The 57671-nt window shown below is 42.4% G+C and carries 44 protein-coding genes (1 of these 44 only partly in view); 18 read left to right on the forward strand and 26 right to left on the reverse strand.

The window, feature by feature from the left end; genetic code table 11:
* The 5 genes from AC1DUD_RS13290 to AC1DUD_RS13310 form a co-directional block, all read right to left on the reverse strand.
* Positions 1–629, reverse strand: the 5' end (the start) of a protein-coding gene (locus AC1DUD_RS13290; protein WP_477375168.1) for a RagB/SusD family nutrient uptake outer membrane protein. Its footprint begins 853 nt before the window's first position; 629 of the gene's 1482 nt are visible here — the first part of the coding sequence; the start codon lies at positions 627–629; the stop codon falls past the left edge of the window.
* 11 nt (positions 630–640) lie between these two features.
* Complete coding sequence (locus tag AC1DUD_RS13295; protein WP_477375169.1) at positions 641–3664, reverse strand: SusC/RagA family TonB-linked outer membrane protein; 3024 nt, start codon at positions 3662–3664, stop codon at positions 641–643.
* Between the two features lie 259 nt (positions 3665–3923).
* Positions 3924–6818: a ligand-binding sensor domain-containing protein gene (locus tag AC1DUD_RS13300; protein WP_477375170.1), complete on the reverse strand. Its 2895-nt coding sequence runs from the start codon at positions 6816–6818 to the stop codon at positions 3924–3926.
* 119 nt (positions 6819–6937) lie between these two features.
* Complete coding sequence (trhO, locus tag AC1DUD_RS13305) at positions 6938–7894, reverse strand: oxygen-dependent tRNA uridine(34) hydroxylase TrhO (protein ID WP_477375607.1); 957 nt, start codon at positions 7892–7894, stop codon at positions 6938–6940.
* A gap of 153 nt (positions 7895–8047) precedes the next feature.
* A complete protein-coding gene (locus AC1DUD_RS13310; RefSeq protein WP_477375171.1) occupies positions 8048–10528 on the reverse strand; it encodes a DUF5686 and carboxypeptidase regulatory-like domain-containing protein in 2481 nt (826 codons plus the stop codon).
* Between the two features lie 130 nt (positions 10529–10658).
* Between AC1DUD_RS13310 and kbl the strand changes: the two genes are divergently transcribed.
* The 4 genes from kbl to AC1DUD_RS13330 all read left to right on the forward strand — a co-directional run bounded on the left by kbl (position 10659) and on the right by AC1DUD_RS13330 (position 13989).
* Entirely contained in the window at positions 10659–11849 is a 1191-nt protein-coding gene (gene kbl / locus AC1DUD_RS13315) for a glycine C-acetyltransferase (RefSeq protein WP_477375172.1), read from the forward strand.
* 114 nt (positions 11850–11963) lie between these two features.
* Positions 11964–12998 (forward strand): phenylalanine--tRNA ligase subunit alpha, encoded by a 1035-nt coding sequence (pheS, locus tag AC1DUD_RS13320; protein ID WP_477375173.1) that lies wholly within the window; start codon positions 11964–11966, stop codon positions 12996–12998.
* Positions 12995–13408: a Rieske (2Fe-2S) protein gene (locus AC1DUD_RS13325; RefSeq protein ID WP_477375174.1), complete on the forward strand. Its 414-nt coding sequence runs from the start codon at positions 12995–12997 to the stop codon at positions 13406–13408. The genes pheS and AC1DUD_RS13325 overlap by 4 nt, the downstream gene beginning before the upstream one ends.
* Positions 13408–13989, forward strand: a complete 582-nt coding sequence (locus AC1DUD_RS13330; protein WP_477375175.1) for a TetR/AcrR family transcriptional regulator — start codon at positions 13408–13410, stop codon at positions 13987–13989. Before AC1DUD_RS13325 ends, AC1DUD_RS13330 begins: the two co-directional genes overlap by 1 nt.
* A gap of 1 nt (position 13990) precedes the next feature.
* Here the strand turns inward: AC1DUD_RS13330 and AC1DUD_RS13335 are convergent, their stop codons facing one another.
* Positions 13991–14383: a hypothetical protein gene (locus AC1DUD_RS13335; RefSeq protein WP_477375176.1), complete on the reverse strand. Its 393-nt coding sequence runs from the start codon at positions 14381–14383 to the stop codon at positions 13991–13993.
* Between the two features lie 177 nt (positions 14384–14560).
* Here AC1DUD_RS13335 and creD point away from each other — a divergent pair, with 177 nt between their 5' ends.
* From creD to AC1DUD_RS13355, 4 genes are all read left to right on the forward strand, one after another.
* A complete protein-coding gene (gene creD / locus AC1DUD_RS13340) occupies positions 14561–15895 on the forward strand; it encodes a cell envelope integrity protein CreD (RefSeq protein ID WP_477375177.1) in 1335 nt (444 codons plus the stop codon).
* Between the two features lie 332 nt (positions 15896–16227).
* The gene (rlmD, locus tag AC1DUD_RS13345) at positions 16228–17634 is read left to right on the forward strand and encodes a 23S rRNA (uracil(1939)-C(5))-methyltransferase RlmD (RefSeq protein ID WP_477375178.1); all 1407 of its coding nucleotides are present in this window, start codon (positions 16228–16230) and stop codon (positions 17632–17634) included.
* A 198-nt stretch (positions 17635–17832) separates the two neighbouring features.
* Positions 17833–18228 (forward strand): hypothetical protein, encoded by a 396-nt coding sequence (locus AC1DUD_RS13350; RefSeq protein WP_477375179.1) that lies wholly within the window; start codon positions 17833–17835, stop codon positions 18226–18228.
* Between the two features lie 139 nt (positions 18229–18367).
* A complete protein-coding gene (locus AC1DUD_RS13355; protein ID WP_477375180.1) occupies positions 18368–18880 on the forward strand; it encodes a phosphoribosyltransferase family protein in 513 nt (170 codons plus the stop codon).
* 147 nt (positions 18881–19027) lie between these two features.
* On the opposite strand, the gene AC1DUD_RS13360 is transcribed toward AC1DUD_RS13355, so the two are convergent.
* The 4 genes from AC1DUD_RS13360 to AC1DUD_RS13375 form a co-directional block, all read right to left on the reverse strand.
* Entirely contained in the window at positions 19028–19528 is a 501-nt protein-coding gene (locus AC1DUD_RS13360; protein WP_477375181.1) for a shikimate kinase, read from the reverse strand.
* A gap of 10 nt (positions 19529–19538) precedes the next feature.
* Positions 19539–20597, reverse strand: coding sequence for an ABC transporter permease (locus AC1DUD_RS13365; protein ID WP_477375182.1), 1059 nt, complete (start codon positions 20595–20597; stop codon positions 19539–19541).
* 6 nt (positions 20598–20603) lie between these two features.
* Entirely contained in the window at positions 20604–21767 is a 1164-nt protein-coding gene (locus tag AC1DUD_RS13370) for a BT_3928 family protein (protein ID WP_477375183.1), read from the reverse strand.
* A 66-nt stretch (positions 21768–21833) separates the two neighbouring features.
* The gene (locus AC1DUD_RS13375; RefSeq protein WP_477375184.1) at positions 21834–22325 is read right to left on the reverse strand and encodes a DUF1599 domain-containing protein; all 492 of its coding nucleotides are present in this window, start codon (positions 22323–22325) and stop codon (positions 21834–21836) included.
* 165 nt (positions 22326–22490) lie between these two features.
* On the opposite strand from AC1DUD_RS13375, the gene folP reads away from it, so the two are divergent.
* Positions 22491–23342, forward strand: coding sequence for a dihydropteroate synthase (gene folP / locus AC1DUD_RS13380; protein WP_477375609.1), 852 nt, complete (start codon positions 22491–22493; stop codon positions 23340–23342).
* Positions 23343–23382: 40 nt separating this feature from the next.
* Here folP and AC1DUD_RS13385 read toward each other — a convergent pair whose 3' ends face one another.
* The 4 genes from AC1DUD_RS13385 to recJ all read right to left on the reverse strand — a co-directional run bounded on the left by AC1DUD_RS13385 (position 23383) and on the right by recJ (position 28009).
* Positions 23383–23577, reverse strand: a complete 195-nt coding sequence (locus AC1DUD_RS13385; RefSeq protein ID WP_477375185.1) for a hypothetical protein — start codon at positions 23575–23577, stop codon at positions 23383–23385.
* 103 nt (positions 23578–23680) lie between these two features.
* Complete coding sequence (locus AC1DUD_RS13390; protein WP_477375186.1) at positions 23681–25201, reverse strand: GH3 auxin-responsive promoter family protein; 1521 nt, start codon at positions 25199–25201, stop codon at positions 23681–23683.
* A gap of 7 nt (positions 25202–25208) precedes the next feature.
* The gene (lptB, locus tag AC1DUD_RS13395; RefSeq protein ID WP_477375187.1) at positions 25209–25949 is read right to left on the reverse strand and encodes an LPS export ABC transporter ATP-binding protein; all 741 of its coding nucleotides are present in this window, start codon (positions 25947–25949) and stop codon (positions 25209–25211) included.
* A 362-nt stretch (positions 25950–26311) separates the two neighbouring features.
* Positions 26312–28009, reverse strand: coding sequence for a single-stranded-DNA-specific exonuclease RecJ (gene recJ, locus AC1DUD_RS13400; protein WP_477375188.1), 1698 nt, complete (start codon positions 28007–28009; stop codon positions 26312–26314).
* 82 nt (positions 28010–28091) lie between these two features.
* On the opposite strand from recJ, the gene AC1DUD_RS13405 reads away from it, so the two are divergent.
* Positions 28092–28862 carry an MBL fold metallo-hydrolase gene (locus AC1DUD_RS13405; RefSeq protein WP_477375189.1) on the forward strand — a complete coding sequence of 257 codons (771 nt, stop codon included), beginning with the start codon at positions 28092–28094 and terminating at the stop codon, positions 28860–28862.
* On the opposite strand, the gene AC1DUD_RS13410 is transcribed toward AC1DUD_RS13405, so the two are convergent.
* From AC1DUD_RS13410 to gcvP, 3 genes are all read right to left on the reverse strand, one after another.
* The gene (locus tag AC1DUD_RS13410; RefSeq protein WP_121233748.1) at positions 28859–29278 is read right to left on the reverse strand and encodes a response regulator; all 420 of its coding nucleotides are present in this window, start codon (positions 29276–29278) and stop codon (positions 28859–28861) included. The two genes, AC1DUD_RS13405 and AC1DUD_RS13410, sit on opposite strands and share 4 nt — an antisense overlap.
* Positions 29279–29480: 202 nt before the next feature.
* A complete protein-coding gene (locus AC1DUD_RS13415; RefSeq protein ID WP_477375190.1) occupies positions 29481–29855 on the reverse strand; it encodes an antibiotic biosynthesis monooxygenase family protein in 375 nt (124 codons plus the stop codon).
* A 58-nt stretch (positions 29856–29913) separates the two neighbouring features.
* Positions 29914–32805: an aminomethyl-transferring glycine dehydrogenase gene (gene gcvP, locus AC1DUD_RS13420; protein WP_477375191.1), complete on the reverse strand. Its 2892-nt coding sequence runs from the start codon at positions 32803–32805 to the stop codon at positions 29914–29916.
* A gap of 127 nt (positions 32806–32932) precedes the next feature.
* On the opposite strand from gcvP, the gene AC1DUD_RS13425 reads away from it, so the two are divergent.
* The 3 genes from AC1DUD_RS13425 (at position 32933) to AC1DUD_RS13435 (ending at position 38381) form a co-directional block, all read left to right on the forward strand.
* Complete coding sequence (locus AC1DUD_RS13425; protein WP_477375192.1) at positions 32933–33121, forward strand: hypothetical protein; 189 nt, start codon at positions 32933–32935, stop codon at positions 33119–33121.
* 5 nt (positions 33122–33126) lie between these two features.
* Positions 33127–35856, forward strand: a complete 2730-nt coding sequence (locus AC1DUD_RS13430) for a T9SS type B sorting domain-containing protein (protein ID WP_477375611.1) — start codon at positions 33127–33129, stop codon at positions 35854–35856.
* A 167-nt stretch (positions 35857–36023) separates the two neighbouring features.
* Entirely contained in the window at positions 36024–38381 is a 2358-nt protein-coding gene (locus AC1DUD_RS13435; RefSeq protein ID WP_477375193.1) for a T9SS type B sorting domain-containing protein, read from the forward strand.
* Here the strand turns inward: AC1DUD_RS13435 and AC1DUD_RS13440 are convergent.
* Positions 38364–39095, reverse strand: coding sequence for a pyridoxine 5'-phosphate synthase (locus tag AC1DUD_RS13440; protein WP_477375194.1), 732 nt, complete (start codon positions 39093–39095; stop codon positions 38364–38366). The genes AC1DUD_RS13435 and AC1DUD_RS13440 overlap by 18 nt on opposite strands.
* A gap of 55 nt (positions 39096–39150) precedes the next feature.
* Here AC1DUD_RS13440 and AC1DUD_RS13445 point away from each other — a divergent pair, with 55 nt between their 5' ends.
* From AC1DUD_RS13445 to AC1DUD_RS13455, 3 genes are read left to right on the forward strand one after another with little or no spacing between them, the layout of a single operon-like run.
* On the forward strand, positions 39151–39390 hold the full coding sequence (locus AC1DUD_RS13445) for a hypothetical protein (RefSeq protein WP_477375195.1): 240 nt from the start codon (positions 39151–39153) through the stop codon (positions 39388–39390).
* A complete protein-coding gene (locus AC1DUD_RS13450) occupies positions 39387–39665 on the forward strand; it encodes a hypothetical protein (protein ID WP_477375196.1) in 279 nt (92 codons plus the stop codon). The genes AC1DUD_RS13445 and AC1DUD_RS13450 overlap by 4 nt, the downstream gene beginning before the upstream one ends.
* Positions 39646–40647 (forward strand): polysaccharide deacetylase family protein, encoded by a 1002-nt coding sequence (locus AC1DUD_RS13455; protein WP_477375197.1) that lies wholly within the window; start codon positions 39646–39648, stop codon positions 40645–40647. The genes AC1DUD_RS13450 and AC1DUD_RS13455 overlap by 20 nt, the downstream gene beginning before the upstream one ends.
* A gap of 407 nt (positions 40648–41054) precedes the next feature.
* On the opposite strand, the gene AC1DUD_RS13460 is transcribed toward AC1DUD_RS13455, so the two are convergent.
* Positions 41055–41558, reverse strand: coding sequence for a hypothetical protein (locus tag AC1DUD_RS13460; RefSeq protein ID WP_477375198.1), 504 nt, complete (start codon positions 41556–41558; stop codon positions 41055–41057).
* A gap of 272 nt (positions 41559–41830) precedes the next feature.
* On the opposite strand from AC1DUD_RS13460, the gene AC1DUD_RS13465 reads away from it, so the two are divergent.
* On the forward strand, positions 41831–43645 hold the full coding sequence (locus AC1DUD_RS13465; protein ID WP_477375199.1) for a hypothetical protein: 1815 nt from the start codon (positions 41831–41833) through the stop codon (positions 43643–43645).
* A 103-nt stretch (positions 43646–43748) separates the two neighbouring features.
* On the opposite strand, the gene ahcY is transcribed toward AC1DUD_RS13465, so the two are convergent.
* The 3 genes from ahcY to AC1DUD_RS13480 form a co-directional block, all read right to left on the reverse strand.
* Positions 43749–45065, reverse strand: a complete 1317-nt coding sequence (gene ahcY / locus AC1DUD_RS13470; protein ID WP_477375200.1) for an adenosylhomocysteinase — start codon at positions 45063–45065, stop codon at positions 43749–43751.
* 133 nt (positions 45066–45198) lie between these two features.
* Positions 45199–45582: a bactofilin family protein gene (locus tag AC1DUD_RS13475; RefSeq protein WP_477375201.1), complete on the reverse strand. Its 384-nt coding sequence runs from the start codon at positions 45580–45582 to the stop codon at positions 45199–45201.
* Positions 45583–45698: 116 nt separating this feature from the next.
* The gene (locus AC1DUD_RS13480; RefSeq protein WP_477375202.1) at positions 45699–46565 is read right to left on the reverse strand and encodes a M23 family metallopeptidase; all 867 of its coding nucleotides are present in this window, start codon (positions 46563–46565) and stop codon (positions 45699–45701) included.
* A 200-nt stretch (positions 46566–46765) separates the two neighbouring features.
* On the opposite strand from AC1DUD_RS13480, the gene AC1DUD_RS13485 reads away from it, so the two are divergent.
* Positions 46766–47176, forward strand: coding sequence for a BrxA/BrxB family bacilliredoxin (locus tag AC1DUD_RS13485; protein ID WP_477375613.1), 411 nt, complete (start codon positions 46766–46768; stop codon positions 47174–47176).
* Positions 47177–47435: 259 nt separating this feature from the next.
* On the opposite strand, the gene AC1DUD_RS13490 is transcribed toward AC1DUD_RS13485, so the two are convergent.
* From AC1DUD_RS13490 to AC1DUD_RS13505, 4 genes are all read right to left on the reverse strand, one after another.
* Positions 47436–49829, reverse strand: coding sequence for an ABC transporter permease (locus AC1DUD_RS13490; RefSeq protein ID WP_477375203.1), 2394 nt, complete (start codon positions 49827–49829; stop codon positions 47436–47438).
* A 95-nt stretch (positions 49830–49924) separates the two neighbouring features.
* A complete protein-coding gene (locus tag AC1DUD_RS13495) occupies positions 49925–52285 on the reverse strand; it encodes an ABC transporter permease (RefSeq protein WP_477375204.1) in 2361 nt (786 codons plus the stop codon).
* Positions 52286–52530: 245 nt separating this feature from the next.
* A complete protein-coding gene (locus tag AC1DUD_RS13500) occupies positions 52531–54915 on the reverse strand; it encodes an ABC transporter permease (protein WP_477375205.1) in 2385 nt (794 codons plus the stop codon).
* A gap of 254 nt (positions 54916–55169) precedes the next feature.
* Positions 55170–57599, reverse strand: coding sequence for an ABC transporter permease (locus AC1DUD_RS13505; protein WP_477375206.1), 2430 nt, complete (start codon positions 57597–57599; stop codon positions 55170–55172).
* Positions 57600–57671: the final 72 nt, after the last annotated feature.

A 57671-nucleotide genomic window follows, 5' to 3' on the forward strand; every position in this document is an offset into this window, starting at 1 on the left:
GAGCTGTAAGTTTGCGGCAATACATTAGCTGCATCATTTAAATCTGTTTCAATAGCTGCCCAAACCTGTGCTTTGGCAGTACGTGGCAAATTATACTCCGACGCACTTTTAGGTAAGCTTAAACGTAATGGCACATCGCCAAAAGCCCTAACCAACCTGAAATATGCATAAGCCCTGATAAATTTAGCTTCGGCCAGGTATCTTGCTTTTAAAGTTTCGTCCATGGTGATACCCGGAACGTTGGCAAGTATCTGGTTAGCAAAGTTGATTGTTTGATACTGTCCTCTCCAGAAACCGCCCAATTGAGCATCGCCCGAAGTAATGGTAAAGTTGTGATAATCGTTAAAAAAGGTAGCATCGCTGGCGGTACTTCCTTTTTCTACATCGTCAGAGCCCATGCTTTCTACAGCAATAGGCGCAAAGGCGATGTTGTTCCACTCGCGCAGGTTAGCATACATAGCGCTGACAGCTTTTGTAGCATCATCCTGAGTTTTGAAAAACAATGTTGCCGCTGTATTCTGCGCCGGATCAACATTTAGAAAGCTTTTTTTACAGCTTTGGAAAGATATAAGTGAAGCAATAAGACCTAAAGCAATAGCCTTATGCAAATATTTTGTACTGTTTTTCATCTTTATATTGATTAAAAAGTAACGTTAACACCAAAATTATAGGTAGCGAACAATGGATACACACTTGCATCAATACCCCTGCTGCCTACATCGCCGCCAATTTCTGGCGAGAAGCCTTTATAGCCGAACAGGTTAATTGCATTTTGTGCATTAGCATAGATCCTGACTTTTGAAATATTCAGTTTCTTCAGGAAGTTGCCAGGTATAGTGTAGCCTAACTGCGCGTTCCTCATCCTGAAGTAAGCACCGCTTTCAACATAAAATGAGTTAGGGGCAGAATTTGATGTTTTACCAACATTTACAGATGGATAGGTATTTGAAGTACCCGCGCCATGCCAGCGGTGGTCATAAAAATCCTGGGTGAAGTTTTCATTGCCAAAACGGTAAGCGATATTGGCATTATAAACACTTACACCTGCAACGCCCTGAAAATCTAAAGCCAGGTCGAAGTTTTTATAAGTGAATGATGTATTTATGCCATAGTTATATTTTGGCAGTGGGCTACCTAAAGCTACACGGTCGCGGCTATCCAATATACCATCATTATTAGTATCCTGGTAAATGAAATCGCCGGGGGCCGCTCCTGGTTGTTTTGAGGCAGCAACCTGCGCAGCTGTTTGGAAAATGCCTGTTACCTTGTAGCCGTAAAACTGACCTATTGGTTGGCCAACCACAGTGCGGGTAGCTAACGCGCCATTAGCGATTCCTTCGCCACCATCATAAATTGGGTTTTGACCGGTTACTACATTAAGTACTTTATTATTGTTGATACCAATATTAGCACTGATACTGTAATTGAAGTCTTTAGAGGTGTTATCTTTCCAACCTAATGAAAACTCCCATCCCCTGTTTTGAATACTTGCCTGGTTACCTATCAATGAGCTGTTAACTGTACCCAATGAACCCGCTACAGGGATCGCGAAAATTGCATCCTGAGTTTCCCTGTTGTAGTAATCGGCTTCAAAAGTTAATTTATTATTAAGCAAGCCACCTTCTAAGCCAAAATCAGATGATACTGTTTTTTCCCAAACAATAGATGGTGGTACTATTGAGTTGACACTTGCACCCGGATAAAGCGTAGTTGGGTTACCGAATAAACCTGTCAGGTAAGGGTCTGTTGCAATAACCTGTACGGTTGGGTTAATAGGTACACCAGAGTTACCAACTTTACCCCAGCTTCCACGGAGTTTCAGGTTACTGAATACTTTCTGATCTTTCATGAACTCCTCGTTGGTAATTATCCAGCCGGCACCAACCGAAGGAAAATATCCGTAAGTATGATCTCCATAAAACTGAGAAGCACCATCGCGACGAATAGATGCATTCAGTAAATATTTATCTCTGAACGAATAATTAACACGTGCAAACTGCGATAATGCGCGGGTATGGATCTGGCTGCCCGGAGTTGCAAAGTAATTTACATTGGTTGTATCCGGGAATGAGCCCCTGATGCTACCATTCTTTACATACGGAACGTAATCTGCTTTTCCGTCTATCTGTTTGGTTTGATTGTTTTGTGCACTATAACCTACTAACGCTGTAATTTTATGATCTTTTATTTTAACGTCATAGGTTAGCGTATTTTCCCATATCCAGTTGCGCACATCAGTGTGATTAACATCCAGATTGGTTTTATTGCTTTGCTGTTTTTGGGTAGCAAAGTACACAGGAGTAAATGCCCTCACTTCATTTTGGCTGATATCTCCCCCATAACTTGATTTAAATTTAAAGTTTTTCAGGAACGTAATTTCGCCATAAGCGTTATAGGTAAAACGCTTGTTTTTGGTGCGCTGATTGAAGAAATCAATAGTAGCCTGCGGGTTATAGTTATTACCGTCGCCAGTACCATAATCGTTAGGATCGCCATAGCCACCGTCGGCTTTGCGTACAGGCAGTGTAGGTGCCGCGCCAAATAACTGGTGAAAAATACCACCATTGACATCTTTCGATAAATCAGATAACGCACTTGCCGTATAGCCAAACTTCAGATTTTTAGTAGGCTTAAAGTCGTTTGACAAGTGAACTGTATAACGTTGGTAATTATTTGTTTTGGCTAAACCGTCCTGATTAAGATAACCGAATGAATAGTTGTAAGTATACTTATCCGTACCGCCGCTTATTGATGCCTCATGGTTAGTAGTAAATGCTTTGCGTAATATTTGCTTATACCAATCAGTTCCTGTGCCGTATGATGAAGGATTGCTGAATATCGGATCGCCGCCGTTTAATGCCGAAAGCTCATTTACCGCCGTAGCATACTGGTTGGCGTTTGCCATCTTTACCTGGTTGGTAACAGCCTGAAGGCCTACATATCCATTGTAATTAATAACCGGTTTACCTTTTACCCCACGCTTTGTTCCGATCAGAACTACGCCGTTGGCTGCACGGATACCATATATAGCTGTACTTGAAGCATCTTTCAAAATGCTAAAACTTTCAATATCCTGCGGGTTAAGGAAGCTGATGTCATCATACCAAACTCCGTCAACTACAAATAATGGTTTAGTGTTACCGTAAATGGTACCTAAACCACGAATGGTAATATCAGGTGATTTGCCTGGTGTACCGCTATTAGTAATCTGTACGCCTGATACTTTACCTTGTAAACCACTTAATGCATTAGGTGACGCTTGCTTGGCAACATCAGAGCCCTTAACGGTAGCAATTGACCCGGTTACATCAAGCTTTCGCTGAGTACCATAACCTATTACAACTACCTGTTGCAGCTCATTGGTTTGTGGTTGCAGGGCTACGTTAATAGATGTTTGACTGCCGATGGCTATTTCTTGCGTGGCATAGCCGATATAAGCTATTGTTAAAGTTCCGCTTCCTGGTGTCTTGAGTGTAAAAGCTCCGTTTACATCTGTTTGGGTGCCTATAGTTGTTCCTTTAACTGAAACAGACACGCCTATTAAAGCCTCGCCTGTTTTTCCGTCGGTTATTTTACCTTTAATTGTAACGTTTTGTGCAAACGCTGCGTCATAACAAAATAACAGTAACAACATCAACCCTGAAATAGTAAAAATTCTTTTCATAGTGGTTAATAAATAATACGGATTGAAAAAATAATTGGTTTATTGATTTGCAAAGCTGTACAGATAATCAACTTTTAACAAATAATATAACTCAACATTAATACACCACTATAAGAATACTTTCACAGCAAATGTTTTCACAAAATATAATACCCTAAAAAACAACATTTTAAAAAGAAAAACAGCTATAAAAACTACTACATAACCCCGGTTAAAGACAAGGGTTCAAAATGACGCAATGAGAGGTAATGATGTAGTGTTATAGCTCGATGAGAAACTCCGTGAGGTTTTTATCATGCTCCAGATTGAGCTTTTTACGAAGCCTGTACCGCCGGATTTCCACACCTCGTAATGAAATATTAAGCAGGGATGCCATTTCCTTACTGCTCATGTTCATGCGCAGGTAAGCACATAATTTCAGATCATTAGGGACCAGGTCGGGGTGACCGGTCTTCAATTTTTTAAAGAAATTTTCGTGTGCTTCGTTAAAACTGTTCTCAAAAATGTTCCAGTCGCGGTCATCGCTCATACCTTCGTCAATCACTTTCTGGATGCGGCGCAGTTGTTCTTCGGCCAGCTTTTTGCCATTACTGTCTTTAAGATGTCCAAGCTCGTCGCTTATTTTTTGCAGCAACTCATTTTTATAAACAATGTTCATAGCCGAGTTTGCCAGCTCGCGGCTTTTACTTGCCAGGTCGGCCTGTAGCTGCTCATTTTTTATATTGACGATGTGCTGTTCGTTAGCGATGGCTTCCTGCTTTAAAAACTCCTCTTTTTCTTTTTGAAGCTTTTGGTGGATGTGCTGCTGATGGCGTTTTAATTTAAGGCGATAGTAATGCCTGATGACATAATACGACAATACAATCAGTAGCAGATAAAAAAACATGGCAATTTTCCCGGCATACCAGGGCGGTAATATAGTAAAGGTAAAAACGGTTTCGGCCGATACCTGCTGATCATTGATCTTGGCGCGTACTTTAAAATGGTATGTCCCCTGGTCAAGATTGGTAAACTCTTTTTGACTTTGCACTGTCCAATCACTCCACTGACGCGAATATCCATCAAGATAGTATTGGAATTTGATCTTAGCCTGTCTGAAATACGGCAATGAATAAGCTATCCGGATGTTATTCTGGGTATAAGGTATTTCAATCGCATCCTTGCTAAAACCATCCTCACTTATTAATGATACCTTATCGGTTACATTCTCAACCCGCCTGATAAGTACATTAGGAATATTGATGTTATTACCGCGTAGCGCGTCATCATCATTGAGTATTACAAAGCCATCATCAACGCTGATAAGATAAGTTGAGTTATTAATGCGATTTATAGTTTCATAATGCTGTACCATTTGCCCGCTGAGTATGGTGAAGCGATTAGTATCAATAGTTAACTTTCCGGGTACTGAAAGATCCGCAAGGGCAACCCTCCCCTGGTTAATGAACCAATACTTTTTGCCTATAGCTTTTATGATTTTGCTTGAAGTGGCAAACGTGCCCAGCTTTTTATTTAACTGCTGGTATTTGAAGAAACGATCGGTAATATCATCATACACATAAAATCCCGAGTCAGACGAAAAAACGATGCGATTATCCAGGTCAAATACGTTGATATTGTAACTGCCGGGCAGGCCATAGCTTTTATCATAGTAAACGCGTGACACGGCCTTTTTTTGGTCGGCGCTCAGGGATAATTTATAGATGCCTTTGTAAGCATGGCTTACCCATATCTGCCCTTTGCTATCCCTTTCAACGTAGCGCGAAGGTTCGCCAAAATCGGCCAGCTTATGGCTAAAATGCCAGTTTCCTGCCGCGTCTTTTTTATAGATAACCAAACCTGTATAAGTTCCCTGAATCAGCATATCAGGAGCTATTTTTTTGATGGTCCACCCCCCGGTCATATCCGAGATCTTAGTTATCGAATTACCGGTTACCTGGTAAGTACCGTCGTTATGACCGCACAGCAAGCGGCCATCCTGCAGGGAAAGGTCCCACACCTGCCCCTGTGAACCTGGTATGAGCTTAAAATCAAACGACTGGAAAGGGCCTTTGTTACTCTCGGGCAGCCAATCGCTGTAAAACAAGCCCTGATTGGTGCCCAGGTAAATCTTTTTGTCAAAAATAATGCTTGCATAAACAGTACCGAATTTGCCTGTTTTATCAAAATAAAAATATAATGGTGAGTTAACCTCAATACGGTCGATGCCATTATCAAGCCCTGCCCAAAGGTTTTGCTCTGCATCTGTATATAAACTCAATACCGTATTATTTTGCATACCGCTGGCTTTGTTAATGTGTTGTACCACCCTGCCGGCGGTATCAACTATTACAATGCCGTTAAGAATAGTTCCATAGGCAAGATATCTGCCTGCAATAGCCACCCCGTTATTAAGCTGATAGGTTTTCAAAAAGTCATTACATTGATTGGCCCAGGGTTTAATAGTTTCACCGTCGTAAATAAACAAACCACCTTTGGCCGTACCAATAATATATTTGTTATGCTGAAAAGGGAGGATAGATAATACACCGCTTACACCAAGAATTTCACTGCCTTTTACATATTCTAATTTTGAACCCTTAAGTTCAAACAACCCTTTTAACAGTTGCTCCACAAAAAAGCGGTTTCCGGCTTTAAAAAGAAAAAGGTAAGGTTGCTGTGCTTTTACAACTTCGATCTTACCCTTTGAGTAGATATAAATGGAGCCAAAAGCCTGGAACAAGACCCTGTCTTTTTCACAATAGATTTTCCAAACCTCCTCATTAATGGGCAAAAACTTTTTAGGCACCAGGCTTATAAGCGATGTATATTTTAAAAAACCTTTATTATCATTTTCCCAGTAGCCAAATTCGCCGTAACCGCCGGCATATATTTTCCCTTTGCCATCGGCAGTTACCGCCCGCACTATTAGCCCGTTGGGCATATGGTACTGCTGCCAGTACTTGCCGTCATAAGCCAACAAACCCTGCGCATTGCCAAAATACATGATACCGTGCTCATCGCGCGTTACCGACCAGTTTTGATTGCCAAACTGATAAAGGGCCTTGGTATAATTTTGCACATACGGAACCCCTATACTTTTAATATCAACCGCAAATGCTTGCCAAACCGAAATACAAAGCAGGTAAATAAAAACTAAGAGGGGTTTACGCATGGTTAAAATAAAATGATGCTTATGTAATTCAAGTTACTAAAGTAATGTTTGAGCCCGATAAAAGAAAAAAGCCTACCCTTAGGGGTAAGCTTCGTATCATTTACCGGACTTGACCGATCTTAATCGGCCGGTTGCAATTTGGTTTTGCTCACGTTTACCGGTTGGGGCACTTTTACATAATAACCTGTACCGTCATAAATACGTTTGCGCGGATGATCTTTACAAGCGTCGCTGCAGCAGCCATCCATAGCGGTTCCGCACTCATCGCATTGGGTAAAATGCTCATTACACTCAGGGTTGGCGCAATTGATCATTTTGGGAGTGGTTTTGCCACAATTGAAGCAAGTTGAAATAACAACAGGGTTTACGCTGTTTACGTCAACCGAAAGGCGGTTATCAAATACATAACATTTGCCTTCAAAATCCTCACCGCCTGCTTCTTTACCATATTTAATGATCCCACCATGCAACTGGTATACTTCAGGAAAACCTTCGTGCAAAAGCAATGCCGACGCTTTTTCGCATTTGATGCCGCCAGTGCAGTAAGTCAGGATCTTTTTATCCTTGTACTTTGCCAGCTCATTGATCATGTCCGGAAAATCGCGGAAGTTATCGATATCAAGCGTTACCGCATTTTTGAACTTGCCTAAAGAGTGCTCGTAGTTTGAACGAACGTCCAATACAACAACATCATCCCTGTCTTTCATCGCCAAAAACTCTTTTGGCTCCAGGTGTTTGCCTGTCTTTTGTTTTGGGTCGATAATGTTAGGATCACGCAGGCCTGAGTGTACGATCTCTGATTTATAACGTACATGCATTTTTACAAATGATGGCGTATCTACCTCGTCAATTTTAAACTCGGCAGCAGCAAAGCGCTCATCGGCGTGTACGGTATCCATATAGGTTTTACAAGCTTCAACAGTCCCCGAAACGGTGCCGTTAAGCCCTTCGTCGGCTACAATAATACGACCGGTTAAACCTAAACTTTTACAAAATTTTAAATGATCGGCAGCAAATTGCTCCGCATCAGCTATCGTTGAATAACAATAGTATAGTAGGGTATTATACATTTCCATAAAATCATCGATACTGCTGCAAACAGTGTTAAATGAGCGGCGCAAATGTAAGAATTTTTAGTGAAAAGTTGAATGGTTGATTAGGTGAGTGGTTGCTGATCTAAAAAATATCAAACCCAATCAACCATTCACCTATCAACTACTCACCTCAAATTACCTGATTCCGTAAAAGATCCTGAAGCCCTGGATGTATTTTTTATCGCCGGCATAGGATATACCATAGTCAACACGGAAAATGAGGCGTTGTACACCCACATAAAACTCGCGGTAATTGCGGTTGTTTTTGGTGGTAAGATAGTTGGCACCGATAATTTCTTCGAGTTTAAGTTTCCTTAACAGCGGAATCCGGTTAAATAATGATCCGGCGAAGTTATGCTGATAGTGCGCCTCTAAAAAAGCCCCGTTGGTACTGTAGGTATAAAATGGCAAGAAGTGGAAACTACCCACATAGGTAGGATCAAAAGTGGTGCCCTGGTTACCTAAAAAGTGGTTATAATCCATGTAATACAACGTATTATTATTGAAAAACCCACCACCAGATACTTTAAATGATGAATAGCCGGAAAGCCCTACACGGATATGATCCTGCGAGAGATCAACAGAAGCAAAATCATAATCCACATCCGAGCCTATAATGTTTTTAAATCCTTTTCGGTAATTTACCGTTAACGTTGGATATTTTGAAGGCAGGTTAAACTTGCCTGTAGGCCTGGTTTCGTACCGCTGATCGAAAGTAAATGTTGCCGACGCGTTAAACACTAAAGCCTGGTTATCCGGAAACAAAAACGAATGGTCATTGGCCGGCGTACCCGCGGGAGCCAAAGGATTGTTTGATGTAAATTCGCGGTTCTTATTATCCTTTATCTTGCTAAAAGAGGTATTGTACAACTGCGATCGGCTTGAATAAGAAAAACCTCCTTTTAAGAAAACGCCGTTCAATACCTCACGCTGATAACCAAAATCGCCATAGTGGCTGCGGTAATATTTAACATAGTTGTTTTCACTCAACAGTGTACTCAGCGTATTGAAATATAACGAACGTGTGCCTACGTTATTCAGGTCGAGCACATCGCTGCCAAAATCGGCATAAAACTTAGCATTGTGGAAAGGATCATTCTTATACTCAAAGCCTATATTGGCGCTGAAGATCTTATTGGAAAAGCCATAACGTACTGCCGGGGTAACTGTCAGCGAATGAAAATCATCAATAGTACGGATATAACTTACCTTGGCGTTAATCCCAAAGCCCTCCACTGTGTTGTAATAAAACGTTTGCAGAAACGGGAAAATGTATAATGAATCCCTGTTGCTTTTATTGCTGGCAGCGTAACCAAATATCAGGTAGCCGGGATAATTAATACGGTTTTTATGATGCTGGAGCGAATCCAGGTAAGTATCCGTTTTTTTATATTCTTCAAACGCATCTTTTTTCCTGTAATCACGGTCTTCAAATGCAGTTAAGGGTATCGGCCGTGCGTTGGACCAGTAATCGGGCTTTTTACTGTTGGCTACTGTATCAATTTTTAAGATCTCGCCGGTGAAAAAATCATCCGGAAAAGTTGGATTTATTTTATAGTTGTTATAAACAGCGGCGTAATAACCGCCAAATTTAAATCCAAAAACTGCCCCCTTAAAGCTGTATTGGGTCGAGGCCGGCATCCACACACTATCAGTTATAGCTACGTATTGCTGCCTGATCTTTAAAGTATCAACCAGGTTAAGGTTGCTTGTTTTATTTTCAACAAAAAGGTCAACACTATAAATACGCCAGTCGCCATCAACGATGTAAATATCCCCCTGAAAATATTGACCGTGCCCGCGTTTGGGGGTTACATGGATTTTATGAACGGTATGCCCGTTCTCAACCGAGGTTCCCAGCAGCCTGTAATTATAAAACGTGAAAGCGTACGATGCAACCGGCGATACAAAGCCCCGGGTAGCCAATCCATTGATGATAAATACATTCTGATAAAAATTAGCCTGCAGATCAGATGCTTTTTTATAGCCGAAAGCAGTGTTCTGCCCCGCCATACGGTTGGCAATAGTGATCTCCCGTACCTTATTGGGCTTTTGAAAATTATATTCAGACAATGATTCCGATTGATAAAGGATCCCCCGGCCATTCGTATCAAGATCGAGGGTTTTCCTTACCTCCTGCCCCAGCATTGATTTGGGCACACTCAATAGCTTTTGTACACCTTTAATATAAACCGCACATGAATATGATGCTGCTTCCTCAATATAGTATTTCCGCTTCTTCAATACCTGTTTCATGATAGTATCGGCAGCATCACGGTTTTTGCGATAAGTTTCGGCTACCCTGCCGGTGCTAAATACTTCATCGGCCATTTGTACGTTATGTTCCTGCTCCTGATCTGTTACGGTAACCTGCTCTATCTTTTCAGTATAACCAACGTAGCGGTAAATCACATTATAAGTACCCGGGCTAAGCTTAAACTGGTAAATACCGTTTTCATTAGCTGTGGTACCGTATGTTGAATTGCGGATGTAAATGGAAACAAAAGGAATAACCTGCCCGTTTTTGTCGGTTATTTTCCCTGTCAAAAGTGATTGCTGTGCAGAGGCGGTTATTACGCTGAAAGCAATGATGAATAGTAGTATGTATTTTCTCATATGTTACTTATGTGTAATGCTTTAGGACTTAAAAATGTTTTATTATTCACTTAATAATTATTTAAGGTTTAATAAACCCTATCAAATGCCCGCTAATGCTTAATTTTGCCCTCTTTAAAACACGCACACTATGTACAACACACTAAAGCCGGTTTTACAGCAGGAATTAACCGAAATTGAAAACGCCGGGTTATATAAAAAGGAAAGGATCATTACTTCACCTCAGGGAGCTGATATCACTGTGCAAAGCGGTGCCGAAGTAATTAACTTTTGCGCCAATAACTACCTTGGCTTATCAGGCAATGCCAAAGTGATCCAGGCAGCCAAAGATGCTATGGATACTCATGGCTATGGTTTATCATCTGTGCGTTTTATATGTGGTACACAGGATATTCATAAAGAGCTTGAAAAAAAGATAGCCGAATTTTTAGGTACCGAAGATACCATCCTGTATGCAGCGGCATTTGATGCCAACGGTGGCGTGTTTGAACCTTTATTTAACGATCAGGATGCTATTATTTCTGACGAGTTGAACCATGCCTCGATCATTGACGGTGTACGTTTGTGCAAAGCTCAGCGTTATCGTTATAAACATGATGACATGGCCGACCTGGAAGAGAAACTAAAAGCTACCCAGGAACTGCGTCACCGCATTGTTGTAACCGATGGCGCATTCAGCATGGACGGTACAATTGCCCAGTTGGATAAAATCTGCGACCTGGCTGATAAATACAATGCACTTGTTATGATTGACGAGAGCCATTGCTCGGGTTTTATGGGCAAAAGCGGTCGCGGTACGCATGAGCACCATAATGTTATGGGCAGGATTGATATTATCACCGGCACATTAGGCAAAGCTTTGGGCGGCGCGTCGGGCGGCTTTACATCGGGCCGTAAAGAGATCATTGATATGCTGCGCCAGCGCTCACGTCCGTATTTGTTCTCAAATACTTTAGCTCCTGCTATTACCGGAGCTTCGATAGCGGTACTGGATATGCTGAGCGAAACCACCGAACTGCGCGATAAACTGGAAACCAATACGCAATACTTTCGTAAAAAAATGACCGAAGCAGGTTTTGACATTAAACCTGGCGTGCATCCTATAGTCCCAGTGATGTTGTATGATGCCAAATTGGCCCAGGAGTTTGCTGCAAAAATGCTTGAGGAAGGTATTTATGTGATAGGTTTTTACTACCCGGTTGTACCGCAAGGCAAAGCAAGGATCAGGGTACAGATCTCAGCAGCGCACGATTTGCACCATTTGGATAAAGCTATTGCAGCGTTTACTAAGGTGGGTAAAGAGTTGGGAGTTCTTAAATAGTCTTATATTTGCCGTCCTGCGTATAGCGATTAACTCATAACTATATATCCCTGCATCCGAAAAATAATCAGGAAACCGGGATAACAACAAAAGAATTACAAACAATACATTATAATGCAAGCTCAGATAGACCAATATACCGCCGAGATCAATGCCTTTTCGCCTGCCAATGCCGACGAACTGGAAGCGTTCCGTATTAAATTTTTAGGCACCAAGGGTATTATTAAAGACCTTTTTGAGCAGTTTAAAAGTGTTAGTCCGGAAGAGAAACGCACTTTCGGTAAAGTACTTAACGAGTTTAAACAACTGGCCGAGGCTAAGTATAACGAATTAAAAGAAAACATTGGTTCAGGCCCACAAAGCAAAGGCAATGACCTTGACCTTACTTTGCCAGGCGATGGCTTTACTGTAGGCTCACGCCATCCGTTATCGCTGGTTCGTAACGAGATCATTGACATTTTCAAACGTTTAGGTTTCGTTGTTGCCGAAGGACCGGAAATTGAGGACGACTGGCATAACTTCTCGGCCCTTAACTTCCCGGATGAACACCCGGCACGTGATATGCAGGATACCTTCTTTATTAAAAAGAATAACGGTAAAGATGATATCGCCCTGCGTACCCACACCTCGTCGGTACAGGTGCGGATGATGGAAGCAGGCAAACCACCGTTCCGCGCTATTATGCCGGGCAGGGTTTACCGTAATGAGGCTATTTCGGCCCGTGCACATTGCTTTTTCCACCAGGTTGAGGGTTTATATGTTGACGAAAATGTTTCGTTCTCTGATCTGAAACAGACGCTTTATCACTTCGTTCAGGAGCTTTATGGCGAAGGTACTAAAGTACGTTTCCGCCCTTCATACTTCCCGTTCACCGAACCATCGGCCGAAATGGATATTTCATGTACCATTTGCGGTGGTGCCGGTTGTAATATGTGTAAACACAGCGGCTGGGTGGAGATCTTAGGCTGTGGCATGGTTGATCCTAATGTTTTGGAAAACTGCGGCATCGACAGTAAAAAATATACAGGCTTTGCCTTTGGTATGGGCATGGAGCGTATTGCCAACCTTAAATACGTGATCCGCGACCTGCGCCTGTTTTCGGAGAATGATGCGCGTTTCCTTAAACAGTTCCAAACAGAAATGTTATGAGGAAACTATTGTTAATGATATTGGTAAGTATCACCTGCTTTTCGTGTGGAAAATCAGGTGATAACGTACCAAGCGTACCTGTTAATTTCCAAGCTGCATTAGGTACCCCGTCGTTAAGTGCCCTTAATGTTTCGGGCGGGGCAGTCTCCATTAATGGTTATGGTGTAGCCGGACTGATCATTTACCGCAAAATAAATGGCACCTATGCGGCTTACGACCGGTGCAGCAGCTATCAGCCCGAAAAAAAGTGCGCGGTAACAATTGATAATACAGGCTTTACAGTAACCGATCCCTGCAGCGGCTCAAAGTTTAGCCTTGAGGATGGCACACCGGTAAAAGCCCCGGCGACAAAGGCATTAAGAACATATAGGGTAGCTGTTACCCAGTTTGAAATTCAAGTAAGTAATTAATGGAAGCCGATAAAATAAAAGATAGTATTAAGCGGGCAGCACAGGAACTTTTCCGCAAATTCGGATACCATAAAACCAGCGTTAATGAGATTGCCAAAAAGGCTAAAATTGCCAAGGCAACTATCTATAAATACTTCGATAGCAAAGAGGCTGTATTGCACATCTTGCTGATGGATTACATCAAAGTCAGTGTTGACGACCTGGTACAAAGTAATTACAACGATATTGACGAGGAGGCCTATCTCAATAACCTCATCATGAAAACCTGCCGCCTCTCCTACACCGTTTGTAATGAGTTCATCGGCTGGGATTTTATCCGCGAGTCAACCAACTCCCAGGACTTTTTAAAGAACCTATCCAACGAGTTGGAAGAACTGCTTATGGCATCATTTATTCAATTGCCTGGCATCCGCAAGCATGAAACTTACCAGCAGCGCCTACGCTTCCTGATCAAGTGTAGCAAGAGCATCGTTTTCAGCTTTGCCTTTACATCGGTAAGCGATTCGGACGTGCGGAAAAATTTTGTTTCTTTTCAGAAAGAGATCCTGCCTTATTTGGTTAAGGCGGCGGTTTCGGTGTAAATCAGGTTATCTTAACATTAATTGAGCCTGACTCCTCAATATTCCATATCGTCGCTTTTTCTAAATCAATCGCATTGAGATTTAAAAAGGATCTGGCTCTTTCTTGATAATCATCCAATCCCTCTCCATCCCTTGGCAAAGCAATGATACTGTTGTCATCTTCTTCATGCATTCTCCTCATCCGGTCAGCGAGAAGCCCTATTGTACTTTCTGAATAAGTACTTTGAACCCCATCAGCAGGTGAAAAATCTTCATCAAACAAAAAATAATCGGTTACAAGAATAGAGAAGAACTGTTCATCCCTTTTATCAAAATAAAATATTTCAGAAAACCAATTTGGCGACTGGCACAATCCCGTTATTATCCAGTTATAAATTCGTCTTTTCTTTTCCATAGTGATATAAATAACTCAAATAGGCCCTTTATAATTAAATCTACACTGACAGCTAATTTTATTTATTTTAACTTTGAAATACAAAGTACTTTATATTATCTTTGTCATAGGCTTAGCAAAAGCCTTTATTTTTAATTACAAACTTTGAAATACAAAGTACTTTATATCTAAATAATCATGATAGAGGAACAATCACCAAAACAAACAACATTAGGTTGGCTCAAGGAGTCGGCAACTTTTAAATTGATCTTTATAGGGATCTTGGCGCTTTTACTGCTAATACCTTCGGCCTTCATTCAAAACCTTGTAACCGAACGGGCCAGCAGGCAGGATGAAATGGCCAAAGAAGTATCTGATAGCTGGTCGGCCAGCCAGATCATCAAAGGCCCGGTATTGGTTATTCCTTATAAAAAACAGGTAAAATTTACAGATACTGTCACGAAAGAGGTTATTGAAAACCTGTATATCCTGCCCGATAACCTGCATATTAAAGCAGGGTTAACCACACAAATATTGCATCGCGGTATTTTCGATGTTGCAGTTTACAACACCCAGGTAAAAGTGAGCGGCAACTTTGCCAAGCTGGACCTGTCATCCCTCGGGGTAAATATAAACCAGCTCTACTTAAACAAAGCCCGGTTTGAATTTAGTGTAAGCGATCTGAAAGGTTTGAAAAGTAGCCCCGTTATAAAAACAACTACTCCTGTGCTCAATGCTGAACCTTCGTTTGAATCTGTTTTTGGGGATGGCCTGCAGGCCGCTGTTGATCTTTCATCAATAAACAATAACGAAATTCCGTTTGATTACACGCTCGATTTAAAAGGCAGCGAGGGACTAAGTTTCTTACAACTTGGTAAAACTACTGATGTTCAGGTTAACGGTAACTGGAGCAGTCCCAGTTTTGATGGTAACCATCTACCCGACGAGCGTAAAATTGATGGCGGCAGTTTTAGCGCCAGCTGGCGGATGATGTACTACAACCGGCCATTCCCGCAGCAGTGGACTGGTTCACAAAAAACGCTCGACAACGATAAAAAACTGGAAGATGCAACCTTTGGTGTAAAACTTCGCCTCCCGGTTGATCAGTACCAGAAAACGATGCGCACCAGCAAGTATGCGATATTTATCATACTGCTTACCTTCATCTCCTTATTTTTAACCGAGGTTATCCGCAAACAGCCAATACACATGTTTAACTATATATTGATTGGTGCAGCTATGGTTATTTACTACACATTGCTGCTATCGTTTTCGGAGCAGGTTGGTTACAATATGGCTTACCTCATTGCATCTGTATCAACCATATCGCTCATATCCGTATTTATATCATCTCTCCTGAAAAACGGAAAGGCAGCCATACTGTTCGCCTTTATTTTATCGGTGTTTTACGCCTTCATTTTTGTGATCATTCAACTGGAAGATCTTGCCTTAATGGTTGGCAGCATCGCCCTGTTCATCATCATAGCGGTATTGATGTATTTTTCGCGCAAAATAAACTGGGATAAAAATTAATATCAATCAGTAAACATCAGAAGCCTGGGTGGCTTCTGATGTTTACAAAAAAAAATACCTTATACCAATTTGGTTTTTAGTTTAAAAATTACTATGTTAGCATAGTAATTTTTTGTTTTATGAGCCGCGAACTAACAGACTTTTCCGACCTGATTGATGAGCAATTTGAGATAGAAGATATCGACACCACTGATATGGTTAAATATCTGCTAAGCTTATTTGTTTAAAAATCCCGCTTTAATATCGTAACGCCTTTTAAAGGCGAACAGCTTTCTTTTGCTTCTTCCCTCCCATTTTCAGGATTAAATAAATACGGTTAACTTTGCAGCCTGATGAGTAAAGCTAACAAACCAAAGTTTTTTGAGAACGTAGAGATCATTGATATTGCCGAAGAAGGCAAAGGCGTAGGCAAAGCTGATGATTTTGTTCTTTTTGTAGATAAGGCAGTACCCGGCGACATTGCCGATGTACAGGTGTACCGGAGTAAGAAAAACTTCGGCGAGGGTAAGATCACCGAATTAAAAAAATCTTCAGAATACCGCACTGAAGCATTTTGCGAGCACTTCGGCACCTGCGGGGGCTGCAAATGGCAGCATATGACCTATGAAGCCCAGCTCAAGTTCAAACAAAAATCTGTGGTTGATGCCTTAAGCCGTTTAGCTAAAATCAATGTTGACGGCATTATGCCTATTGTGCCTTCTCCGGCCGATAGATATTACCGCAATAAGCTTGAATTTACCTTCTCCAACAAACGCTGGCTTTACGACGGCGAAAACAAGGAAGACGGCACCCTGAACATGAATGCCCTCGGTTTTCACATTCCCGGCCGTTTTGATAAAATATTGGATGTAAACCATTGCTATCTGCAGGCAGAGCCATCCAACAGCCTGCGTAACGAGATCCGTGATTTCACCATTCAGCAGGGCTATACTTATTACGATCTGCGAAACCACAGCGGCATGCTCCGTAATCTGATCGTGCGCACCTCATCAACCGGCGAGATCATGGTGATCGTGGTTTTTGCTTATGCTGAAAAAGAAGAGATCAATAAACTGATGAGCCATGTTGATGCCCGTTTCCCGGAGATCACCTCATTACTCTACATTGAAAACCAGAAAAAGAATGATACCATATTTGACCAGGATGTTGTTGCCTTTAAAGGGCCGGAATATATCCACGAAGAAATGAACGGTATCAAATTCCGCATCGGACCAAAATCATTTTATCAAACCAACTCCATCCAGGCGCTTCGCCTGTATGAGATTACCCGCGATTTTGCCGGCTTTAAAGGCGATGAGCTGGTATACGACCTTTACACCGGCGCAGGCACCATTGCCAACTTTGTGGCCGGACACGTGCGTGAGGTAGTTGGCGTTGAATATGTACCAACAGCCATTGAAGATGCCAAAGTAAATTCAGCCATCAATAATATCACCAACACCAAGTTTTATGCCGGCGACATGAAGGACGTACTGGTAGCCGATTTCGTAGCAGAACACGGCAAACCGGATGTGATCATAACCGATCCACCGCGCGCAGGCATGCACCCGGATGTGGTGGCCCGCCTCATGGAAATCGAAGCACCTAAAATTGTTTACGTGAGCTGTAATGCCGCCACCCAAGCTCGCGACCTGCTGGTATTAAAAGAGAAATACGATACCGTAAAGATCCAGCCGGTGGATATGTTCCCGCATACACAGCACGTGGAAAATGTGGTGTTGCTGGTTTTAAGAGATTAATTCTTTAGAGATTAGAGGTTGTAGGTAAGAGATTAGTTGGGGAGAGCCCATAGTTCATGGTTAGTAGATCATGGCGATGGCTCAAAAATCAATTAATAGCGGACAACCGGTGAAATCACAAAACAAACAATCAATGTAATCACCAATCAAAAAAATCGGTGTAATCATCCCAAAATCGGTGAAATCATAAAATAAAATATGAACCCTGAAGAACTGCTTAACGAAGGAAATGAACGCAATAAACCGGCGGCTGATAGTCCGCTGATAAGTTTGGAGCGCGATCTTAAATATTTTAATGAATCAATTAAAGAGGTATCCGAGGAGATCATGAACGAAGGTCTTTCCTCTTACCCTATTTTTATTGCCCACCAGCATGAGTTAAGTATTGGTGAACTGATACTTGACCGCCATGATTTAAACTCCGAATGGAGCATCCACGCCTCAACCCTTGAGGAATTTGTGGAGCGCGACGTTATAAAACCCGTGTTAAAGGAACGCTTTGTTAAAAGCTACAAAGACCCTTATGAATACATGTGTGTATTTGTTGTAGTGCCCGAAGGGGCAAACTTTGTGTATTTTCCATATGTGAAGTAGATTTTATTTATATAAATTTGAACCATGCGGTCCCTTCCCCTCGAAGCTGCAATATGGAATAAACTTTGTATCATTTACATGTTAGATCCTGCTCCCGCTTAGTGAACTTCTTAAAGAGGTAGTAAATGATACCAACAACATGTCTGAAAAAAAGCTTCTCATATTAAACAAGCAACAGATCCAGCAAAAGCTCGACAGAATGGCCTACCAGATACTGGAAGATAATTTTGACGAGGAAGAAATATTAATAGCCGGTATCCTGCCGCGCGGTAATCACATTGCCGAACGCCTGAAAACTATACTTGACGGCATTTCCCCTTTTAAAAGCCGCCTGCTTACCATCGAACTTGAAAAACAAAGCAGCAGCCTAAGCGCCAATATTGATTTTGAGGTTGAAGAATGCAGCAACAAAGTAGTGATACTGGTTGATGATGTATTGAACAGCGGCAAAACCCTGGCTTACGGCTTTGGCGTATTTTTAGATGTACCGTTAAAAAAACTTCGTACCGCTGTATTGGTTGACCGTAACCATAAAAGCTTCCCTATCACGACTGATTTTGCCGGCGTAGCCTTATCAACTGTTATCAAAGAGCATGTTGACGTAGTACTTGATGAAGAAGACGGCGAAGAGGATGCGGTTTATTTGAGGTAGGTAGTTATGCCCCATTAATATTTTACAAACCGTCATTGCGAGGCACGAAGCAATCCCCAAGTAGCAGAGGAGCATGCAAATACACTCTGTAAAGTTGAGGATTGCTTCGTGTCTCGCAATGACGACGTGGAGACGCAATTTCGTTAATTATACCCCCAACGCCTCTTCCAGTTTCTCAACCGACATATCTATCCCCTCAACAATATTGCTTGCCTGCAGGTAGAAGCTTTCACGCTCGGCCAATTTGCCAGTGATAAATTCAACCAGTTCTTCGCCTTTTTTACCTTGCAGTACAGGGCGAATGGTTTTGCTGTTTTCCAGCCTGTCGGCCAGGGTTTTTGGTGATAGTTTAATATACAGGGTTTTACCGTTGGCATTCATCCAGTCCATATGGTCAAAAAAGCAGGGTAATCCTCCGCCAGTTGATACCACGGTATTTTCATGATATTCAGTTTCCTTCAGCACCTGCGATTCCAGCTTCCGGAAGGCATCTTCGCCAAATGATGAAAAATATTCGGCAATGCTCATGCCCGCTTTGGCTTCGAGTACATGATCGAGGTCAATAAATTCGTAGCCCAATTTGGTGGCCAGTTTGCGGCTCCAGGTTGTTTTGCCACAACCCATAAAACCCACAATAAAATATTTCATATAAATTCTTTCAGCTTAATTTTACCCGCGGATCAATCCACACATAAATAATATCCACCAGGATACTGATCACCACAAATATAAACGCGATAAACAATATCGAGCCCATTACTACCGGAAAATCCGACATTTCCAGTGCATCTACCGTAGCTTTCCCCAATCCGTTATAACCAAAAATATATTCCACAAAAAAAGAACCTGCCAGCAGTGAGGCAAACCAGTTGGCAATTGCGGTAATAACCGGGTTCATGGCGTTCTTAAGCGCGTGGCGATATATAATTGTCCGGTTACTTAATCCCTTTGCTTTGGCGGTACGTATATAATCCTGCCCTAAAACATCAAGCATAGCATTGCGGGTAAGCTGCACAATGATAGCCAACGGGCGTAAGCCCAAAGTAATAACCGGCAACACCAGGTTCTTAAGCGTGATCACTTCGCCCTTAAAGGGATCATAACTGTATAAACTGCCCGACATATTTAAATGCGTGTAATTACTCAGTACAAAGCCAAAGATCCAGGCAATAATGATCCCCGCAAAAAACGAAGGTGCCGAAATACCCAGTGTTGAAAAGCTCAATGCCAGCTTATCAATCCAGGTATCTTTGTTTACCGCACTCGCCACGCCTAAAAATACGCCGATAATAATAGCGAAGATCATAGCAGCTACAGCTAATACTAATGTATTAGGGATCACCTCCATCAACAATGAGGCAACATCCTTACGGGTTTGGTATGAGCGTCTTAAATAAGGCCATTTCAGCGCCAGCACTTTACTTTTGCTCACCGAAAATAGCTTTACATAGCCATAGCGCTGTTGCTCTTCGGCTGCATTGAGGTGGATGCCCAAGGGCGACAGATCATTCAGATAATAGGCAAACTGCACCGGTACCGGTTTATCCAGCCCAAACTCTTTACGTACGGCTTGTAATGATTGCACATCGGCACGTTGCCCCTGGGTCATACGGGCAGGATCGACAGGGAGGATATTGAACAGAAAAAAGACAACAAACACTACCCCCAGCATTACTGCCAGTCCGTATGCTAATTTGCGGAGCAGGTAGGGGATCATATTTGATTATTTCTGCAAGTACTCTTTTACAATATCCTCATACTTCCGCACCGAATGATAATGCCATTTATTAATCACTGTACCATTCTTGATCAGCAACACACCCGGATTAGAACGTACCATTGATTTTAACGGAACACCATCAACATAAAAAATCTCACTGATCAGTTTATGTTCTTTAGCAAATACTTTAGCATCTTCAGCCGAATTTGAGGTAAGCAGTATAGTACGGACATTATAATTATCGGTAAGATTGATAGCCAACGCGTTTAAGCGATTGATCGCATCTTTATCCGTTTCGTTTAAATCGTAGGCCACTATAAACAAGCTATAAAACGGACTCGAAAGTAATTCTTTAGTATAGTCGTTACGCTGGGCATCCTGGATAGACAGGTCGCGAATTTTAGGCTCGTATCCTTTTTTAATCAATCGATTTTCAGGGTCGCCGACAACCTCCCAATTGGCATCCTTCCAGATATTGGTTTTAAGGTATTCCTTATCGTTCATTACCTTGGTAGCGCCTGTTTTTTTATTTTTCAGGTGATAGGTAAGTTCAAACTCATCAAGCGGGGCACCCGGCGGGATCTTCATTTCGTCGGGCAGATTAGCGCCTATTTTATATGGCAGAAAATCTATAATGGGCGAAAAGTTATAGGTATACACACCAAAGCCAACCGAAACAACGGCAGCACCAATAAGCCATTTATCGCCTGCTTTGGCGTTAAATAACGGGGTGATCTGTTTACGTTTAACAAATAAGATCAACACCAAAGCCAGCAAAACCATATCCTTACTAAACGACTGCCATGGCGTTAACGGAATAGCATCGCCAAAGCAACCACAGGTTTGCACCACCTTAAAAAAGGCCGAATAGAAAGTTAGGAACCCAAAAAAGATGATCAGCAGCAATAATCCCCATGCCACTTTAACAGCCCTTGCACCGATAAGCAATGCAAAGCCAAGCAGCATTTCAAGCGCACAAAGTACAATGGCCATGGTAAGCGCCAATCCGTTTAGGAATGTGATATGAAATACCTCAAAATACTCTACCAGTTTATAAGAAAAACCCAGCGGGTCATTAGCCTTGATCAGTCCCGAAAATATAAATAACAATCCCACCAATAAACGCGGGATCCATATAACGGCACTATTTGATGATGTATTTTTCATAAGCCCCTTCTAAATCTTCTTCGCCAACCAGCGGATAGACTTAATTTTTATAATTAATAAAGAGTTTTATTTACCGTGATGAACATTAAGCTTAATCAATGCGAACACGGCATAGTTCAGCATATCCTGGTAGTTGGCTTTTACGCCTTCTGATGCCTCGGTAAGTCCCTGATTATCTTCTATCTGTTTTACACGAAGCAGTTTCATCAATATCAGATCGGTCAATGAACTGATGCGCATATCGCGCCAGGCCTCGCCGTAATCATGATTTTTGGCAAACATCAGCTCTTTGGTTTCGTTCACCTTCTCGTCAAACATCTCGCTCACATGATCAGGATTAAGTTCGGTTGACATTTCTGGGCCGCATTCCAGCTGCATCATGGCTATCACACAGTAATTAACAATGCCAATGTATTCGCCGGTGATGTCATCGCCTACTTTTGATACTTTCTTTTCTTCTAAAGTGCGGATGCGCTGAGCTTTGATAAAAATCTGGTCGGTGATAGATTGCGGGCGGAGGATACGCCATGCGGTGCCGTAATCGCGGGTCTTTTTCATGAAAAGGCCCTTACATATATTAATTACGCCTTCGTATTCTGCTGCTGTGTTAGTCAAAAGATAATGTGTTTGAATGTAAAGTTTAAATGTTGCAAGGTTATGAAGCCCGTGCCTGCAAAGTTAATTAACTTTACCGCATTAAAACTTTGCAACCAGCAACTAACCGTGGCTAAAGATACATTTTTCAGTAAAAAAGTTACACTTAACGCCGGTGGCCGGCTTATCGATCTTTCTTCGCCAAAAGTGATGGGGATCATTAACATTACCCCCGATTCTTTTTTTGCCGATAGCCGCAAACCAGGTGTTGATGAGGCCCTTCAACAAGCTCAAAAAATGCTGATCGATGGTGCAACATTCCTTGATATCGGTGCCTATTCATCACGCCCCGGGGCAGTTGATATTTCGGCACAGGAAGAAACGAACAGGTTGTTACCTATTGTTGAGGCTATTGCCGCGGCATTCCCAGAAGCCATTATGTCGATAGATACATTCCGTGCCGGTGTTGCGGAGGCGGCTATCAAAAGTGGTGCGCATATCATTAATGATATTTCGGGTGGTATGCTTGATGCTGATATGTTTGCCACCGTTGCCCGGTTAAATGTGCCTTATATACTGATGCACATGAAAGGCACCCCCCAAACCATGAACCAGCTGGCCGAATACGACGATGTTTTCGGCGAGGTATTTGATTATTTTGTATCAAAATATAGCGAGTTAAAACGGCTTGGCGTAGATGATGTGATCCTTGACCCAGGCTTCGGCTTTGCCAAAAAAACGGAGCATAGTTATGCGTTAATTAGCCGGATGAATGAGTTTGATCTATTTGGCCTACCAGTACTTATCGGCATTTCCCGCAAAAGGATGATCTATGGTTTACTGGGCAATACTGCTGCTGAAGCATTGAACGGCACTACGGTTTTAAATACTATTGCACTGATGAAAGGTGCTAATATTTTAAGGGTGCATGATGTTAAGGAAGCTATTGAGGCAGTGAAGATTTGGGAGGCTTGTCAATGATATCAGCCCGACAAAACGGTCTTTAGGTTGTTTATAAACCTTATACCGTTTTCTTCATTAGGCCTTTCATTAAAGCTGTAAAAAAGAGCGCAAATATCAAAAGCCCGAATGACGCCATAACAATACGAAGTGTACTATGGGTTTCAATGCCTTTGTTCAGCCCGGTAATACCCATTATAATTAATGGAATAAACAAAAGTGAAGATGAGATTAATACCGCCGGTTTATTTTTCATTGCTTTTTATTTATCCTGCAAGATAATAAATAAGGCCGGTGATAATACCGTTTTAAGTTAAAATTTTCCTGCTTCTTAATTCTTGTTGCCTTGATTCTAAAATTTACCCCACCAGCTCCATCATCTTCAAAATACTATCAACATACTCCCTGTCATTAGCCAACCTCGGCACTTTATGCTGACCACCCAGCTTACCCTTCTCTCTCATCCAATTAAAGAAAGTGCCATCCGGTGCGCGGCGTACTATCGGGCGACGCAGCGCAAGATCTTTAAAACGCTTGGCATCATAGTCCGAGTTGATACGACGTAGCGTTTCATCAAGCAGGTCAACAAAACGTTCAAATTCGGCAGGCTTCTTTTCAAACTCGATGATCCATTCGTGGGCGCCACATTCATCGCCATTAAAATAAACGGGAGCGGCGGTGTATTCCCGGATAATGGCACCGGTTTGTGTACAGGCTTCTTCCAGTGCACGCTCGGCATTATCAATAATTACTTCCTCGCCAAAGGCATTGATAAAATGTTTGGTGCGACCGGTAATCTGGATCCTAAACGGAGAGAGTGAAGAAAATTTAATGGTATCCCCTATCATATAGCGCCAAAGCCCGGCATTAGTTGATATGATGAGCGCGTAGTTTTTGTTCAGCTCCACCTCATCAAGGGTAAGCGTTTCAGGGTTTTCATCGTGAAGATTTTCGAGCGGTAAAAACTCATAAAAAACTCCGTAATCAAGCATCAGCAGCATATCACCAGGCTCTTTAGTGTCCTGGATGCCGAAGAAGCCTTCGGATGCATTATAATTTTCGAGGTAGTACATTTCCTCGTTCGGAATCAGTTTTTTAAACTGCTCGCGGTAAGGCGTAAAATTCACCGCGCCATGAAAATACATCTCCAGGTTGGGCCATACTTCAAGCAGATTATTTTTACCGGTGATCTCCAGAATGCGTTTAAATAACACCAGGTTCCAGGTGGGTACGCCGCTGATGCTGGTTACATTAACATCCTTGGTAGCCTGGGCTATCTTCTCAATCTTTTCCTCAAAGTTTTCGAGCAGGGCGATATCCAGATGCGGCGTACGGTGAAACTCGGCCCACATAGGGAGATTTTTCATGATCACTGCCGAAAGATCACCGAATGAAGTATCCTGGCTTAGCTGACTGATCTGGTGACTCCCCCCAAGCGTCAGGATCTTCCCCGTAAACATACGGGGGTTGGGTTGGTTATTGAAATAGATGGTAAGCAGGTCCTTGCCACCTTTAAAATGGCATTCCTCAAGCGCTTCTTCACTCACAGGAATGAACTTGCTCCTGTCGCTGGTAGTGCCTGAAGACTTGGCAAACCAGCGGATCTCTGACGGCCAAAGCACATTTTTTTCACCTTTGAGCATCCGCTCTATATAAGGCTTCAGTGTATCGTAATTTTGAATCGGAACCCGCTCCTTAAACTGGCTCAAGTTTTCGATACTTTTATATTGGTATTTTTTACCCCACTCCGTGTTTTCGGCAACCGAAATCAATTGCTCAAACCATTCTTCCTGCACTTCATTCGGATACTTCATAAAAAGCTCTATCTGGTGGATACGCTTTTTCATGAACCAGGTAAATACGGAGTTAAAGAGGGTCATAGGGTTATTATTGAGGAAAAACCTTTCTTTTCAGCACAAAGTTTGCCCCAAGATACACTTTCCTCACCATTTCATTCTCGGCCAATACCTCGGGCACGCCTGATTCTAATATTTTACCTTCAAAAAGCAGGTACGCACGATCAGTGATCGACAGCGTTTCCTGTACGTTGTGATCGGTTATTAAGATGCCGATATTGCGGGTACGCAACTTCGCCACCATCGCCTGGATCTCTTCAACCGCAATCGGGTCCACACCGGCAAAAGGCTCATCCAACAGGATAAAGTTTGGCTCAGCAGCCAGCGCACGGGCAATCTCCGTACGACGGCGTTCACCGCCCGATAGCAGGTCGCCACGATTTCTGCGAACCTTGTGCAAGCTAAACTCGTCTATCAGTTCTTCCAGCTTATCTTTTTGCTTATCTTTTGGCATGGTTCCCATCTCAAGCACAGCTTTGATATTATCCTCAACCGAAAGTTTCCTAAACACCGATGCTTCCTGTGCCAAGTAGCCAATTCCTTTTTGGGCACGACGATACATAGGGTCCTGGGTTATGTTTTCGTCATCCAGGTGGATAGTGCCTTCGTTTGGTTTTATCAAACCTACAATCATGTAAAACGAAGTAGTTTTACCGGCACCGTTAGGCCCAAGTAAACCAACAATTTCACCCTGTGCAACGTCAAACGATACGTCGTTTACAACGGTACGCTGCTTGTATTTCTTAACTAAATTATCTGCTCTTAGTATCATTATATGTCTGAACCATGATTTATGGGATTCATGGATTACCCTGATATGATATATCTTTCTCCCGTCATTGCGAGGTACGAAGCAATCCCCGATTGGCAGAGCCGCTCGATATAGTTTAAGGCTGCTTTGCTCCTTGTAATAGCGTAATTATAAATATTGATTATCAAATATACTTTTCTATCAACTTTATAAATATAGGCGTTCCCGTTAGCTAACGGGCCGGGCTTTTCGTTTCAAGTCCTTGCCTTTCCTGCCCTCAATTCCGACACTCGCTGTGGGCTTTCCACTGCAATCCCTAACGCGGCCCCCTCAATATCCCTGGCAAAGCTAAAAACTAATCTCCAATCACTAACCTCTAATCACTAAAACCTTATTCCCTTCACATTCAACTGTATTGTTCTTCTTTCGCGCCAAACGTTTTCTTCTATCGAGTAACACATTTCAAACGGCATGCCCTGTTTTAATTGTTCCAGGTATTGGCCATGGTTAAAGGCTATGCAATCAAATACTGCCGAATCTTCCTGCATTACGCTCATTTTGATGTGCGAGCCGCCTACCAAACCGGCATTACCACTAACATACACATTTTTGCTTATGAAAACAGGCGCCATATTTTCAGGGCCAAAAGGTGCAAACTGATTCAATATCCTGAAAAATTTCGCTTCTATCTGGCTTAAACGTAATTCGGCGTCAATTTGTATTTGCTGTATCAATTGTTCCGGTTTTATTGTGGAGCTTACCACTTCTTCAAACCTTTCAATAAAAGCTTCCAGGTTTTCCGGGGCCATGGTAAGCCCTGCGGCGTATTTATGCCCGCCAAACTGGATCAGCAGATCTTTACAACCGCAAAGTGCCTCGTATAGATCATATCCCAAAACAGAACGCGCCGAACCGGCCACATGCCCGTTTGAGCGGGTAAGCACTATTGTAGGGCGATAATATTTTTCGGTCAGGCGCGATGCCACAATGCCAATTACCCCTTTATGCCAGTCTTCATTGAACACCACGGTTGATTTGCGGGCAATCAACACCTCGTCATTGTCAATCATGCCAAGCGCTTCGTCAGTAATGCTTAGGTCATGTCCTTTTCGCTCTGTATTACGCACGTTGATCATGGCGCTTTTTTCTTTAGCAGCGTCTTTATCTGTAGCTATCAGCAGTTCAACCGCATGTTTGGCATCATCTATCCTGCCGGCAGCGTTGATTCGCGGACCAAGCAAAAACACCACATCCGATATGGTATAAGTCCCGTTGCGGCCTGCTATCTCCATCAATGCTTTAACACCAATACACGGATCGGTGTTTATTTTTTGCAGACCGAAATGTGCCAATACCCGGTTCTCGCCATTGATGTGCACAATATCGCAGGCGATACTGATCACCACGAGGTCGAGGTAGCAGTTCACTTCTTCAACCGGGATATTGTTCTTTTCGGCATAAGCCTGGATCAGCTTAAAACCAATGCCACAACCCGATAATTCTTTGTATGGATATTCACAATCTTCGCGCTTAGGGTCAAGTACCGCCACAGCGGCTGGGATTGACGTTCCCGGTAAGTGGTGATCGCAAATGATAAAGTCGATACTTTTTTCATTAGCATAGTCAATTTTATCAATCGACTTAATGCCGCAGTCAAGCGCTATAATTAGGGTAATACCCTGCTCAGCAGCGTAGTCAATTCCCTGCGTGGAAATCCCGTAACCTTCTTTATAGCGGTCGGGGATGTAATACTCAATATTATTATAAAGTTTTTTGAAGAAACTATAGGTCAGTGCAACAGCTGTAGTTCCATCCACATCATAATCTCCGTAGATCATGATCTTCTCCCCGGCTGCCATAGCTTGCTCTATGCGGAGGATAGCCTTTTCCATATCCTTCATTAGGAAGGGGTCATGCAGGTGCCTGTGATCTGGCCTGAAAAAGTAGCGGGCATCTTCAAAGGTGGTGATACCGCGCTGCACAAGCATGGCGCTTAAAACGGTATCAATGTTGAGTTCGGCGGCTAATTTTATTACATCATCATGGTTTGTATTATCCTTTAGCGCCCAACGTTTATTCATATCTTTGCAGCTTGAAACAGTAAATATACTTATGCTCTGTTAAAGAGCCAAAGTTACTTCAAAATCTGATACTACGTTTACTATGGAATTTTTTGCTTTAGGCGAGGGCTCTTATTCGGTTGATGCAACCAAGAAATTTATCCCGTTCAACCCGGAAATTGACAACCCGAAAGATCGTCCGGCTTCATTGTTCATCCACGTTAACCCCTTCCTCATCAAAACAAAAAACGATTTGATAGTATTGGATACCGGGTTGGGTTTTAAAGATACCCGCGACGAGCTGATGTTGCACCAAAATATCCGTAATGCAGGCTTCGACCCGGATGACGTGACATTGGTGATGATGTCGCATTTGCATTATGATCACTCCGGTGGCCTTGTAGTTGAGCGTAACGGAAAATTAGTACCCAGCTTTCCGCAGGCCGAGCATGTAATCAATAAACAGGAATGGGAGTTTGGTATGAGCGGAAAAGGTTCGTCATACCATGTTGAAATTTTTGAAGCTTTGCAGGCAAGCGCCAGGATCACCTTTATTGAAGGTAATGGTGAGTTTAAACCAGGCATCAGGTACGAGCACTCGGGCGGTCACTGCCCTGCACACCAGGTATTTTGGTTTGACATGGAAGGCGAAAAAGTATTTTTTGGCGGAGACGAGCTTCCCGAACCCGAGCAGCTGCTAAGAAAGTTTATAGCCAAGTATGACATGGACGGCCGCAAGGCCATGATGTTACGAGAAGAATATGGTAAAAAAGCCGCCGCCGAAGGGTGGAAATGCCTGTTTTACCATGCTAAATCATTTACTATCGGAACCGTTGAAACAGAAGGCGACCATTTTAAGGTTAAGCCGGTTTAACTTTCAGTAGCTACTTCAAAAAGTTCTTTTATCTTTTCAACATTAAGTGGTTTGGAAATAAAATCCTTCACCAGTGGGTATGAGCGTGCTTTGTTGATATCGTTGCTGAAAACTGATGATGAAATAATATAGATCTTGCTTTTGCCCAGGGGATCAAGGTTGAGGCGCTTATATTCATCCAAAAATTCCCAGCCATTCATAATGGGCATATTGATATCAAGCAAAATATAATCGGGCAGTTTATTAGGGTCTTTGCGCTGAATATCTGAAAGCTGCTCAATAGCATATTTTCCGTTCAGGCAGGCCATAATTTCGGTGTTCAGTAAAGCTTTCTTTATCAGTTTTATGGAGATGAAGTTATTTATTTCGTCATCATCAACCAGTAATACACTAATTGCTTTATTATTAATGTTCATATCTATCATTTAAGCGCATCTCTTTATACGAGGCCTCGATTTAAAAAGTTATATTCCTTATAGTTGTAAATTGTAAAAAACAATATATCATACAAATACACTTAAATAACCATAAAACGAGCATTTTTATTTTAATCGGGGAATTAAATAAAGATCAGCATACAGGAAATTGCAGGTAAAAACTAACCGTTGATACTATTATTTAAAAAGTATAGTCATGTTCAACCAGGCAAATACGCACCTTATAATTCTGGTACCATTTATCGCGCCCCTGTTGTTGGGCAAACAGGTGCCGGGCATTAGCTTTCCACTTTTTGATGGCCTCTACCGATTGCCAGTAAGATACTGTTATTCCTACGTCGTTACGGGCCGACTCAACACCCAGGAAACCTTCCTGTTTCCGCGCCAGTTCTTCCATTTCAACAGCCATATCGCTATAGCCTTCATCACCGGGGGTGCGTACAGAGGTAAATATTACAGCATAATAAGGAGGTTGTGGGGTTTGAGCTATAAGTCCCTCTAAACCTCCACTAAAGCGGGAGATTTTTGATTTACCTTCGGAATTGCCTGAATTCATATTTTAATAATTTACATAAAACAAAAGCCCCCGCTAAATGGCGGGGGCTTGCTGAAGATTATTCTATGACACTTTCTTCAAACTCGTACTCTTCTAACGGAGGGCATGAGCAGATTAGCGTTCTGTCGCCATAAGTGTCATTAACCCTGCCTACCGATGGCCAGAATTTATTGGCAGCTACGTAAGGCAGCGGGAATGCCGCTTTTTGACGGGTATATGGATGCTCCCACTCATTACCAGTAATCACAGTTACGGTGTGAGGTGCATTTTTTAATGGGTTATTAATTTTGTCAGACAAGCCGTCAACAACATCGGCAATTTCATGACGGATAGAGATCATGGCATCGCAAAAACGGTCAAGCTCGTGTTTGGGTTCTGATTCCGTTGGTTCAATCATCACTGTACCAGCAACAGGGAACGATACAGTTGGGGCATGGAAACCATAGTCCATTAAACGTTTGGCTATATCAGTTACCTCAATACCTGCCGATTTAAATGAGCGGCAATCCAGGATCATTTCATGCGCACAACGACCATTAGCACCTGTGTATAACACCGGGTAATGTTCTTTTAGCCTTGTTTTAATGTAGTTGGCATTCAGGATAGCGTAACGGGTAGCGTTAGTCAAGCCTTCGGCACCCATCATAGCAATATAAGCATGTGATATGATCAGGATAGAAGCCGAACCCCATGGTGCCGCCGAAACCGCGTGGATAGATTTACCCCTGTCGATATCAACTACAGCATGGCCGGGTAAATAAGGCACCAGGTGTTTTGCAACACCGATAGGGCCCATACCCGGACCACCACCACCGTGAGGGATACAGAATGTTTTATGCAGGTTAAGGTGACAAACGTCGGCACCGATATTGGCCGGGCTTGTTAAACCTACCTGGGCATTCATGTTAGCGCCATCCATATAAACCTGGCCACCATTTTCATGAATGATCTCGCAAATTTCGATAATACTTTCTTCAAATACCCCGTGGGTAGATGGATAAGTAACCATCAAACATGAAAGTTCATTTTTATATTGCTCGGCTTTAGCGCGCATATCAGCAACATCAATATTACCGTTGTCATCGCACTTAACCACTACGATCTTCATACCAGCCATAGCTGCCGAAGCAGGGTTGGTACCGTGTGCCGATGATGGGATCAAAGCAATATTACGGTGGGCATCACCCTTGTCAAGGTGATAAGCACGGATAACCATTAAACCTGCATATTCGCCTTGTGCACCTGCATTTGGCTGTAAGCTCATAGCTGCAAAACCGGTGATCTCGCTCAGCCAGTTATTGATCTCATCAAATAACTGCATATAACCGCCAACCTGGTCAGTTGGAGCAAATGGGTGAATTTTGCTGAACTCGGCCCAGGTAACCGGTACCATTTCGGTAGTAGCGTTTAGTTTCATGGTACATGAACCTAAAGCTATCATAGAGTGGCAAAGTGAAAGATCTTTTGCCTCTAATGATTTGATGTAACGCAGCATTTCATGTTCAGACCTGTGGGTATTGAACAAGCTATGCGTTAAATATGCCGAAGTACGCTGAAGCTCTGCAGGGATAACCGTTTCAAGATTTGCATTGATGCCATCGAAATCAACATCGTTAAATGTTTTGCCTTTTACCTTGGCAAAAAACCTCACAATGGTTTTGATATCTTCAACCGAAGTTGTTTCATCAATTGCTATTGTAACTACAGAACCTTCATAGTTCAGGTTCATTTCGTTATTTAATGCTTCAGAATGAATAGGACCTGCTAAATGGGCTACATCAAACTTAACGGTATCAAAATATGATTCGTTGAGTTGTTCGTAACCAAGCTGCCCTAAAGTTTTAGCTGTTAATACGGCTAAACCGTGGATACGCTCTGCAATAAGCTTAATACCATCCGGACCATGGTATACGGCATACATACCAGCCATGATAGCCAATAGTGCCTGTGCGGTACAAATGTTTGAAGTCGCTTTATCGCGGCGGATGTGCTGCTCGCGGGTTTGCAGGGCCATACGCAGCGCATAGTTACCAGCGCTATCGATAGTAACACCTATTATACGGCCTGGGATAGAACGTTTATATTCTTCTTTCGTAGCAAAGAAAGCGGCATGCGGACCGCCAAAGCCCATCGGCACGCCAAAACGCTGAGATGAACCAACCACAATATCGGCACCCCACTCGCCCGGAGGCGTTAACAGGGCAAGGCTCATAAGATCTGCAACAACAGTAAGCTTAATACCTTTTTCGTGTCCTTTTGCAGCAAAGTCGGCGTAGTTGTAAACTGCACCGTCGCCGGCAGGATATTGTACAATGGCGCCAAACATATCGTCGGTTAATTCAACGGTACGGTGGTCGCCTATTCTTAACTCAATGCCATAAGGCTCTGAGCGGGTTTTTAAAATATCGATAGTTTGTGGAAACAGCTCTTCCGAAACAAAGAAAACATTAGCATTGTTGTTTTTACGCAAAGTGTATTGCATAAACATAGCCTCGGCAGCAGCTGTACCTTCGTCAAGCAACGAAGCATTGGCAATTTCCATACCGGTAAGGTCAATAACCATGGTTTGGAAATTTAACAAAGCCTGCAAGCGGCCTTGTGCAATTTCGGCCTGATAAGGCGTGTATTGGGTGTACCAGCCGGGATTTTCAAGAATATTACGCTGAATAACGCCAGGTACAATTACATCATAGTAACCTTTGCCAATAAACGACTTGAAAACCTTGTTTTTTGAAGCTGTTTGCTTTAAGGTGTTCAGGTAATCGAACTCACTTTTTGCCGCGGGTAGATTAAGCGGTTTGGTAAGCCTGATCTTTTCAGGAACTGTTTGCCCTATTAATTCATCAAGTGAATTTACACCGATGGTTTTTAACATTTTGGCCGTGTCGGCCTCACTTGGAGCAATATGCCTCGACTGAAACTGCTCCTGATAGGTTGTATTCAACTTCATGAATTAATCGTCCCTCTTAAATTTACCGCAAAGGTACGATTTTACAATATGAGTAACAATTGGGTAATATGATATTGACAATGCATTTACAGTAAAAAAATGTATTTTGGCTCGTGAATACCTAAACATGACTGGCAGGCGAGTTTTACTTTTTATTACTATTTTTCTTTTCATCAGCTTTAAAAGTTTCTCGGCTGTTTTCACGGTAACCAGCAATGCTGATTCGGGGCCGGGAACACTACGCGAAGCACTCACACTTGCGGCGGCTAACGGCAGTACAGAAAAAGACTTTATTTATTTTAATTACCGGATTTGAGTGAAGTGGGAAGGACTATAACGGTGTTGATACAGTTACCGGATGTATCATCAAATTTGGTAATTGACGGTACAACCCAACCCGGAAACAACTTTGGAGTTACCCATGCCAAAGTTAAGGTTAAAAACTTCTTCGTATTTGGCAGTAACCAATATACTTTTGGTGGTAAAAATATCGATGCACTTGAAATATATGGTATATGGCTAAACGGCGATGCTGACGCATTTTCCTTTAATGATTACGGAAATATTACGATAGGATCAGCATCAAAAGGGAATTATATAGAAACTGCATATCTCGGTTTTAACAAAGGAAAAACGTTACTTTTTCAAGATAACTTTTGCTGGACCGATCCCAATGGCCAACAGGTGTATAATGCAGGAATGGATATTTATGCCTGCGATAAACTTACCATAGGCGGCAGCGCTAATACCGGAAATATGATAGCCGGTTTTATGCAGATCATTACAGACAATGCTGTTAATAACGAGTTTAACATTAGCTATAATAAAATGGGCACTAATCTCCAGGGAACGGATGCCCCATCGGGAGTACTTCAAAATCCAAGGATTAGCATAACGCCAACTTCCCTGTCCAACGGGATGGCAAAAAACACCCCCGTTACAGGAATTATTAATAATAACCTTTTTGCTAATGTTTACCAAAACTCTGTTATGAGCCTAAACACGCCAAGTGGGAGTTTAATTATTCAAGGCAACGGCATCAACACAAATCAAACCGGTACCATAAACTTAAATACGCAAAATCAAGGAACGGCAACTGCCGGAATTGCTTTTTCAGGCGGCGCAACTGTATTAATAGGCGGAACCGATCCTGCTCAAAAAAACTCGATTGCCTATTGCGAAGACGCGATTATCGCAACCCCTACTAATGAATTTATTGTTTCGGGGAATAGCATATTTTGTTTTGACATTCATTCGTTGTATTATTCTAACCGATTTGGTGACCCCTTTGTTAAGATACAATCTGTTAGCGCCAACAAAGTTAGCGGAGTAGCCACACCAGGGGCGATAGTGGAACTTTTTATAGCCGATTGCGATTGTGGCCTGCCTGGCCCAAAAACTTATTTTGGAACAACCACAGCCGACAATGCGGGTAACTGGCTTTACGACGGGCCCGTTAATGGTAGTGTAATGGCTTCGGCGACTGTCGGCGGATATACTTCGACATTTACCGAACCTTATAGTTTTTTAAATGTCGATGACAGAGATCCAGTCAAAATGCAACCTGACTGTAATATGAGTAATGGATCAATTAAAAACATTAAAATCATTAACTTCAGCAACATTAATGATACGTACACCTATATATGGACAAATGAAAATGGCGAAATTGTTGGAAACAACCTGGATTTAACAGGCGTGCCGGACGGCATTTATACGCTGGAGGTTAAGGGAACAGGATGCGGATCTGCATTTTCAAAAGCAATTAAGCTTTTATCTCCCGTTATAAACCTCGACCTTACTAATCTCAAACAAATCAACGCAGGCTGTAACGGCCCAACCGGCTCAATCACCGGCATAACGGCGTTAAACGCAACCCATTACCAGTGGATAAACACCATTACAAATCAAACTGCGGGTAATACTGCCGACCTTACCGGAGTTGGCCCAGGAAGTTATCAATTAACGGCAAGTAATGATTTTGGCTGTAGCCAAACGAGCCTCCCATATCAAATAATCACAGCGTCACCTACAACGTATCCGATTTACCCATTTTCAGTTAATAATAGTTGCGCGGGCCAAAGCAACGGCTCAATTACTTTGATAACTGATAACTTTGTTAAAAGCATGCGCTGGGTTAATGCCACCGGCCAGTCGGCAGGCTCAGACGCAAATCCGCACGACCTTAAACCCGGCACTTATAAAGTTTACTTTACCGATGCCAACGGTTGCGAAACGCTTTATCCGCATGATTTTACGGTTGCCGATATACCACCTGTACAAATAGTACCCAATTCAGGAACCCAGGTAAACGATCAATGCGGGTTAAAAACAGGCAGTATTAAAGACATTCAGGTTACCGGGGGCATACCACCCTATACCTATTTATGGATTGATGAAACTGGTAATCATTTAACAACATCAAAGGATATTAGTGGCATTGGCGAGGGTACCTATACCCTCCACGTTCATGATTCAGGCAGCATTTGTAGTTCTGGTGCCGCCATTGTATACGCTATTTCAAATGAAAACAGTACCATCGATGCTCCGGTTATAAATCCATTACAATTATGCGCCCCTGGACAAGCCCAGCTTTTCGTTAGTTCGCCTTTGGCCGGTAGTACTTATCGATTATATAGCTCTGCCCAGGAGCCGACTATTTTAGACGAGCAAGCAAGCGGCATCTTTAAAATCAATATAAACGCCAATAGCACTTATTATATAAGCAGGGTTAACGGCCAGTGTGAAAGCGAACGGACAGCGGCGCAAATAACCGTCAGTTTGTCGGGTATTGATATCCCTAACGCATTTACACCCAATGGCGACGGTAAAAATGATTACTGGAAAATAAACAACGCCCAAAACTATCCGCAGGCCATGGTGCAGATATTTACCCGGTACGGGCAAAAAGTATTTGAGTCGAAGGGATACAGCATTCCTTTCGACGGCACTTATAATGGCAGCAAACTTCCGGCGGGGGTATATTACTACATTTTAAACCTCGGCAAAAGCTGCAAACTGCTCTCCGGGAACTTAACACTTATAAGGTAATCTACATTACCCTTCACTCGTTAATCTGATTTTATTGCGAGGAGACTAACCCTTTTTTGAGGCTATACCATAATTATCAGCAAAAATCGTAACTTACTGGCAGGCAATACAAACCAATTTATTGCCCTAATCAATTTATAAACTAACATTCAGATCAGATTGCCACCATGAAACACAAGTTGTTTCTGTTTACGCTATGTTTATTACTGGCTTATTCGCAGGCATGGTCTGCTGTGTTTACCGTAACAAGCAATGCCGATGCCGGGCCAGGTACGTTGCGTGAGGCCCTTACGCAAGCCGCAGCCAACGGAACAGTTCAACAAGATATTATTAATTTTAATTTGACGGGCAACCCAACCATAACGCTGCTCACGCAATTACCCGAGGTTACCTCAAATTTAACTATCGACGGCAGTACACAGCCGGGGCAAAAATTTGGCAGAAGCGATGCCAGGGTTTATATAATACCGGATGTCAGCTATACCTTCCCGGGTACCAAAGCTGCTGCCCTGATCATGACCGAAGCTACCAATGTTGAAATATATGGCTTATGCATAAAAGGCTATAGCAGTAAACTAATCAATTTCAATGGGAACCTTCTTTTCACAGCTATATCTGCTTATGATTGCACCAACATCACGATAGGCGCACCGGATAAAGGAAATGTTTTTTGCGATAATATCTATGGCGTTTATTGCGGTACCAACTCGTTAACCGATTCAAAAAATAACGACAATATCGTTATCCAATCAAACTTTATTGGTTATGATGAATCCGGAACTAATGTTATTGAATTAGGGTATGCACTTGATATAACAGCTGATAATTCATTGGTTGGGGGGCCAGCTTTGAAAAACAGAAACTTTTTTGCCACCGCAATAGCCCTGAACGGGATTGATAATAAATTTATCAATAATTCGCTTTCACTTGATGTGAACAGGCAGGATAATCGCGTAAGCGGCTCCTCAATCCTTTTACGGTTCCAGGGAAGTAATGCAAAGGTAACTGACAATGACTTTTGCGCTTCACAATTTCAATTTGTATCGGTAAACGGGTTCTTCTTTCTTCGTAACAAACAAAGCAGTATACCGGGTAATTCGGGTATGTCATTATTTAAATGCAGTAATGCTTTTATAGGCGATAACAATGATAACAATATCAATATTTTCAGTAATGACGGCGGTGCATTTTATTCGGTCCAATCAACCAATATTACTATAGCCAAAAATAGTATCTCGTGCAATACTATACCTTATCTTATTTCGCAGGGCATAGCCATACCTGATATTAATGTGCTCGTAAATAACGCCGCCGAATTTTCAGGAACGGCATCACCCGGGGCCGCTGTTTACATATATAATGATAATACAGATTGCTCCGTATGCAATCCGGTACAATACCTCACTACAATTATTGCAGATGCTGGAGGTAACTGGAAATTTAATGGTGATCTTCATAATAAAAAGCTGGTGGCAAATGCCACGCTTAACAATAGCTCATCCGAATATACCCAACCGACAATTTCAACATTAGCAGCCGATTATATTAAGGTTAACCCAACCTGCTTTAAAAATAATGGTTCAATCACCCTGCAAAATTTAAAGAATGTTATTGGGGTTGATTGGTATAATGATCAGGACCAGTTAGTACAGTCAGGGGGGAATAAACTAATAAATGCAAGTATTGGCACCTATTATGCCAAATGTTATAACGGCAACTGTTTTGCAAAGTCTATTCCGATAACCTTAACCAGTTCAAACCCCGGAATAGATGACTCTGAACTTCAAAAGATTAACGCTTCATGTGATGCCGCCAACGGAAGCATCACCAAACTAAAACTAATAAACACCAACGGCGTGATACCGCCATTAAAATGGACAAATGAAGCCGGCGATATAGTAGGAATCAGCCTGGATATCGATCAGCTTCCCGGCGGAACATATACCCTCACCGTAGATCCCGAAGGTTGTGCTGTCCCCTATCACATTACCCTTCTTAACCAGGAGCTTGTTCTTGATCCACCATCGGTAAGGAGCTTCCAGCTATGCGGGCCCGGTGAAACTGTAATACCGGTTAGCAACCCGGTGGCAACATCAACCTACAGACTTTATGACAATGAAAGCGATGCTACGCCGCTTGAGGAGCAAGTTAATGGTAAATTTAAAGTGAACGTAACTGCAAACCGGAGCTATTATATAAGCCGGTTTAGCAATGCATGTGAAAGCACCCGTACAAAGGTTGATGTAAGCGTTGGCCTCTCAGCCCTTAATATCGCCAATACTATTACTCCCAATAACGATGGTATAAATGATTACTGGCAAATTGCCGGCCTGGAAAACTATCCATTGGCTACCGTGAAAATATTTAATCGTTATGGAAAAAACATTTTTGATTCAAAAGGATATAGCCTCCCGTTTAACGGTACCTTTAATGGAAAGCAGCTGCCTACCGGCAGCTACTATTATATTATTAGCCTTAACGCTGGGTGCGGTATATTATCGGGCAGTTTAAGCATTATCCGTTAACACCAGCTGCCTCAAATACATCTGGATAGTATTTTCCAAACCGTAATATAAAGCATCGCTTACCAGGGCATGACCTATGCTTACCTCAAGCAGGCCCGGTATATTTTCGGCAAAGTATTTCAGGTTATGCAGATCCAGATCGTGCCCGGCATTGATGCCTAAACCAGTTTGCTGCGCCGCTTTTGCAGCCTCAATATAAGGAGCGATAGCCAGTTCCTTCCCTTGCGGAAAATGGGTAGCATACCCTTCGGTGTAAAGCTCAATACGGTCGGTGCCGGTTTTGGCGGCACCTTCAACCATTGCAGGAATAGGATCGACAAAGATGGAAACCCGGATCCCTGCTTCTTTAAACACCGCTATCATATCTTTTAAATAATGATAGTTGGTGATGGTATCCCAGCCATGGTTTGAGGTGATCTGCCCTAACACATCGGGTACCAGGGTAACCTGTTCGGGCTTATTGGCCAGTACAAGGTCGATGAATTTTTGTTCCTGGCAGTTGCCTTCGATGTTAAACTCGGTGGTTACAATTTTCTTAAGCTCAAACACATCGTTGTAACGGATGTGGCGTTCATCAGGTCGCGGATGCACGGTTATTCCCTGCGCGCCAAAACGTTCACAGTCTTTAGCAACCTGGATCAGGTCGGGATTATTACCACCGCGCGAATTACGCAAAGTAGCTATTTTGTTGATATTGACAGATAGACGGGTCATATTTCAAAGTTATATATCATTTAGATAAAATGCCCGATATATTTAACTTTAGGTCATGAAACCTAAGCAATTGATTATCGAGCTGGCAATTATAGTGATAGTTGTTACGGCAACGTGGCTTACCATAAAAGTATCAACGAGCGAGACATTACTCGATATCGAATTACATGATACTTATTTTGTTATTGACCGTTCAACTATCGTTTTGCCTGTATCGCTTTTGTTGATAACCTTAATTTACCTTGTTAAAGATTTGCGGGCTATAAAAGACGATTTCAAAACCTCATCCTTATGACAGCTGCCTTTTTATCACTCATTTGGCTATATTCTTTATCATTATTTATAAAATCCCTTCCACAGCCTGGATGGACAATATATCCTCCACTTTCCGCTTTACCAAATGCAGTCCCCCATATAGGTGAACAAGCCGGCAGGTATTCTTTAATTATCAACAGCGCTAAACATTTACTGCCAATTGTACTAATTGTTTTTATGCTGATATTAGTCGCAAGTTCTTTCCTCACCGGGAAAAACTGGAATGCAAAACACCATGAACAAAACATTAATTAAATTAATACCTGCTCTGTTTCTATGCTTTGCTGCTTTTGTTGAGCAAACATCGGCACAAACCACTTACCGTAAAATCGAGAATTATAAAGCTTACTATGGCTGGGCGCATAACTATCCGCAGGATTGGATGATCCTGCGCCGTTTTGATAATGAAGGGCGTAATTATCTGCTAATGGTAAACCCGCAAACGCTTGAAACCAAAATAAACGAAAGCAGCTTTTACCAGGTCAAGCCCATGAGCATGGAGCAGGTGCGCGAATTTTTCAAAAGCACCCCGTATCAGAAAGCCCTTTCCAAAGCCGAAAAGCAGTCTATAAACATACAGGATGCAGGTATTGAAAGCGGCATCCCCAGGCAAACGGGTATCAGCCTTACAGCCGACCTATGCCCATCGCACCGCCCGCTGGATAAACGGATTTTCACTGATATTTTTACCGAATTTAAAAAAGTAGAGCGGCCGGTTCCTATCGCGCTCTCCGTAACAGGTATCTGGATGCGCCAGCACCCGCAGGACCTGGCCTGGTTAAAACAAATGCAGGCCAACCGCGAGATCTATATCACCTGGATCAATCATTCCTTCAATCACCGGGTAAGTATGAAAGCCCCGCTTAAAGAAAACTTCTTGCTTGAACCTGGCACCGATATCAATTATGAGGTACTGGAAACGGAACAGGCCATGCTGCGCAACGGACTGTTACCATCAGTATTTTTCCGGTTCCCAGGCCTGGTATCTGATCAGCAGTTGGTATACCAGATCACCAACTTCGGGCTTATCCCGGTTGGTACTGATGCCTGGCTGGCTAAAGGTCAGCAACCGCAAAACGGCAGCATTGTATTAATACATGGCAATGGCAATGAACCCGTTGGTGTTAACGATTTTATTAAATTGCTTCAATCAAAAACACGATCCATTGCAGGTAAACAATGGTTATTGTATGATTTGAGGGAAAGTGTGGATGAGGAGTTTAGCGAAGCGCCGTGATTTGGTTGGCAGTGTGAAGTGGCAATTGGCGTAGATATGCAGACTTACGAAGTTTTAAAAACTTCGTAAGTCTTTCATCGCCAGTTCAGCAGCAAAAAGGCAGGTAAAATAAAAGCCCCATAACACTCGCTGCATGGGGCTTTAAACCTAAACCTTATCACAAATCCGGGTGTAGATACCCGTTATTGAATTGTAAATTTAATATGAATTTTTAAATTTGTATCATGTTTGTTACAATTTATTTCTTTCATATCAGACGATATTTATAGGTATTAATTCCTCAGTTTTTCATATTAATTACGGAAAGATTCACAATGAAAACTGGCTTACGTAAGTACTTTGAAGGGCTCGCTTCACGGCAATATTGCTCGTTATACGATCACGAGGAGTGGTTAATGGAAAACTTGTTACAAACCTTTATCAAGATCATCCAGTTGCACCCAAACTTTATGCTCATATGGCTGAGGCGATGCTTCAAAATAAACAGCGGAAATACTAACACCACGTTTCACTTTTTTAACATGGATCCGAAGGTTGAGTCTTAATGGGTTTTGCGTGATATAATCCATCATCTCAACCTTGCCTTCAAATGACTGGATGTCGGTATCATCTTTCTTTGCGTTTTGAAGTTTTACTCTTACCGGGGTGGCAATTGCAGTGTCAATTTTAGCTTCTTTTAAATTAGCGTTTACCAGTCCGGTGTAGTAATCATGCAGGTACTTTTCAAGCTTGGCTTGAGTAAAAGTTGTTTTACCTGCTATTGTCCATAAAAAAGCATAGGTCCAATAACCTTCACTGCCTTTCTTAGCCCAGTCTGGCGAAAAGCGGATATCTTCCGTTCCCTTAAATGGCAACGTATCAACAAATGGCGGCGGCAACACAAACTTTTCGGTATGCCAGTTTTCAGGCACAAGTAACGGATATACAGGTAATGCTTGCTGGCTAAAACATGTATATTTTAACGTAAAGAATAATAAGCAGGTGCAGAGCATTTTAATATATATAAACAGGTTAGAATTATGATTAAAGCTACACCAATTAAATTATAGGATATGCGGCATAATTGTTAAATAGAGTTAATTTTCATTTTTGCCAAGCAATAAGTTACAATTATAAAATAGCTATAAACAGGTATTTTATATATAAAATATTCTTATTAGTTTTAAAACCTAACCCTATCATTATGACCCCATTATCACCTGTTATTACCGGTATGGCAAGGCTGTGCTGTAATCTATCCCTATTCGGATTAAAACATAATTATAACTTAAGCTGCTTATTTTTCTTCATATGCATATTAGGCTTATCAACTAAATCATCGGCACAAGAAGGAAAATCAGACACCATCAGAACCGACTCTTCAATTATTAAATTAATTGATCATGTAGACGCAGGTAAAACTAAAGTTGATAAACTTAGTGCTACAAAAATCGAGGCTGAACGAAAAGTAAATGCTGAACAGAAAAAGATCGATAGCTTGAAGACGATAGCAACAAGAAATCGGAATGCGAATTTAGAACTTGTGAGAGCGCAAAAAAACATAAAGATGCAGATTCAGAATCTCCAGGCGATCAAGCAATCCCTATCAAACGAAAAGTTAAATTACGATACTTTACTAACTAAACTTAAAACTGATGTCGCAAGGCTGGCTCAAAAAACCGCCACGCTAAAAACAGATAGTTCTATGTTAAAAAAAAATATTGATTCCCTAAAAAAAGTGGCCAAAACAGAAAGTGATCGAATACGGATACAACAAGCTACTATTGCCGCTCAAATGGATTCAATGGAAGTCATAGCTCAGTTTAAAATGTATGATACATTAAATGTATTTGTAAAAGTGCGCATTGACCCGGACTTAAAGGATTCTCTTAAGGAAAAAGGGCAATTGATATCTTATTATAAAAAAAAGCATTATAGGTATGACAAATTTGATAACCCTTTAAAAATCATAAAAACCCCAATTCAAAAAGTGCACATACTTGCTCGGGAAGGAATAATGCGCGAAATAGTGGTAACGACGGGTGAGGGTATTTTTAGGAATAAATCGGCCGTAATTGATTTGGCCCACATGGATTCAAGAAACGGAGATACCCTACGTTATGAAAAGCAGAAATATCACAGTGATGGAGATTATAGATATATTTTTCTCGATGACGCCGTTAGCTACACGCCAATGCGATCGTATACCGATCTGCCCTATGCTGATTTTGATATAACACTTACTCCAGATAGCATTCACAGGTTATTCTTACTAAGAGAGTCTACCTCCATAAATTCTTATGTAAATGTATCTGCGTTTACGGACATAAAGGGCATTAGCGGAGAACCGAATGGAATTGCACAGTTTCAAGCTGAAGCAAAATTTATCACCAATACAAAGAATATTAAAAATGGGGCAACAGTTTATCTAAACTATCTTTCTTTTGAAGGAGGTTTATCAAAGTATGACAGTAAATTTAAAGGAACAATGCTAATAAATAAGGATAGTATTAATAGAGGAGACCTTTTCCAACGCTCAAACTATTCAGTAGGCGTAAAATTGAATCTATTACATGGCTTACCATCACCCTTCCCGAAACACCTATTAAATGACTGGCAAATTAATGTGGGCTATAATTTCGTGGGTAGCAGGGTATCAGATACTACTTTTAAAGATAAAGCCAGAACCATCATTGATACTTCATTCAGAACAGTAACATTAAACGAGTGGTACATCGAGCCACAAATAACCGTAGCCCGTCATAATAATTTTGCTCTAACACTCTCACTTCCATTCCACGCCGTCAATATAAAAGAAAGTGCAAAAATAAAAAACAGCTATACTGAGTACTGGGCTTCTCCGAGCATTGACTTGATGTACTATGGCAAGAGAGATACAGGCAATAAATTATTTTTCAGATATCATCATTATATAAACCTTAGCAATAACACGCAATCATACAGCCAGTTGCAGTTGGGTTATTCTTTAAGCTTAACAAGTGTATGGGGGAATAAATAACCCTATATTCATTTATAATCTCATAAACTCAAAAAGGCATGGTCAAAAAACCATGCCTTTTATATTTCAAAGCAAAAAGCTTTCGCCTTTAACCTAATAAAAATTAATAACGATAGTACTCCGGTTTAAACGGACCTTCAACGGTTACGCCAATGTACTCGGCCTGATCCTGATCAAGTACTTCCAGCTCAACACCAATTTTAGCAAGGTGCAAACGGGCTACTTTTTCATCAAGATGTTTTGGCAGGGTGTAAACTTCGTTTTTGTAAGCGCCACCATTTGTCCAAAGCTCCAGCTGAGCTAAAGTTTGGTTAGTGAACGAGTTACTCATTACAAAGCTTGGGTGACCTGTTGCACAACCTAAGTTAACCAAACGGCCTTCGGCCAATACGATAACATCGCTGCCATCAATAGTGTATTTATCAACCTGTGGTTTGATTTCGATTTTGGTATTGCCATAAGCACCGTTTAACCAGGCCATGTCAATTTCGTTATCAAAGTGACCGATATTACAAACGATAGCTTTATCCTTCAAAGCACGGAAATGCTCTTCGCGAACGATGTTTTTGTTGCCTGTTGCTGTAACAACGATATCAGCTTCTTTAATAGCTGTACCTAATTTTTTAACCTCAAAGCCTTCCATAGCTGCCTGAAGGGCGCAGATCGGGTCAATTTCAGTAACGATAACACGTACGCCGGAGTTGCGTAGCGAATCGGCCGAACCTTTACCTACGTCACCATAACCACAAACAACAGCCACTTTACCGGCCATCATTACGTCGGTAGCACGACGGATTGCGTCAACCAATGATTCACGGCAACCGTATTTGTTATCAAATTTTGATTTGGTAACCGAATCGTTTACGTTAATAGCCGGCATTGGCAGAGTACCTGCTTTCATGCGCTCATATAAACGGTGTACACCGGTAGTGGTTTCTTCTGATAAGCCTTTGATTGCGGCAATCAATTCAGGGTATTTATCCAATACCATGTTGGTTAAATCGCCACCATCATCAAGGATCATGTTAAGCGGCTGACGGTCTTCACCAAAAAATAAAGTTTGTTCAATACACCAGTCAAACTCTTCGGCATTCATACCTTTCCAGGCATAAACAGAAATACCGGCGGCGGCAATAGCAGCAGCAGCGTGATCCTGAGTTGAGAATATATTACATGACGACCAGGTAACTTCGGCGCCAAGCGCGATCAGGGTTTCAATTAAAACAGCGGTTTGGATGGTCATGTGAAGGCAACCGGCAATCCTTGCGCCTTTAAGCGGCTGGCTCGGACCATACTCTTTACGTAAAGCCGTTAAGCCTGGCATCTCAGCCTCAGCCAGTTCAATTTCTTTGCGACCCCACTCTGCCAGCGACAGATCTTTTACTTTGTATTTAACGAATGCAGTTTCTACTGATGACATATCGATTTTTATTTTTGAGAGTACAAAGTTAACTTATATCCTTGTGAAAATGAAATGTTTGGTTTTCAGAAACAAGAATGTGCAACCTGTTGTAAAGCAATTGTAAAGCATTAATAAAACTCATTGAGTTATTTTACGCCTGCAGTTGCTTTTGCTTCTCTGCCTGGAGCATGGCCAGGTTCCCGTTGTAAACACCACCATTTTCAACGGCCAGATTTTGTGTTCTAATATCGCCGGTGATACGTCCAGTAGCTTTTATTTCGAGAGATGAGGTATTGATATCGCCCGTTACCGAACCATAAACAAATATTTCTTTGGTAGTTATGTTACCCCTAACCTCCCCTTTTTCGCCCAGGATGAGGCCTTCATCAACATTTACATCACCATTAACCAATCCGTCAATACGTGCAAATGCCGGAGCTTTCAGGTTCCCTTCTAATATACTGCCTTCGCTAATGAGGGTTGATATTGCCTGCAGGTCAAGCGCAACCTTATCTTTTTTAGAAAAAATAGCCATGTTTTGTGAGTTATAAGTATTAAGTCTGTGGTCATGAATCTTAAGGCAAAAAAACGGGGTGGTCAACTATCGACTCCCAGCTTAAGACTTTGAACTTAAGACTTCCGACTCGAAACTTATTTATTCAGGGTTAAAAAATTTACGGGATTAATTGGTTTCCCATTTTTGCGCACTTCATAGTGCAGGTGCGTACCTGTAGAATGGCCGGTTGAGCCCACTTTTCCTATATTATCGCCCACGGTAACCTGCTGGCCAACCTTCACCTCAATTTTTGAAAGATGGCCGTACAGGGTTTCCAGGTTATTGATATGCTGGATCCTGATGCAGTTGCCATAGCCGCCGGCCCATCCCGCAAAAACTACTTTACCGCTCGCAGTACATTTCACCTCATCGCCCCGACGGCCTTGAAAATCAATACCAGGATGAAACTCGGCATGTTCTGAATTAAAAGGATCACTACGGTAACCAAAAAACGAGGTAAATGAACTGATCCTCGGGTAGCCCATTGGCGTAAACGCAATTGTGCTTGTTAAATGTTTAAGATAATCATCATACAGGCTGTAAGCCTCACTATCCGGAAGTTTGGCTGCCTCATTATTGCCGCTGCCACCGGTGCCTTTTACGGCAAATCCCTTAAGGCCTCGCCTTCTTAAATATTCGTTTATGGTTTTAAGCTTTACCTCGATAGACTGGATATAGGATTGCGCCGTACCCTGGGTATTTACCTGTGCTTTAACTACCGGCATGTTACCTTTAAGTTTGGCTATCTGCGCCTGTAACTGTAAATTTTCGGCTTCCTGCGCAGCGCTTTTATGATGAAGATAAAACACCAAACCACCAAGTGCTGTTACAACAGCTACTATGCTCCATGCATAATGTTTAAGCCTGTTAAGGTGCTTGGTTTTTATTTGCAATGATTTTGTATGCTGCTGATTTTTGTTGATGATAACAACAGTACTAATATCAGATGTTTTAGGTTTCATCAAATTCAAATAAATTAGGGAATGCAAGTTATAAATTACTGTCAATAAAACAATATTAAATGTCTATAAACAGGTTATCAATAGAATAGCCTTCTACGTTAATAGTCAACCAATTGTTATTATTGTGTTTTTATAAACGTAAACCAAGTATCATTTCTTATTTTTGTGATACTGATTTTATTGTAAAGCAAAAAGAAATGATGTATCCGGAATATTTAGTAGCCCCGATGCGGGAAGATCTGACCAGGGTTGGTTTTGAAGAATTAAAAGATGCCGATGCTGTAAAAAACGCTATTGAAAGCGAAGGTACAGTATTTATAATGGTGAACTCGGTATGTGGTTGTGCTGCAGCAAATGCGCGCCCGGCTGCCAAAATTGCAGCTGCAAATGGTAAACACCCCGATAAACTGGTAACCGTTTTTGCCGGTATGGAAAAAGAAGCTGTTGATACAGCACGTAACTATATGCTGCCTTATCCACCGTCATCACCAGCTATGGCGTTGTTTAAAGATGGCAAACTGGTACATATCATTGAACGTTACCAGATAGAAGGCCGCCCGGCACAAATGATTGCCGATAACCTGATCGACGCGTTTGAACAATACTGCTAATTGAGCTGAAAGCCGAAGGCTTAAAGCAGAAAGCTAAAAAACATAAAAGAGCTGAGGGAAAATCCTTCAGCTCTTTTTATTTGATGCTGTCTGAATCAGAATTTACAGAATGAAAGGATTTACAGAATTGCTTGTCCCTTCAATTATTTCCTCCTTATTTCTAAAAAGCCTGGTTCATAACCAATCGGTGAAATCAAAAATCAACCAGCGTAATCCATAAAAAAATCCGAAATAGAACCTCCGAAATCCGAAATTAAACTTATTCCGTTTTCAAACTCTTTACCGGGTTCATCGAGGCTGCTTTTATACTTTGATAGCTTACAGTCAGCAGTGTTATTGCGATAGCTCCTATTGCGGTAAGGCCAAATATCCACCAGGATAATACAGCGCGGTACTTATATTCCTGCAACCAGCCCTCCATAAAGTAGTAGGCTGTGGGTATAGCAAATAATAAAGATATCGATACAAGTATCACAAACTCCTTCGACATTAACCGCCACAGGCTAAATACAGATGCCCCCAATACCTTGCGTACGCCAATTTCTTTGGTGCGCTGCTCGGCCATGAATGATGCCATCCCAAACAGGCCCATACAACTGATAAAGATAGCAAGCAGTGTGAAAAAACCGGCCAGTTTGCCTATGCGCTCTTCATTGGTGAATTTGCGGGCATACTCTTCGTCGGTAAACTTATATTCAAACGGACTGCCAGGAGCATATTGTTTAAAGACTGTCTCTATCCGGGCAATGGCATCGTGAGCACTCAATTTGGGGTTTAAGCGGATATCAACAAGCCCGCCCGGGTCATTATCCAGCAAAAATATCGACGACTTAACCGGCTCATATGGCGATGACATTATCATATCCTTCACAACACCGATGATCTTATATTTTTTGCCCCAATCTATTGTTTCACCTACCGCATGCTTAAAATTCATGAAACGGGCGGCAGTTTCATTCACGATCATGCTTGATGAGTCACCCATTTTATTGCGTTCAAAATCGCGGCCTTCAATTAATTGCCACTGGGCAACTTTGCCAAACTCCGGACTAAGGGTTATCGTGGCGAAGTCATCCTGCAAACCGGCAGGTTTACCCCGCCAGTTTAGGCCGCTATTGTTTGAATACACCGCGGTAAGCGGACTACCCGACTCAGCAATTTCAATAATAGCGCCCGATTTAAGCAGATCGTTCCTTACGGCTTCAAAATGTTTATGAATTTCATCGGTACGCATATCTATTTGTACTAATCCCGTGCGCACATAGCCGATAGGCCTGTTCTTGGTGAACTGCACCTGTCTGAAAACTATGACAGTACCAATAATCAGCGTAACCGACACAGCAAACTGTAACACCACCAATACTTTACGCGGCACTGCCGCATAACGGCCGGCCTTGAACGTCCCCTTCAAAACCTTAACCGGCTGAAAGGACGACAGATAAAATGCCGGGTAGCTCCCTGCAATCAACCCTGTAAAAATACTGAAGCTTAAACCCAGCAGCCAGAAAACGGCGTTGCCCCAAAGGATGTGCATGGTTTTATCGGCCACATTATTGAACCACGACAGCGTAAGCTGCGCCAGCAAAACCGAAATTAAAAAAGCAAACAAAGCTAATATTACCGACTCGACAAAAAACTGGCTGATCAGCTGGCTTCTTAACGAGCCTACCGTTTTACGGATCCCCACTTCCTTGGCACGTTTCTCGCTGCGGGCGGTACTCAGATTCATGAAGTTGATACAGGCCAGCATCAGCACAAATACGCCGATAATGCCAAACATCCATACAAACTTAATATCGCCGCCAACATTAAAGCCATCTTTAAAGTTTGAGTAAAGATGCCATTTACTCATTGAATGCAGAAACACTACCGGTTTAAAGCTGGCGCCAACATCATCGCCCTGCGCTTTGATGGCGTGCAGTTTAAGGTCTTTGATCTCAGCAGATACTTTTTGGGCGTCGATGCCGGGTTTCAGCTGTGCGAAAATCTGCCACGAATTATTGCCCCAGCGGGTTTCGGCGCGTTTAAGCCACGACGCTGTGGTCATATACAAATCCCAGGGCGCTATAAAACCCAGTTCGCGAAAGTCGGAATTATGCGGCATGTCTTCATAAACACCAGTCACCTTAACATTCCATACATTGTCAATTTTAATAGTTTTAAGCATGGGATCGGAATCACCAAACAAGGCCTTTGCCAGTGAAGCGGAAAGTAAAACAGACGACGGATCAGTCAAGCCCGACCGTGTACCTTTCAGCATTTTTAAAGTAAGCAGGTCAGGCGCTTCGGCCTGCATATAACTGCCCTCTTTAGTGAGTTTTTTATCGCCATAGGCCATAATATGCCCGTAATTCCAGGAAGAGAGTACCACATATTTAAAATCGTGTTTGTAATCACTCCTCAACTTATAACCCAAAGGTATTGGCATGGCCGTTTGCGAGCTGGTTACCCCGTTAAAAGTCTGATTTTGCCATACCTGAACTATCCGGTCATAATTATTGAAGTTTTTATTGTACGATAACTCATCCCAGATCCAAAGGCCTATGAGCATAGCAACAGCCATACCCACCGATAGGCCCGTAATGTTAATAAGCGTATGCGCCTTGTTCTTAACAAGGTTTCGCCACCCGATGGTTAAATAGTTTTTAAACATGATATTTCACTTAGTCATTTGGTCATTGAGTCATTATTTCATTTTGCCTGCTCAATGACCTAATGACGCAAAGCAAATAACGCATAATGACAAATCTATTCTGATCTCAAATTCTTCACCGGATTTGCCAGCGCCGCTTTTACAGCATGATAGCTTACCGTTAGCAAAGTTATCACCACAGCGCCTACGCCGGATGCGGCAAAGATCCACCAGGTAATTGTCGACCTGTATTCATACTTGAGCAGCCAGCTACTCATGTAGTAATAAGCTGCCGGTATGGCAATAAACAGCGATATGGTAACCAGTACCACAAACTCGGTTGAGAGCAACCGCCACAGGTTGGCTACAGAAGCCCCGAGCACCTTGCGTACCCCTATTTCCTTGATGCGCTGCTCGGCAACAAATGAGGCCAGGCCAAACAAACCAAGGCATGATATAAATATAGCTAACACCGCGAATATGGTGGCCAGGTTACCTATGCGCTGCTCGTCCGAAAACTTGCTTGCATACTCATCATCATTAAATTTAAAATCAAACGGGCTGCCGGGATTATATTTTTTAAATACCGGTTCAATCTTTTTCAATGCTTCCTGCATAGGCATAGTTGGCTTAACCCTTAAAGTTATAAAGTTAACCCAACCCGGGATCATCATAAATATCGAAGCAACCGGCTTGTTGTAAGGTGATTCCATCACCATATCTTTAACCACTCCGGTAACAACATGATCCTGTTTATTCCACCTGATCACTTTACCTACCGGGTTTTTAATCCCGCTCATTTTCACGGCGGATTCATTCATGATAAAAGCCCCGGTATCGGTTGGGAAGTCCCTTGAAAAATCACGCCCCTGGGCAATTTTCCAGCCTACAGTATGCCCATAATCGTAAGTTATGGCAATTGAAGCAAATGTTGGCTCAAACTTGGGATCCTTACCTTCCCATTCAAAACCGCCGTTGCGCGCCCAGATCTCGTTAGTTGTACTGTTGGATTCGGCCATATCTTCAACTGCCCCTGTTTGGATCAGGTCGTTACGCATAGCTTCATAGTGCCCGTAAATTTCGGGGGTATTCATTTCAAAGGTTAGCAGCCCAGCCCGCGAATAGCCAACAGGCCGGTTCTTGGCGTATTGGATCTGCCTAAAAACAACGATTGTACCGATAATAAGCGTTATCGAAACAGTGAACTGTACTACAACCAGCACCTTCCGCGGCAGCGAAGCAAAACGACCAACCTTAAATGTGCCTTTCAAAACCTTTACAGGCTCAAATGACGACAGATAAAACGCCGGATAGCTGCCTGCTACAATACCGGTAAACAATGTAAAACTTAAAACCATCAGCCAAAACCAGGCATTACCCCACGGCAGTGAAATTTGTTTATCAGCAATGTGGTTGAATAATGGCAGCGCTATCAAAATTATCCCAAAGGTGGCTAGCAACGCCAGGCAGGAAAACACTACAGATTCGCTGAGGAACTGGTTAACCAATTGCGAGCGCAACGAACCGATGGACTTTCTGATCCCTACTTCCTTAGCGCGTTTTTCACTGCGGGCGGTACTCAGGTTCATGAAGTTGATGCAAGCCAGCAGCAGTACAAACACGCCGATGATACCAAATAACCATACCATTTCAATACGGCCCCCTACCGGTTTCCGGTTCTTAAAATCGCCGTACAAGTGCCATTTGCTCATAGGATGCACCTGGATAGTTTCATCATAGGATTTAAAATGCGCTTTGGTAACATTACTTATTTTAGCCGAAACCTTATCAAACTCGGCATTATCGGCCAATTGCACATATAGCGAACAACCATGATTATCCCAGGCGGCAGTTTGGGTGCTCCACCAGTTGTTTTTGTTAAAAAAAGGCATCAGGAACCTCGTTTCATAAAACGAGGTATTGCGCGGCAGGTCTTCATAAACGCCAATAACTTTCAGGTTTGTTTTATTATCGGCTTTGATGGTTTTATTAAGGGGATCAGCATCACCAAAAAGTGCTTTAGCTACCGATTGTGATATGATCATGGACGACGGATCTTTAAAATCGGTATAACTGCCTTTAACCATTTTCAACGCCAGCATTGCCGGCATATCTGCTTCTGCCCAGCCACCGGTTTGTGTTATTTTTTTATCCCCCACGGCAAGAATATGCGCCGCCGACCAAAAAAGAGAGAGGTGCTTAAAATTGCTGCCATAGCGGGTGCGCAAATCAGCGCTCAGCGGTACCACTGTAGATCGGAAAGTAATTGTTTCGCCGTTCGACACTTGGTTTACCATAATCTGCCCCATACGGTTATAGGTGCTGTGATACTTATCAAACGACAGCTCATCCCAAACCCAAAGACCGATAAGCATAGCCACCGCCATCCCTACCGATAATCCCGCAATGTTAATAAAGGCATGCACCTTGTTTTTAACAATGTTGCGGAAAGCGATTTTAATGTAATTCTTTAACATATCATTTAGTTCATTGGTTCATTGGTAACAAACATTACATCTCATTGCGAGCGATAGCGTGGCAACCTCGTCACGTTTAGGACAACCGCGTTGCATGGCGCTTATGCATTAGCTACGGGATTGCCGCATTGCTCTTACGCACTACCCAACCTGCTCCTGCAATGACATAGATTATATTATTTCTTAATTCCGAAATCGAACATCCCCATTCCGAAATCCCCTAACCTCTAATCTCCAACCACTGATCACTCACTCCTTAAACTTTTCACAGGGTTAGCTATAGCTGCTTTCAGCGTATGCAGGCTCACCGTTATCAACGTGATCACGAAAGCCCCCGCTCCTGCCAAAGCAAATATCCACCAGCTTATTTGTGCCCGGTATTCATATTGCTGCAGCCATTTGTGCATAAAATACCAGGCCACAGGCATCGCTATAAATAAGCTTATCAATACCAGCAGTACAAATTCGGCAGAAAGTAAGCGCCATAGCACAGTTACTGAAGCGCCGAGCACCTTACGGATGCCGATCTCGCCGGTACGTTGCTCAGCTACAAATGATGCCATGCCAAACAAACCAAGGCAACTGATAAAAATAGCCAGCGCCGCAAATGAACTTGCCAATTGCCCGGTACGTTTTTCGCTGCCAAACTTTTGGGCATATTCTTCGTCTACAAATTGATAGTTAAATGGCTGTGCCGGGGCGTACTTCTTTAAAACGCTTTCAATTTTTTCGAGGGATTGGCCTGTTCCTGCGGCAGCATTTACCTTCATAAAAACGATCCTGCTGGCATCATTGCTTAAATGAAATATGGATGGCTGCACAGGTTGATAAGGCGAATCCATGATCAAGTCTTTTACCACGCCAATAACGTGGTAAGGCTGCCCGTTCCATTTGATGGTTTCACCTACCGGGTTCTTTAAGTCCATATATTTTACAGCGGCTTCATTGATGATAAAACCTGATGAATCTGTAGCAAAAGCCTTTGAAAAATCTCTGCCGCTTTTAAACCGCCAGCCGATTGCTTTACCATAATCATAGGAGATATCAATATTAGGGAATACAACCGCCAGGTTAGGATCTTTCGCTTTCCAATCCAATCCGCCGCTAAACGTACCAATTGATGTGGTAGGGCTGCCAGATTCGGCCATTTGGGTGATAGCGCCTGTTTTTAATAATTCATCTTTAATAACCGCAAAGTTTTTATGAATATCAGGACCAAAGGTGGATAAGGTTACCAGGTTATCTTTATTATAACCTATCGCACGTCCCTCGGCAAACCTGATTTGCCTGAACACGATGATTGTGACAATAATAAGTATCACCGAAACAGTAAACTGCACAACGATCAAAGCCCTGCGCGGAACCGCAGAGAACCTGCCCGCTTTAAAGGTTCCCTTTAATACCTTAACCGCTTTAAATGATGACAGGTAAAACGCAGGATAGCTACCCGCCAGCAAACCGGTAAGGAAGGTAAAACCCGCACATACGAGCCAAAACATATTATCATGCCACAATATTCCAAGGTGCTTACCTGCAATCTGGTTAAAATATGGCAATGAAGCCTGCACCAGGCAAACGGCTATGATAAAAGATATTACTGCTATTGAAACCGACTCGGTTAAAAACTGCAGGATCAATTGCCCGCGTAACGAGCCTATCGCCTTACGAATGCCAACTTCTTTAGCCCGCTTTTCTGAACGGGCGGTGCTCAGGTTCATAAAATTGATACAAGCCAGTATCAATACAAAAACACCGATGATACCAAACAGCCATACGTATTGAATAGCGCCGCCTGCGCTCACGCCATTTTTAAAATCGGTATAGAGGTGCCATTTGCTCATCGGATGCAGAAAAAGCTCGGGCTTGTGCCCGGCTTCATCTGCATTGCATTTGTTAAGTTTCGCGTTTTTGATCTTGGCCGAAACTTTATCCATATCAGCATGATCAGCTATTTGCGCGTAACACAGGAAAGCACTGCGTCCCCACTCATTTTTCATCTGCTCCATCCATGGGTTATTGTTAGCAAACAACTGCCATGGGCAAAAGAATGAAGCATTAGCTAAAGCGGTATTTACAGGCATATCTTCATAAACACCGGTAACTTTTACAACAGCTTTGTTATCAAGCTTCATGATTTTATTTACCGGGTCTTCATCGCCAAAATAAGCTTTGGCAGCCGATTCGGATAGTATAATAGAGTTAGGATCATTAAATACAGCCCCGCCTCCGTTTATCATTTTAACACTGAACATATCCAGCGCCTGAGGCTCAAAATAAACGCCTCTTTGCATCAGCAACTTATTGCCAAAGGCCAGGGTATGGGTACCGGCACCGGTGGCCATAGTAACATATTTAAAATTGCTGCCATAACTTTTGCGCAACTCTTCGCCCAAAGGGATCGGCTCGTTAGGCATAGTACGTACTTCGCCGTTATTGCTTTGGTTTTGCATTACCTGGGCAATGCGATCATAGTTTTGATAGTATTTATTAAAACCAAGCTCATCACGCACCCACAAGCCAATAAGCATAGCCACAGCCATACCAACCGATAGGCCCGCAATATTGATAAATGTATACCCCTTGTGCCTTGTAAGGTTACGGATAGCGATTTTTAAATAGTTTTTTATCATAGGTTTAGTTTAATTCATTGGTTCATTGGCAACCTGCCGCAATGCCACTGCAAGCGATAGCGCGGCAACCTCGTCGCGTTTAGATGATTGGCGTTGCATGGCGCGCATGCATTGGCTACGAAATTACCGCGTCGCGCTTACGCACTACCCAACCTGCTACTCGCAATGACATAGATTATATTATATCTTAATTCCGAAATCGAACATCCGAATTCCGAAATCCTCCAACCTCTAATCTCCAACCACCAACCTCTCTATTCCGCTTTCAAACTCTTAACCGGGTTCATCCTTGCGGCTCTTATGGCCTGGGAGCTTACCGTTACAAGGGCTATTACCAATGCAAGCACGCCAGCCAGGGCAAACATCCACCAGCTTATGGTTACCCGGTATTCAAATGCTTGCAGCCATTTGCTCATGCCCCACCATGCTATTGGCGTAGCTATGACAAGGGCCACCAGTACCAGCTTTACAAAATCCTTTGATAACAACTGCACAATGCCCGTTACACTGGCGCCAAGAACCTTGCGTACACCAATCTCCTTGCTCCGCTGCTCGGCGCTGAAGGCTGCCAGACCAAACAAACCAAGGCATGAGATCACGATGGCCATTAATGTAAAGGCATTGATAATTTGCGACAGGGTGACTTCAGTTTCATATTGCTTTTGTACTTCCGTATCTAAAAACGAATATTCAAAAGGAGCATCGGCAATGTCCTTACGCCAAAGTGCCTCCATTTTGCTCAATAGTGATTTATAGTTTTTACTATCGGTTGATACTACCATTGCATTAAACTGCCGCGGATCGTTACGGTAAACCAGCATAAAGGGCTTAACATCTGTGTGCAGGGAATTGTAATTAAAATCCTTCATTACACCGGCTATTTCAACAAAACTTACCGGATCGGGAGCATATTGAGTGTAAAGCCTGGTTCCGGGAGCAGCCTGCGGAGTTATTCCCAGGCGTTTACATAAAGTTTCATTGATAAGCACACGGGTGGTATCGCCTATCCGGAAATCCCTGCCTGCAATTATGTTAATGCCGTTGGCTTTGGCAAAAAACTCATCGGTATTGATATTTTGTGCATCAATAGCGGTAGCCATATTGCCGCCAGCAGTATAAACCCCATGATCGTGTGGTACAAACTGGCTCAGGTAATTATCGGCGTTGCTTACCGTTTTAACTTCGGCCAGTTGCCTCAAATCATTTGCAAAATTTTTCATTTTGCCTTGTGTAGTTTCGGTATAAAAATTGAAGATGAGTTTTTGATTCTGATCGAAACCGAGGTCTTTGTTTTTTACAAAATTAAGCTGGCTGTATATCACGATGATCCCCGTTATCAACACTATCGATAGCACAAACTGAAAAACCACCAATGATTTACGAATCCCTGCTGCCGAAATATGATTAGTAAAATTCCCCTTGATCACCTTAATGGCTTTAAACGCCGACAGGTAAAAGGCCGGATAGCTCCCCGCCACAAAACCGGTAACCACCACCATTCCCACCAGCATTACCCAAAGTTTATAGTTGGTAAAAAATGACAAATGAATATCGGTATGAGTTACCTGGTTTAAATAAGGAAGCAGGACTATCAGCAATGGTAACGCTACAGCAACACCTATGAAGGCCAGCATAAATGATTCGCCCAGGAATTGCTTCATCAAATCACCCTGACCTGCACCAATTACCTTGCGTACACCAACTTCTTTGGCCCGTTTTGATGCCCGCGCGGTTGAAAGGTTCATGAAGTTGATGCAGGCCACAACCTGTATCAGTACTGCCACCAGTATCATAATATAAAGGAACGACGGATCGAGCGTTTTGCTAAGTTCATGCTCGTGCCCCGGCGTTGTGTGAATGGTAGTTATCGGTTGCAGGTGCAGCACCTTTTTCATGCCGATGGCCTTGAGCTGGTCGGCACCGTATTTGTTTAAAAACTCCGGAAGCTTTTTCTCCAGCGCGGCTGCGCTTGCATTGGGTCGCAGTTTTACATAGGCGTATAAAAAGTTATTACCTGCCCAGGTATTATTTTGCCTTACATACTGCCCTAACCCACCGCTATTCATGGCCATGAACATACTGGCTTTAATATGCGACTGCCCGGCACTTTCGTCAATAACCCCGGTAACCTTAAAATCATGCTTACCAAATGAATTATCGATAGAGATCATTTTCCCCACAGCATTTTCACTGCCGAAAAGCTTATCAGCAACCGGCTTTAGCAATACGATGGTATAAGGTTCGGCCAGTACCTTATTGGCATTGCCGCTAACGAAATGGAAATTGAACACATCAAAAAAGGTAGAATCTACATACGCCGCATTTTGCTGATAGAATGATTTTTCCTTATACTTCAACAGGTGCTGTTTAGCCCCAAAACCCTCGGTAGTTACCAGGCGGGTAAACTGCAATACCTCGCCAAAATCACTTTTCATGGCCGGTGTAATAGGCGGCGAACTTGTTGAGCTATTATGCTTGTCGCCGGTTAACTCAAGCGAAGTGGTGATACGGTAAATGTCATTAACATCCTTATGCTGTTTATCATAACTATACTGATCCTGCACGTACAACAAAATATAAAGGCAGCACAATGTACCTGTTGCCAGCCCTATTATGTTAATCAAACTAAAGGTTTTGTTTTTCAACAAAAACCGCCATGCTGTTTTTAAATAACTTTTTAACATCTTAATTAGTTGTTCAATGGTTCATTATATCTGCTACGTGTCATTGTGAGCGAAGCGTGGCAACCGCATGCT

It is taken from the genome of Mucilaginibacter sp. P4_A11 (assembly GCF_056402535.1).

Excerpts from the sequence above, each read along its gene's own strand:
- AC1DUD_RS13440 (WP_477375194.1), bottom strand. The coding sequence starts at position 39,095 with ATGACCCGTCTATCTGTCAATATCAACAAAATAGCTACTTTGCGTAAT.
- AC1DUD_RS13325 (WP_477375174.1), top strand. The coding sequence starts at position 12,995 with ATGAGGAAACTATTGTTAATGATATTGGTAAGTATCACCTGCTTTTCG.
- AC1DUD_RS13360 (WP_477375181.1), bottom strand. The coding sequence starts at position 19,528 with ATGAAATATTTTATTGTGGGTTTTATGGGTTGTGGCAAAACAACCTGG.
- AC1DUD_RS13475 (WP_477375201.1), bottom strand. The coding sequence starts at position 45,582 with ATGGCTATTTTTTCTAAAAAAGATAAGGTTGCGCTTGACCTGCAGGCA.
- AC1DUD_RS13375 (WP_477375184.1), bottom strand. The coding sequence starts at position 22,325 with ATGAAAAAGACCCGCGATTACGGCACCGCATGGCGTATCCTCCGCCCG.
- pheS (WP_477375173.1), top strand. The coding sequence starts at position 11,964 with ATGCAAGCTCAGATAGACCAATATACCGCCGAGATCAATGCCTTTTCG.
- AC1DUD_RS13330 (WP_477375175.1), top strand. The coding sequence starts at position 13,408 with ATGGAAGCCGATAAAATAAAAGATAGTATTAAGCGGGCAGCACAGGAA.
- recJ (WP_477375188.1), bottom strand. The coding sequence starts at position 28,009 with ATGAATAAACGTTGGGCGCTAAAGGATAATACAAACCATGATGATGTA.
- AC1DUD_RS13435 (WP_477375193.1), top strand. The coding sequence starts at position 36,024 with ATGAAACACAAGTTGTTTCTGTTTACGCTATGTTTATTACTGGCTTAT.
- AC1DUD_RS13355 (WP_477375180.1), top strand. The coding sequence starts at position 18,368 with ATGTCTGAAAAAAAGCTTCTCATATTAAACAAGCAACAGATCCAGCAA.
- creD (WP_477375177.1), top strand. The coding sequence starts at position 14,561 with ATGATAGAGGAACAATCACCAAAACAAACAACATTAGGTTGGCTCAAG.
- AC1DUD_RS13300 (WP_477375170.1), bottom strand. The coding sequence starts at position 6,818 with ATGCGTAAACCCCTCTTAGTTTTTATTTACCTGCTTTGTATTTCGGTT.
- AC1DUD_RS13445 (WP_477375195.1), top strand. The coding sequence starts at position 39,151 with ATGAAACCTAAGCAATTGATTATCGAGCTGGCAATTATAGTGATAGTT.
- AC1DUD_RS13425 (WP_477375192.1), top strand. The coding sequence starts at position 32,933 with ATGACTGGCAGGCGAGTTTTACTTTTTATTACTATTTTTCTTTTCATC.
- AC1DUD_RS13385 (WP_477375185.1), bottom strand. The coding sequence starts at position 23,577 with ATGAAAAATAAACCGGCGGTATTAATCTCATCTTCACTTTTGTTTATT.
- AC1DUD_RS13450 (WP_477375196.1), top strand. The coding sequence starts at position 39,387 with ATGACAGCTGCCTTTTTATCACTCATTTGGCTATATTCTTTATCATTA.
- AC1DUD_RS13295 (WP_477375169.1), bottom strand. The coding sequence starts at position 3,664 with ATGAAAAGAATTTTTACTATTTCAGGGTTGATGTTGTTACTGTTATTT.
- AC1DUD_RS13505 (WP_477375206.1), bottom strand. The coding sequence starts at position 57,599 with ATGTTAAAAAGTTATTTAAAAACAGCATGGCGGTTTTTGTTGAAAAAC.
- AC1DUD_RS13455 (WP_477375197.1), top strand. The coding sequence starts at position 39,646 with ATGAACAAAACATTAATTAAATTAATACCTGCTCTGTTTCTATGCTTT.
- trhO (WP_477375607.1), bottom strand. The coding sequence starts at position 7,894 with ATGGAAATGTATAATACCCTACTATACTATTGTTATTCAACGATAGCT.
- gcvP (WP_477375191.1), bottom strand. The coding sequence starts at position 32,805 with ATGAAGTTGAATACAACCTATCAGGAGCAGTTTCAGTCGAGGCATATT.
- AC1DUD_RS13310 (WP_477375171.1), bottom strand. The coding sequence starts at position 10,528 with ATGAGAAAATACATACTACTATTCATCATTGCTTTCAGCGTAATAACC.
- AC1DUD_RS13350 (WP_477375179.1), top strand. The coding sequence starts at position 17,833 with ATGAACCCTGAAGAACTGCTTAACGAAGGAAATGAACGCAATAAACCG.
- lptB (WP_477375187.1), bottom strand. The coding sequence starts at position 25,949 with ATGATACTAAGAGCAGATAATTTAGTTAAGAAATACAAGCAGCGTACC.
- AC1DUD_RS13465 (WP_477375199.1), top strand. The coding sequence starts at position 41,831 with ATGACCCCATTATCACCTGTTATTACCGGTATGGCAAGGCTGTGCTGT.
- AC1DUD_RS13495 (WP_477375204.1), bottom strand. The coding sequence starts at position 52,285 with ATGTTAAAGAATTACATTAAAATCGCTTTCCGCAACATTGTTAAAAAC.
- AC1DUD_RS13485 (WP_477375613.1), top strand. The coding sequence starts at position 46,766 with ATGTATCCGGAATATTTAGTAGCCCCGATGCGGGAAGATCTGACCAGG.
- AC1DUD_RS13390 (WP_477375186.1), bottom strand. The coding sequence starts at position 25,201 with ATGACCCTCTTTAACTCCGTATTTACCTGGTTCATGAAAAAGCGTATC.
- AC1DUD_RS13405 (WP_477375189.1), top strand. The coding sequence starts at position 28,092 with ATGGAATTTTTTGCTTTAGGCGAGGGCTCTTATTCGGTTGATGCAACC.
- AC1DUD_RS13480 (WP_477375202.1), bottom strand. The coding sequence starts at position 46,565 with ATGAAACCTAAAACATCTGATATTAGTACTGTTGTTATCATCAACAAA.
- rlmD (WP_477375178.1), top strand. The coding sequence starts at position 16,228 with ATGAGTAAAGCTAACAAACCAAAGTTTTTTGAGAACGTAGAGATCATT.
- ahcY (WP_477375200.1), bottom strand. The coding sequence starts at position 45,065 with ATGTCATCAGTAGAAACTGCATTCGTTAAATACAAAGTAAAAGATCTG.
- AC1DUD_RS13410 (WP_121233748.1), bottom strand. The coding sequence starts at position 29,278 with ATGAACATTAATAATAAAGCAATTAGTGTATTACTGGTTGATGATGAC.
- AC1DUD_RS13415 (WP_477375190.1), bottom strand. The coding sequence starts at position 29,855 with ATGAATTCAGGCAATTCCGAAGGTAAATCAAAAATCTCCCGCTTTAGT.
- AC1DUD_RS13335 (WP_477375176.1), bottom strand. The coding sequence starts at position 14,383 with ATGGAAAAGAAAAGACGAATTTATAACTGGATAATAACGGGATTGTGC.
- AC1DUD_RS13365 (WP_477375182.1), bottom strand. The coding sequence starts at position 20,597 with ATGATCCCCTACCTGCTCCGCAAATTAGCATACGGACTGGCAGTAATG.
- kbl (WP_477375172.1), top strand. The coding sequence starts at position 10,659 with ATGTACAACACACTAAAGCCGGTTTTACAGCAGGAATTAACCGAAATT.
- AC1DUD_RS13490 (WP_477375203.1), bottom strand. The coding sequence starts at position 49,829 with ATGTTTAAAAACTATTTAACCATCGGGTGGCGAAACCTTGTTAAGAAC.
- AC1DUD_RS13370 (WP_477375183.1), bottom strand. The coding sequence starts at position 21,767 with ATGAAAAATACATCATCAAATAGTGCCGTTATATGGATCCCGCGTTTA.
- AC1DUD_RS13500 (WP_477375205.1), bottom strand. The coding sequence starts at position 54,915 with ATGATAAAAAACTATTTAAAAATCGCTATCCGTAACCTTACAAGGCAC.